A 57,671-nucleotide genomic window follows, 5' to 3' on the forward strand; every position below is an offset into this window, starting at 1 on the left:
AAACAAAATGGATGCCACCTGTACAATACAGGATAGCATCCATGTGTTCAGCCTAGTTCATAAATATGTGTCCAGGATTCTGGGTACATATCAGACAATGACTCCGCCGTTTATTTTGTTTATATTCCGGAGTGCTCCGGCATTTGCAAGAAAATAAAATATGATAAAAATAATAAGCAGCAATACGGAGTTGACTTTTAAGTTTACTTATATACAATAGAAATGTGCCTTTTTATGCTGAAAATTTATATAAAGGGAGATAAAGAAAAACGAGAGACAGGAAAAATTACACATTTGTTACCGGGTTGAAGCGATTGGTTATTGCGGGGGTCGTTGCGGCGATGGTGACAGCATCTATGGGAAGTGTATGGGGAGATGGAGTTGTAACTGCAAGCGCAGCTACAGCCAAGGTCAAGATCGATAAGAAGGCATTCCCGGACAGCAAGTTCAGGCAACAAGATAACCAGACTTGATGTGAGTAAGAACAAAAAGATGAAGAAAGCTTACAGCTCTGTCGACCGGAAACACACCGAAACTCAGAACATTGTATTGTGGTAATAATAGCTTAAAGACCTTGAATGTAAGCAAGAGCAGAAGTCTTCAAAAACTGTTCTGCAAGCCTAACAAACTGACTAAGCTGGATGTCAGAAAGAATAAAAAGCTTACAGCGAAGGGCGGCATTATTGATGCAGATAAGGGCGTAAAAATTATAAAAATGTAAATAATATAGCTCTCATAGACGGATTCAGGATGATTTTATAGATATAAAATACAATTATCCATATCATTTTGTTAAATATAGTTGTAAAATAACAATAATGATGTACATGGTATATGGACGGCGATAATAAAGGGCGATAAGCCCTTTATTTCGTGTTATACGGGATTGTTGTATGGTGGTGGTAATAGCGAAGAGAAAGATCTTTCGCCAAGTCACGTAAGGAGGAAAATGAAATGAAACTGAAAAAGATAAAGAGGATGGTTGCAGTGGGAACAGCCATTCTGATGACACTTTCCCTTGCCGGGTGTGGCATCGGCAGTGATTCCGTGAAGCTGGGAGCCGCGGGAGTTGGCGGCGGATACTATGCGTTCTCCAACGCATTTGCGCAGATAGCATCCTCGGAGGATGAGGATCTTGATTTTGAGGTAAAGGCTACTGCAGGCTCCACGGCGAATATCAGGCTTCTGTCCGACGGATATGTGGACATGGCGATAGCCCAGGCGGATCTGGTGGATGCGGCCTACAACGGAACAGGCGCCACGGACAAGAAGAGGTACAGAGGGTACTCGGCAGTTGCCAGCCTGTACACTGAGGCGTGTCAGATCGTGGTGAGAGCTGACTCGGGAATAGACAGCTTGGATGATCTTCAGGGCAAGAAGATTTCTGTGGGTGAGGAGGAGTCCGGTACCCAGAGAAATGCAGAGCAGATACTTAAGATGACCGGCCTTGTGGAATCCCTTGTGGACACGGTTAATCTCGATTATGTGGATGCGGCAAATGAACTCAAATCAGGACAGATAGATGCATTCTTTTGTACAGCAGGTATACAGACCTCGGTGATCGAGGAGCTGTCTAAGGAATGTGACGTAAAGCTCATCGGAATAGATGACAAATGCAGGGACAGACTAAAATCCGTGTACGGCTTCTATACGGATTACACCATACCAGCGGGAACCTACGAGGGACAGACTCAGGATGTTGTGACACTCGGTGTCAGAGCAGTGCTCCTCGCCAGGGATGATATGGATGAGAAGATAGTGGAGGAGCTCACAGGACTTCTCTTTGAACATGCGCAGGATATCCAGTATTCAATAGCACTCACCTTCCAGATAGATGAGAGTGAGGCTGTGAAGAACGTGACCATTCCATTTCATGATGGTGCGAAAGTTTATTATCAGAAAAAAGGAATAGAGATCCCGGCTGAACAGTAGTTGTCAGTTGCTGATAATAAATATACTGAATGCGGAAAAGAATATATGCAGATGATATTGGATTAAGAAGGTATCTGATCACGGATGTCTGCATGTGTATATAATATAGATAAGAGAGGTCTTACATGGAGATACAGATAGATATGTATCAGACACTGGCGGTGTCAGTTCTGGTACTTATATTGGGACAGTTTTTGAAGAAAAGAATTAATTTCCTGGAGAAATTCTGCATACCGGCGCCGGTCATAGGAGGTCTGCTTTTCGCAGTCCTGACCTGTGTGTGTTACAGTCTTGGCATAGCAGAATTTACATTTGACGATACGCTGAGAGAGGTGTGCATGGTATTCTTCTTCACATCCGTTGGATTCCAGGCGAATCTCAAGGTTTTAAAGAGCGGAGGAAAGTCGTTGTTCATATTCCTTGGACTGGTTGTGGTGCTTATAGTGTCCCAGAATTTTCTGGCGCTCGGGGTGAGTAAGCTGCTGCATCTTGATCCGCTTGTTGGACTCTGCACGGGATCTATACCTATGGTAGGTGGTCATGGAACTGCAGGAGCGTTTGGCCCGGTGCTGGAGGATTTTGATGTCAAGGGGGCAACAACTATATGCACGGCTGCGGCAACATTTGGACTTATCGCAGGAAGTCTTATAGGTGGCCCTATTGGCAAGAGACTCATAGACAGGAAGAAACTTCTGGATACTGCAGTTGCCGAGGACGACAGTATACTGGTTGAGGATGAGAAGAAACATGAGCGTCATACCAATATGTATGCGGCAGCAGTGTTTCAGCTCATCATAGCAGTAGGAATAGGAACCATCATATCGGAACTCCTCACAAAGACAGGACTTACATTTCCTATATATATAGGTGCGATGATCGCGGCTGCGGTCATCAGAAATATCGGAGAGTATTCCGGCAAGTTTGATATATACATGGGTGAGATCAACAACCTTGGTGGTATCTGCCTGTCACTGTTCCTGGGAATGGCGATGATCACACTGAAACTGTGGCAGCTTGCGGAGCTTGCACTTCCACTTATAATATTGCTCTCAGCGCAGCTTATACTCATGATGCTGTTCACATATTTTGTTGTGTTCAACGTGATGGGCAGGGATTACGATGCGGCGGTTCTGGCCGCCGGAACATGCGGATTCGGTATGGGAGCAACGCCAAATGCCATGGCGAACATGCAGGCTATATGCGACCGCTATGTTCCTTCGGTCAAGGCATATCTGATAATACCGCTTATAGGAAGTTTATTTGCTGACTTCCTGAACAGCCTGGTAATTACATTTTTCATAAACATACTTTAGGGGGTATAACCAACTATGAGAGAAAAAAATAAAGAACAGCATAAAAAGCATCACAGATTCAACATGTCATTTGACAATCTGGCTATTCCTGAGGTGAACACAAAGAGCCATGATGACAATGAGGATAATGTGGGTGAGGATGACTCGTCTGTGACATATGACACGGTGGCAATCCCGGAGATCCACATAAGGAAAAAGAAAGACAAATAGTGATTAAAATCGTCCGGTTGTGTTAGAATACAGTCGGGCGATTTTTATATTAAGATTATTTTATTATTGACAGGTTAATCGATATTGCTGCGAAATTGACTTGTTACTGGATATATGGAGGTTGTATATGGGTGACAGCAAGGTGAAAAATGAGAATATGATTTTGGATTTTACTCACGTATATCGTGATGAGGATATAAAGGATATAGATAGATTCAGATACATAGATTGCTCTGATATACAAGAGACAGATATGTATTGTTCAAAAAATGCATATGAAAAAATATGGGGCAGGATAGAGCCGTACGGAATCCAGGGTATACATTATATAGATTCGGGAAATTATCATTATATAACGAAGATTATAACAGATCATATAACCGAACCGTTTGGGCTGGTTATGTATGATCATCATACAGACATGCAGATACCGATGGTTCCAGAAATGATGAGCTGCGGAGACTGGGCGGGACAGACTCTTATACAGAATAAAAATCTAAGACAGCTGGTAGTTGTAGGTCCGCCGGAGTCAGATATAGAGCAGACTTTGGAAAGTTATAAAGGTTCCAAGGGGAGACAAGAAAATGTGGAAAGCTATAAATGTGGGTATAATGTACAAGAAGCTGAGTACGATGATTCGTATGATATTTCCCGGGATATCTCAAGCGGAAGACTGTTGATATTTTCTGCCAAAGACCTGCATGGTGGACTGCCTGAGGATAAGCTGAAACATATCAGAACAGATCTGCCCTTGTACATATCTATAGACAAAGATGTCCTCGGAACAGAATACACGGAGACAAACTGGAGTCAGGGGGATATGTCAATCGATGGACTTGAACGTCTGCTCAGTGTCTTTCTTGGCGGTCAGGGTGAAGAAAAAAATACAGACGCTTGTCGTAATGATGAAAGATATGACGGTGGTATAAGACATTCAAGAATATTGGGCGTTGATGTATGCGGAGAGGTTCAGACAGATATTTCAGTGCCTGAATATCTTGAGGCGGAGGAGAAGAATGAGAAGGTCAATATCGAACTGTTTCGGTTTATATCGGAGCATGTGAAGAAATTCAGATAGTATTAGATATAATAGTTGTATACAATTATGAGTTAGAATAGAAAAATGTAGAAAATGGAAAACTAACAACGAGAAAATTAGAAAGCGTAAGGTGAAAATATGGAGGAGATTCAAAAGCATCTGTTTGAACTACAGGATATGGCATACAGAGATTTTCACAGCAGGCTTATGCCTGACACCGACAAGGAGACTGTCATAGGCATAAGAGTTCCCGTGCTCAGAAAATATGCAAAGAGTATAGCTGGAACAGAACTGTCAGAAAAGTTTATAAAAGAACTTCCACACCATTATTACGAGGAAAACAATCTTCACATGATGCTCATAACCAGGATAAAGGACTATGATAAATGTCTATCAGAGGTAGAGAGATTTCTTTCGTATATAGACAACTGGGCAACCTGTGATTTTCCGGCACCGAAGTGTTTTGAAAAGCACAAGGAAGAACTGCTACCGGTCATCAAGCGCTGGATTGCCTCAAGCGAGACCTATACTATAAGGTACGGAATAGGAATGCTCATGAGACTTTATCTTGACGAGGATTTTGAGCCTGAGTATGTGAAGCTTGTGGCGGGAGTTGAGTCTGATGAGTATTATGTCAACATGATGATAGCGTGGTACATGGCTACAGCTCTGGCAAAGCAGTGGGATGCGGTAATTCCGTACATAGAAGAACACCGCATGTCCGACTGGGTTCACAGAAAGACAATACAGAAGGCTGTGGAGAGTTACCGCATAACTGATGAGCAGAAGAAATACCTCAAGGGATACAGGTAGTTTATCGCTTTTTAGCTGAAAAATGAAAAAAGATAAAAACGGTGCGTTATATAGCTGAGAGGCAAACTGTCAGCTATGACATAATCGCAACACAGGAAAGGAAAAATACAAATGACAACAAGAGAGGAAGCTTTGGCATACGGTCTGTCGTTTCCTGACACGTATCAGGAGGCGCCATTTCACGACCAGAATTGGCAGCTTGTGAGAGTCAAGGGAAGCAAGAAGGCATTCCTTTGGACTTATGAGAGGAATGGATATATCAATCTGAATGTGAAGGCTGATCCGGAAAGCCGGGATTTCTGGAGGCAGGCATTTGAGTCTGTCATACCGGGTTGGCATCAGAACAAAGAACACTGGAACACTATCATACTGGATGGAAGTGTGCCAGAGGATGCTGTGAAGCAGATGATAGCGGATAGCTATGACATAGTAACCTACAGTCCGACAAAGAGGATCTACGATGCGGTGAAGAAGATTCCGAAGGGATGTGTTGCAACATACGGCCAGGTTGCGGAGATGGCAGGTGACAGGAAGATGGCGAGAGCCGTGGGCAATGCACTTCATAAGAATCCTGATCCTGAGAATATACCGTGTTACCGAGTGGTGAATTCCAAGGGTGAGCTTGCGGGAGCATTTGCGTTCGGTGGAGCAAATGTCCAGGCGGACCGCCTGAGGGCAGACGGCATAGAGGTTGAAAATGACCGGGTAGACCTGAAGAAATATGGAATGAAAAACTGAGTCGCAATACAGACAGAAAGGCAATACAGAATCATGACATCTGATAACACAAAGACAAATGAAAATCAGAACAATCCCCTTGGATATGAGAATGAGGCACATCTGCTCACAACCTTTGCCATACCGTGTATCATATCCATGCTGGTGACAGCACTTTATAATATAGTTGACCAGATATTTATAGGACACGGAGTGGGAATGCTTGGAAATGCTGCGACAAATATAGCATTTCCTCTTTCAACGGCATGTACTGCGATATCGCTTCTTCTTGGCATAGGAAGTGCGACCAGCTTTTCTTTGAAGCTTGGTGCCGGAGATGAGAAGAAGTCGGCTGAGGCAGCAGGAAATGGAATCTGTCTCATGGCGATATTTGGCGTGGCACTTTTCCTTGTGACGACAATATTCTTGACACCTATGCTAAAGGCATTCGGCGCAACTGACAAGGTTCTGCCATTTGCACAGGAGTACACAAGGATAACAGCGATAGGTTTCCCATTCCTGATAGCGAATACCGGAATGAGCAAGCTGATCATGGCTGATGGAAGTCCGAGGTATTCAATGATATCCATGCTGACAGGTGCCATCATCAACACTATACTTGATCCGATACTTATATTCGGGCTCGATATGGGTATGCGCGGTGCGGCGCTGGCAACTATCACAGGACAGATCATATCATTTGCCATAAGCCTCAGATATATGTTCCATTTCAAGACAATACATCTTACCAGGGAAAGTTTTGTTATGCGAGGAGAGCCCTGCGGCAATATATTCAGATTCGGTGCGTCGGCGTGTTTCAATCAGATAGCCATGGCGATAGTCCAGGTTGTCATGAACAATACTTTGTCAAGATACGGAGCACAGTCGGTGTATGGAGGCGACATACCACTTGCGTGTTCAGGAATAATAAGCAAGGTAAACATGATATTCATGGCGATCGTTATAGGAATATCACAGGGAACCCAGCCGATCATAGGCTTCAACTATGGCGCAGGAAAGTACAGGAGGGTGAGAAAGACTTATCTTCTGGCGCTGGCAGCAGCATCAGCTCTGTCGGTGGTGGCATTTGCAGCATTCCAGATATTCCCTAGACAGATCATAAGCGCATTTGGAGAGGGAAGCGAGCTGTACTTCCAGTTTTCAGAGAGATACTTCAGGATATATATGTTTCTTACCATCGTAAATGGAATCCAGCCGGTGACATCAAACTTCTTCAACTCTATAGGAAAGGCGAGACTTGGTGTGTTCATGTCACTCACAAGACAGATACTATTTCTGCTTCCTCTCATCATCATATTCCCTATATTCATGGGGATCGATGGTGTCATGTATGCGGGACCGATAGCGGACGGAATAACTGCGATTGTCTGCGGTGTGTTTACGGTGAGGGAACTTAAGGAACTGACTTCTATAGACAGAGATGCACATGAAAAAGCCGTGAAAATATAGACGATAATCAGGATCTATATATTGCGCATACAACGCATCGTGCTATAATTGAGAAAAAATATCAATAAACATAAATAGACGGCATTCGACAGACGATTTTGTGGTACTGAAAGACTGCGTGGATGAATCTGGATGAATGATGAAAGAAGGATAATCAATTATGACACTGAGAGATTTGAAGGTAGGACAGAGTGCCAGAATAAAGGCAGTTGGCGGTGAAGGAGAGCTAAGACAGCATTTCCTTGACATGGGTGTTATACCCGGTGCGGAGCTCACCCTTGTGAAGCTTGCTCCGATGGGCGATCCTATGGAGTTTCAGATCCATGGATATGAACTTACACTCAGACTGGCTGATGCAGAGCAGATAGATGCAGAGCAGATAGAGACAAGATCCAGAGCCCACACCAGAGTTGAGATCATAGAGGAGAAGGAACATCCAGGACTTGGCGAGGAAGGAAAATATCACGTCAAAGGGGACGGTGATCCGCTTCCAGAAGGAACAAGACTTACATTTGCCCTGGTTGGCAACCAGAACTGTGGAAAGACGACTCTGTTCAATCAGCTCACCGGATCAAATCAGCATATAGGCAATTTCCCTGGAGTAACTGTCGACAGAAAAGATGGTCCGATAAGGGGCAGGGAGAATACTTCCGTGACGGATCTGCCTGGAATATATTCGATGTCTCCTTATAGCAGCGAGGAGATCGTGTCCAGAAACTTTGTGATTGATGATCACCCAAAGGCTATCATCAATATAGTAGACGCTACTAATATAGAGCGAAATATGTATCTCACAATGCAGCTTCTTGAGATGGAGATACCGGTTGTCGTCGCACTCAACATGATGGATGAGGTCACAGGCAATTCGGGCTCCATAGATGTAAATGGGATGGAGGCAATGCTTGGAACCCCGGTTGTGCCTATATCTGCGGCAAAAAACGAGGGTGTGGATGAGCTTGTAAGACACGCCATACATATAGCCAAGTATCAGGAAAAGCCTGGAAGACAGGACTTCTGTGATGAGAATGAGTTTGGCGGAGCTGTTCACAGATGTATACATGCGGTGGCGCATCTTATAGAGGATCATGTAAAGGCGGCAGATCTGCCGCTTAGATTCGCTGCTACCAAGATCATAGAGGGAGATCATCTCATACTTGACAGGCTTGGACTTGATGAGAACGAGAAAGAGACGATAGAACATCTGATAATACAGATGGAAAAAGAGAGAGGACTTGACAGGAGTGCAGCCATAGCTGATATGAGATTTAATTTCATAGAAAAGGTATGTGAAAATTGCGTAGTTAAGCCAAAGGAGAGCAAGGAGAGGATCAGAAGCGAGAAGATAGATCGTATCCTCACCGGAAAGTATACAGCAATTCCGTGCTTTATCGGTATCATGCTGGCGGTGTTCTATCTGACATTTAACGTGATCGGAGCTGGACTTCAGAAACTTTTAGAGATGGGGATAGATGCACTTACGGTTCAGGTGGGAAAGCTTCTCACCGCAGCAAATGTAAATGTGGTCGTCAAGAGCCTTGTTATGGATGGAATATTTGCAGGAGTGGGAAGTGTGCTCAGCTTCCTTCCAATAATTGTTACCCTGTTCTTCTTCCTGTCGCTTATGGAAGACAGTGGATACATCGCCAGAGTTGCATTTGTCATGGATAAGCTGCTAAGGAAGATCGGACTTTCTGGCAAGAGCATAGTTCCGATGCTGATTGGATTTGGCTGTACGGTTCCGGCCGTCATGGCAACCAGGACACTCCCGAGTGAGAGAGACCGAAAGATGACTATTCTGCTCACTCCATACATGAGCTGTTCGGCGAAGCTTCCTATATATGCGTTCTTTGTAAGCGCATTCTTTCCTGGAAAGGGTGGCCTTATTATGGCAGGGCTTTATTTCCTTGGAATTGCGATAGGAATAATTGTGGCTATGGTTTATCGGAGCACATTGTTTAAGGGCAATGCGGTTCCTTTTGTCATGGAGCTTCCAAATTACAGACTTCCGGGTGCGAAGAACGTAGGCCAGCTCCTGTGGGAGAAGGCAAAGGACTTTCTTCAGAAGGCGTTCACAGTTATATTTCTTGCAACTATATGTATCTGGTTCCTTCAGAGCTTTGATATGCACCTCAATATGGTGAAAGACTCGCAGGACAGCATACTTGCTGCGATAGCCGGACTTTTGGTGCCGATATTTAAGCCGCTTGGACTTGGCGACTGGAGAATATGTACGTCGCTCATAAGCGGTATCATGGCGAAGGAGAGTGTGGTATCCACACTTGAGATATTGTTTAACGGATCAGTGACCGCAGCTATCACAACCAGGGCTGCAGCATCGCTGCTCGTATTCAGCCTGCTTTACTCGCCTTGTATAGCAGCCATCGCCTCCATCAAGAGAGAGATGGGACATCGCTGGGCTGTCATGGTAGTGATCTGGCAGTGCGTTGTGGCGTGGCTTGCGGCATTTGTGGTGTATATGATAGGGGGAATACTGTGATAAATGCCTGGCGTATGTCTGGTCTGATACATTCTGGAATATGTCTGGTACTAGGGTATTATCACACCAGTTTCTTCTCCGTCCACTTTCCGCTTCGCCAGCGCAGGACCATACCAACTGCGCGTACACATTCGTCACAGGTAAGGCCTATGTAGGCGCCGGTTGCAAGGAGCCCAAGGTGCAGGCCGAACATCCATGTACCGCCGACAGCACACACGTACATAAAGACAGCTGCTATGACGGCCGGGAATACCGCATCTCCGCTGGTCTTTAAGGCCTGGCCGTAGACAAGGTTTGTAACTCTGCCAACCTCGAGGATGATGTCAATAGCAAGGAGCCTTGTGACAATATGTACCATGTCCGGGTTGTCGGTGAACAGTTTCATGGCCCATGGGGCTGTGACTGCAAATAAAGTTTCAAGACAGGTCGCCACGATCACACCGATGATGGCGGCCTTTTTTGTATCTCTTTTACATGCATCTATATCGCCGGAACCGATATGCCATCCTGTCATGATGGCATTTGCCTGGGCGAGCGCTGAGCCGACGCAGTAGGAGAAGTTGCTTATCTGGACTGCGTAGGATCGTGCCGTGACATTTATTCCGTCAGTATCCATCTGGTTCAGGAACTTGACCACCAGCATCATGGCGACATTGTACAGAACGGATTCGAATGCAGATGGCAGTCCGACTCTGATGATCTGTGAAAGGACAGTTCTGTTAGAAAGCCTTTCGGGATTTTTTCCTGCTTTTACAAGGGTGCAGGAGAAAAAGATAACAATTGCAAGGTTGATAACCTTGGATATGACTGTCGCTGTAGCGACACCCTGCACCCCTTTATGCAGCGCAAAGAGAAATACTGCATTTAAGGCGAAGTTTACAAGGTTGCCGATTATGGTAGCGATGAGAGGCTGCTTTGTATGTCCAAATGCCCTGAGGTAGCTTGCAAATATTGGAATCAGCGCGTTCAGGAAGCACCCTCCGCCAACGATTTCAAGATAGCTCATGGCAGGTTCCCTGAGGTTCCCGGCTATTCCAATCAGATCAAGAATATTTCCGGAGAAAATGAACAGGAATATAGACATTCCCATACCTATGACTGAGTTGAATATAAGACCAAGCTGGCGTGCCTGATAAGCAATCCCAGGTCTGCCTGCGCCGATATTCTGAGTCATGACCGTCATCATGCCGGATGATATGATGGAGAACATGATGATGAACATTCCGATATAACTGTTGGCGGTTCCGACAGCACCCACGGCATAGTCGCCCACTGATGAGAGCATAAGTGTGTCAACCATGCCAGACAGCATATAGAATAGTGTTTCAAAACATATAGGTATAAAAAGTGCGGATAATTTCTTCATATAATCAGTACTCCTTTGGTGATGGGTATAAAATCATGAGTTATAACTAAATTGTATAATATCGCATTGATACCGCATGAATCTTGTACTATTTCAATTAAAAGTTGCACATATTCTACATATGAGTTAATATGACGAAGTTGCATGATATAAAAGGCAACACAAGATATAATAAATCAATATCAGGGGATAACAATGTACGCAGAATTAAAGGAAAATCATCCACACGGGACAAGAGAATATCCATTTTGTGAGTATCATATGAGATACTGGCCACATGCATTCCAGATCCCGGTTCATTGGCATGATGAGGTGGAGATAATATATGTAAGGAAAGGTCCACTTATGGTTGAGATTGATGGACAGAAATTTATAGGGGATGACGGAGCTGTATATATAGTAAGTCCGGGAGTGCTGCATATGATGGCCGCCCCGGAAACACCGGTGGATTATTTTACATTTCTGTTTCCGATGGAATTCATATCATTTCAGACCAAGGATGAATTGGAGGATGAGATATTTTTTCCTCTTAGGAATCACACACGGGAATTCAGACCTGAAGTGACGAATCGGAATCTGCTTGAAAAACTTGTACCTATTCTTGATGAGTTGTCAGAGGAAAATGGGAAATTTGGAACACACAGACAGATACAGGTGAGAATCAGACTGTTGCAGGTTGTAGATCTTTTAGTGGAATACGATCAGCTTGAAGCGAAGACAGGGAGAGCGTCAGGTGGACTGGAAAAGGAGATACTTATATATATACAGGATAATTATCATGAGCACATAAGTCTTGCTGAGCTTTCTGAACATTTTCATCTGTCGGAAAAGTACATGTCAAGATTCTTCAGTGAGAGATTTCACATGACGCTCACACAGTATGTGAACTATGTTAGACTTAAGTATGCAAGGCATCTTCTCGAGTCCACAGATCTGTCGGTTACCGAGATTGCCATGAAATCAGGTTACCCAAATGTAAGTTATTTTATCAGGAAATTTTCTGCGGCGGTGGGAGAACCACCGTTAAGATATAGAAATGGTAAAGCTGTGAAAGATCAAAAAAACAGAATATAAAATTCGAAAAACTTGATGGCTGTTGACGGAAATTGGAGATAACAATATAATGGTAATACAGTTTTATGACGTTATATTAAGAGCATCTGAGGAGACCGTGAATGAGAATCAGACAATTTAGAGAAGACCACTGGGATAGGCTTCCCACGATAAGACTGCAGAAAGCGGTGCTTGACAACTTCAAGAGTGTGGAGCATGGAGAGATAGTATTTGCCTGTGGAAAGAAGTTTGTTCCGTATGGAACAGAATCAGATATATTGGGACTTTATGGACAGAATGGCTCGGGTAAGACGAGTTTTATAGAGGCGCTTGCCATACTGAAGCTTCTGATGATTGGAGCTGAAGTTCCGGCGGTGTATGCAGAATGTGTGGCAAAGGGTCAGGAGATGGCCAGACTGGAGTTTACATTTGACCTTCAGTACGAGGACGGACGCATCCGAAAGGTTGTGTACGAATTCCTCATGTCCGCCGTGGAGAATGAGACAAATAACGGATTCAGACAGTACGGAGGAGAGGATCAGAACAGTGGCCAGCCGAGCTACAGAGTCCGCATATCGGGTGAGAAACTGAGTATGTCAGGTGATTTTGAGGGCAGGAAGATGATACTTCAGCCTGTGATTGACACATGCACTGACGACATGCCGTTCGGGCCTGTATCGAAGCAGAAATATTTCATAACAAATGACAGAAAGTTCGTGGATGAGCTGAATGTGGTGAGAAGACTGGCGCAGGAAAAGTCGGCGTCGTTTATCTTCTCGCTCGGAACTGCAAAGGTGTGCGATGAGTGCGGGTTATACTCTGAGTTTTATCAGGTTATACTGGAGCTGGCGTACTACAGTCAGCTCTATCTTCATGTGGTAGACACGAAATCAACAGGATATATAAGACTCAACTACGGACTTCCGCTATACACACAGAGCGGTAAATTCCTTCTGAAGACGGATGTGCCGAACATCATGCCGGAGATAGTCTTCAGCGAGATAAAGAGCCAGTTTGAGAATATAAACATAGTCCTCAGCCAGATAGTTCCGGGACTTAATGTTGATCTTCACGAGCTGTCGCCTGCCCTCATGAAGGATGGCAGTATGGGACATGTGGTGGAGATAGTGTCCAGCAGAAATGAGACGGACATGAGTGTGTTCCACAATCAGGAGGCTGCGCCTGACGGAAGAGTGCACATGCCATTCAGGTACGAGTCCGACGGTATCCGCAAGATCGTGTCGGTGCTCAGTCTGATAATAGATGCGTACAATGAGCAGTCGTGCACGATAGCCATAGACGAGCTGGATGCCGGTGTGTTTGAGTATCTTCTGGGAGAGGTGCTGCAGACGTTCCAGGAGTCTGGCAAGGGGCAGTTTATATTTACATCGCATAACCTCAGACCGCTGGAGGTCATAAGCAAGGATTATATATATTTCACCACGACAAATCCGAGAAATAGGTATATCCGTATGAAGGGAATCGGAAGCAGCAACAATCTCAGAAATACTTATTTCAGGGAGATCGTGGTTGGAGAACAGGACGAGGAGCTGTATAGGAATACGAAGAGGTTCAAGATTGTATCGGCATTCAGAAAGGCAGGTATGGATCATGGGGAAACGACCTAAGAAGAAGATCTTCCTGTTCCTTGTCGAGGGAGTGTCGGACCGGAATGCTCTTGAGGTGCCATTTGGACAGCTTCTGGAGGATATAGATCCTGATATTGTTCTGGAATTTGCCATGCTCATGCAGGATGACGGAAGCTTTGGCGGTGATATAACCTCAAAGAATGGCATACATCCTGACAACATAGAGCGGTTTATAGATGAGATAATGGTCAGTCCTCTGCTAAAGAGGACGGGCCTGTATCCGAAGGACATTGTGGAGATAATTCATTTTGTGGATATGGATGGGGCGTACATAGATGACAATCTGGTCGTGACTGATGGGGGAAATGAAGACAAGCCGGTATACTACCCGGATATCATTGTGACGGCAAATCCGGATCACGTGAAGGAGCGCAATCTCTGCAAGAGTGCGAATCTGGATGTGCTCACTTCGCTGTCATCAATAAAGATAGGAAGTAAAAAGATAAAATACTCCGTATACTATTTTTCGAGCAACCTGGATCATTTCCTGTATCGGGATGCAAATTCAGATGAGCACGGCAAGGTGCGGAGGGCGGCGGAGTTCTCGATGAAGCATGAGACGTCGGGATCGCTGGAGCGTTTTTTTGAGGAGAATGAGACTGTGACTACAGATATGACTTATGGGGAGTCATGGGATTTCATAAAGAGTGGGGAAAATTCTTTGAAGAGGCACACAAATGTGAATCTGCTCATAAAGAGGCTTAAGGCTATTGCGGAAAATCACATATAAAATAAACTCATAACAATAAAACAGGAGACAGAAAAGGCTATGAAGAAGAACAAAGAAGATGACGGAATCTACAGAAAACCCACCAAAGGTTTCAGCAAGAGAACAAATATGATAGTCGGCATAGCATTTGTCATATTTGTGCTGGTGTGTTGCATAATAAGACTGTTCGTGTAAGGTTTCAGTAAAGAAAAGTGGCAGGTGTTGATTTTTATATTTAGCATGCTATACTTGGCTTAGCTAATTGAAGGTAATCAAGGAGGATAAATCCGTGTTTGGTAGCAGATCAGGCAAGAAGACGGGATTGAAGATCATAATAGTGGGCTGTGGAAAGGTTGGCGTGGCCATACTCAAGCAGCTTGCAAATGAGGGGCATGATATAACTATCATAGACAAGGATCCCCAGAAGGTCGCAACATACGCAAATCAGTATGATGTTATGGGAATAGTTGGAAACGGAGCAAATCACAGTGTGCAGCTTGAAGCGGGAATACAGAACGCAGATTTGATAGCTGCAGTCACGTCGTCGGATGAGCTCAACATCCTGTGCTGTACCATAGCCAAGCAGGTCGGAGACTGCGCGACCATAGCGAGACTCAGAGACCCGGATTACAGCAAGGAGGCAAGCTATCTCAGGGAGAAGCTTGGACTTACCATGATCATAAACCCTGAGCTTGAGACTGCAATCGAGGTGTCGAGGGTACTGTATCTGCCAACGGCTCTTGAGATAAATTCATTTGCACACGGACAGGCGGAGATGACCAGGATAAAGATCCCGGAGAAGAACGTGCTGGACAACAAGAGCATAGCTGATCTCGGTAAGGATCTTGCAAATAAACAGAAGCCGATAAATATACTTATAGCGGCAGTTGAGAGAGCCGGGGAGTTCTATATCCCTTCCGGTGATTTTGTCCTCAAGGCCGGTGACATCATGTCATGTGTGGGAACACGGCCTATGTCCAGAAAATTCATGGAGCACATAGGCTTCAAGACTGCGAGAGTCAAAAACACCATGATAATCGGTGGAGGAAATGTCGCATATTATTTGGCTGGACAGCTCGTGAACATGGGAATATCCGTCAAGATCATAGAGGAGAACAAGAAGCGCTGTGAGGAGCTTTCAGTCCTTCTGCCGAGGGCGATAATCATAAATGGTGATGGAACGGATCAGGAGACTTTGAACGAGGAGGGCCTTGCGGAGACTGAATCATTTGTGTCCCTGACAGGAATCGACGAGGAGAATATACTTTTGACTCTCCACGCCCGCAAACATTCAAATGCCAAGACGATAACCAAGATAAACAGGAGCAATTTCAGAGAGGTCATAAACAGCCTCGATCTGGGAAGTGTTGTATATCCATGCAGTATAACTGCGGAGTCCATAGTCGCATATGTCCGTGCGAAGAAGAATTCCAACAGTAACAGCATAGAGACACTCTACCACATGTTTGACTCAAGAGCTGAGGCGATAGAGTTCCGTGTGGATGAGAAGTCGGAGGTGACGGATATACCGCTGAAGGATCTCAATCTCAAGAAGAACCTCCTCATAGCATTTATAAATCGAAACGGTTCGATCCTGCTTCCAACAGGTCAGGATTCTATACAGGTTGGAGATACGGCCATGATAGTCACCACTGAGACAGGATTTACGGATATAAGAGATATACTTGCTTAAGGCAGTTTGATTAGGAGAAGATTATGAATAATTCCATGATAGTATTTATACTTGGCCAGATCATAAGACTTGAGGGTCTGCTCATGATCATTCCATGCCTGACATCTCTCATATATCAGGAACATGAAATATTTGCGTTCCTTATAGTCATAATATCATGTCTTGTGATAGGAACGCTTATGACACTTAGAAAACCGGCAAATCAGACCATATATCTCAAAGAGGGATGTGTAGCCACGGCATTCAGTTGGATACTGCTCAGTATATTTGGCTGCATGCCATTTGTCATTTCAGGGGAGATCCCTTCATTCACAAATGCACTGTTTGAGACCATATCGGGATTCACCACAACGGGAGCCAGCATACTGAGCGATGTGGAGAGTATGTCACATGGCATGATGCTGTGGAGATGCTTTACCCACTGGATAGGCGGTATGGGAGTTCTGGTGTTCCTGCTTGCCATCATTCCGATGAACAGTGCGTCCGGTTCAAATATGAACCTGATGAAGGCGGAGAGCCCGGGGCCATCCGTTGGAAAGCTTGTTCCAAGACTCAAGCACACTGCCAGGATATTGTATGTTATCTACTTCGGAATGACGGTTCTGGAGGTCATTTTCCTTATGTTTGGACATATGTCATTGTTCGATGCTCTGTGTACGGCATTTGGAACAGCCGGAACAGGCGGTTTTGGAATAAAGAACGACAGCTTTGGAAGCTTCTCACCATATATACAGTGGGTTGTAACAGTGTTCATGATATTGTTTGGTGTGAATTTCAACTTTTATTATTTTGTGCTGTTCAGGAACATCCGAAAGGCACTTTCCATGGAGGAGGTCAGGACATATTTCCTCATCATCCTGACATCGGTGGCGATACTGTTTGTAAGTCTGATGAACACCATGTCAAATATGTGGGATGCCCTGCGACATGCGGCCTTCCAGGTGGCATCGATCATCACCACGACGGGTTACGCATCGGCGGATTTTGACCAGTGGTCACAGACCTGTAAGACGGTGCTGGTCATCCTGATGTTTGTCGGAGCTTGTGCGGGAAGCACCGGTGGCGGTATGAAGGTGTCGAGACTCGTGATAATGTTCAAGACCGTTGTCAAGGAGCTGAGTTCGTATTTCCATCCGAAGAATATCAAGAAGATAAACATGGATGGCAAACCGGTGGAGCACGAGGTAGTCAGGGCGGTAAATGTATACTTCATCACGCTGATGGGAATATTTACCCTGTCTGTATTTCTTGTGTCCCTTGAGGGCAGGGATCTGGTGACCAACTTCACTGCGGTGGCATCGTGTCTCAACAATATAGGACCGGGTCTTTCCGAGGTAGGACCTACCAGAAACTTTGGCGGGCTGACGGGATTTACCAAGTATGTTCTGATGTTTGACATGCTTGCGGGACGACTGGAGCTCTTCCCATTGCTGCTCATATTCAATCCTGGCGTGTACAGGGACATGATCATGGGGGCATGGAGAGGCATAAAGCGAAGAAGACAGGAGAGAAGAGCGAACTGATAAATGTTATCATTACAAATGGCGGGCAGGTTATTGACATATGCTGGCAATTTGGATATACTCAGAAACAGTTAGACACACCTAACTATAGCTCTTCCAATCATTTTATAAAGAAAAGGCGGGGACTTCTCACATAGTGAGGGTTCCCGTTTTTTTATGACTTAAATTTCCTTACAAAGAAGTTTAGAATGGAATAAAGATATGAGTATTTGTTATAATGTACATACATTTGGTGTGGATAAGGAGTAATGCGATATGGAGAACGAAAAAGAATCTGTAAAAGTACTTATAGTGGACGACGAGCAGGACATCAGAACGCTGCTCAATATATATCTCAAGAGACTTGGATACGATGTTGTGGAGGCTGCCGATGGAGTTGAGGCCGTCGAGACCGTGCGTGCGGACAAGGACATCGATCTCATAGTTATGGACATAATGATGCCAAAGCTTTCAGGTACTGAGGCATGCCAGCAGATCAGAGAGTTTTCATCTATCCCAGTCCTCTTCTTGACGGCGAAGACGAAGGAGCCGGATCAGAACGAGGCATACGATGTGGGTGGCGATGATTTCCTGGCAAAGCCATTCACCCAGAGCGAGTTTAACCGCAAGGTGAATGCTCTTATCAGAAGATACAAGGTGTACCGCGGAAAATCAGAGACCGATCCAAAGAATATCTCAGTCGGCAATATAAATATTGACTCATTTAAGAGGATTGTGATCAAGAACGGTGAGGTCATCAAGCTCACCGACAAGGAGTATGCACTTCTGTTCTTCCTGGTGGAACACAGAGGAAAGCCATGGTCACTCGAGGCACTCTACGAGAATATATGGCAGGAGAAGTATCTTCCTTCATCTTCCAATACGGTCATGGTACACATACTCAGACTCAGACAGAAGATAGAGGACAACTCAGCGCAGCCTGAGATCATTAGGACCATATATGGAAAGGGATATCAGGTAGACTGATATGAAGATGCCATTTAAGCGGACACTCAGGGTAAAGCTGTTTGTGATCATACTGCTTGGGCTAATATTGTCCATATCGGCTTTTTTTGCAGGAACATTTGCACTGAACAGCTACATGAAAAATGTATACATGAGTGACACGAATACACAGAAGAGATCCGCCAGACAGATCCAGAGCTTTGCTTCATATGTGACCAGCCATTCCATAAAGGCTACGGATACGCAGGCACTCAGGGCATGGCAGGAGCAGCACGACAATGTGTACATACTGATTTATAACAACAATGATATAGTATTCGACTCTGACTGGATGATAGAGAAGAAGGGCGCATACAAATATGTCATAACGAATTCGGAGACTGGTGAGATAATCATTCTGTTACAGGACAACTATGGAAATATCAGAAAGATCAAGAGGAAGGCATCCTCGAGCAGCGAATCCCAGAAGAAATCCGATGCGGTGACCGCGGATGAGGGAGCTTACTACGGCAATTCCAGCATGCTGCGAGGAGACCTCAATGAATTTGACTACGATTTCTATCCTGTGCTATTCAAGGATGGAGTGTTTGATGTCTGCATAGTTGACTATTCGGATGATACGATCAAGGATGTCGGAGAGATAGCGATATTTGTCATATGCTGTATCCTGTTCATCGGTGTGATAATAGTCTATTTCGGAAGAGAGATAGGCAGAATGAGACGCCTCACAAATGAGGTCATGGATATCAAGGATGTGGATATCAATGGGCCGATAACAATACACGGTCAGGATGAGATCTGTATGCTGGCGGAGAATGTAGACACCATGAGGCAGACCATTATTGAGCAGCTCAGCAGGGAGCGTGAGGCATGGCAGGCGAACAGTGATCTGGTCACAGCCATGGCCCATGATATAAGAACTCCGCTCACAGTCATGGCGGGATATCTGGAGCTCATGCAGAACAAGGAGTATTCATCCCAGGAGGAGCTTGACGAATACATAAGGATAAGTGCTGAGAAGGCGGAGCAGCTCAGGACGATGTCGGACAAGATGTTCAGATACTTCTATGTATATTCAAAGGGCGGTGATGATCTCAACATGGAGATGTTCCCGGCGGGGCCGTTCCTTGACCAGATGCTTGGAGAGTATGTTGTGCTCCTGGGCGAGAATGGATATCAGTTCGACATTGATATCTCGGACAAGGAAGCCGAAATTTACGTTGATCTTCAGGGTATGAAGAGGATAACCGACAATGTATTTACCAACATCAGAAAGTATTCGGACAAATCAAAAAGCATAGATATAAGGGTATATATAGATCGGAGAAAGGTAAGAATTTATTTCAGAAATTATATAAATCCGGAAAGCAGCAAGGCTGAGAGCACACATATAGGTACTTTGACATGTCAGAAGATGGCGGAGGAGATGAATGGATCATTTACGACCTGCAGAAAGGGCAAGGTGTATGAGGCGACACTCATACTGCCTAACATGTTGGATAACGATGACTCACATGTTCCGACTCAGGGACTTACAGCTATACTGTCACGCAAATAATAAACGGAGATCCTCTGTACACAGTTCAGAGAATCTCCGTTTTTGTACATAGAAAAAAGCAATGCTACACATTATACCGATAGAGGAAAAAACAGGAGGAACAGATATGAATATATTATTTTATGATACAAAGCGTTATGACATGGAGTCGTTCGATGCGATGAAAGATCAGTACGACAAGCTGACCATAGATTATGTAGACACAGATCTGTCGGTGAAGACCGCAAGACTTGCAAAGGGGTATGACGCCATATGTGCATTTGTCAGCTCGGATGTGAGTGCACCCGTTGTGAATGCGCTGAGTGATGCGGGCGTGAAGCTTATACTGATGAGATGCGCGGGCTTCAACAACGTGGATATGGATGCGGCAAAAAAATGCGGTATAACTGTGATGAGGGTTCCGGGCTATTCGCCTGAGGCTGTGGCGGAGCATGCGATGGCACTTGCCATGGCGGTGAACAGGAGACTGCACAAGAGCTATATAAAGGTGAGGGAGAACAACTTCAGTCTGGTCGGACTTACAGGCATGAACTTCTACGGCAAGACAGCCGGTATCGTCGGAACCGGTAAGATCGGGGCTGCCATGGCGAGGATATGTCATGGATTTGGAATGGATGTGATCGCTTACGATATGTATAAGAATCCGGACCTTGATTTTGTCAGATATGTGGAGCTCCCTGAGCTTCTGGCGGGATCTGATCTTATATCGCTTCACTGTCCGCTGACCGACGAGACCTACCATATGATAAATGAAGAGACCATTGGCATGATGAAGGATCACGTGATCCTGGTGAATACCTCCAGAGGTGCACTCATCAAGACCGACGATCTCATAGCTGGGATCAGAAGCAGAAAATTCTTCGGAATCGGGCTGGATGTATACGAGGAGGAGACTCCAAATGTATTTGAGAACAGGGAGGATGACATACTGGAGTCCTCGATCACTGCGAGACTGTTGTCATTTCCAAATGTGATAGTGACGTCTCATCAGGGATTCCTTACAGAGGAGGCACTGGAGGCGATAAGCAGGACCACTCTGGACAATGCCATGGATTTCCTTAATGGGTCTGTAAATGAATTGAATATTGTGTTATGATGTGATGACAGGATATTGTGAGAGAAATTGAGGTTGACTATATGAATATAAATGAGGTTTTTAGCGGGCTTGATAAGCTGTTCGCAGAGAACAGACTGCCGGAGGTGGAGAGATACCTTACCCAGGCACTCAGCGATGCTGAATATGAAAAGGATACTGATTCCATGCTTGCGATATACAATGAGCTTATCGGTTTTCACCGCACCACGGGAGAACACGACAAGGCACTGTATTTTTGCAGGCAGGTCATGAGGCTCGCTCATAAGATGGGGATTGAAGATACAGTTCCATATGGAACCGCTCTCATGAATATTGCAAATGAGAACAGGGCTGCAGGTAACCTGTTGGAAGCCCTGTCCTATTGCAGGAAGGTGTATGACATATATTCGGAGCAGCTCGGTCCATATGATATATTGCTGGCGGGTTATTATAACAACGTGGCGCTCATTTATCAGGAGCTTGGCGATTACGACAAGGCTGTTGATGCACTGGAGCACGCGCTCAGCATCATAGAAAGACATGAGAATGCCGGTACGGAGATTGTTGCCACATATGCCAATCTTGGCGAGAGCCTTCTCAGGGCAGGTCGGCTCAAGGAAGCTCAGGACAAGCTGACGGAGGCGGTGCGCAGATATCAGCTCAAGGGTGTCAGAGGATATCACTACAGTGCTGCGCTGTCTGCTGTTGCAGAGGTGTGGTACAGACAGGAGGACTACCAGCAGGCACTCAAATTTTATCAGCTTGCGGCAGAAGAACTCTACAGTGTCTATGGGGACAATGATACATACAGAGTTATAATGAATAATATAGAGACGGTAAAGGCGAAGCTTCAGCAGCAATGATAACAGGGAGGAAGTGGAAGAGCTTCCTCCCTGTTGCGTATGTAGACAGATAATCTGAAGGATGGGAGAACGAGATGAATTATAATGACAAGGTAATGGACGTTATAGATGAGGTGAAGAAGGTCGTCATAGGCAAGGACGTGTGTATTGCCAAGATAATGGCGGCGATAATCGCAGGCGGTAACATTCTCATGGACGATGTACCGGGAGTCGGCAAGACGACGATGGCTCTTGCATTTGCAAATGCAATGGGGCTCCAGACCAAGAGAGTCCAGTTTACACCGGATGTCCTTCCGGGAGATATAACGGGATTTACGATGTACGACAAGGCGACAAATCAGTTTGTGTACAGACCGGGTGCTGTTATGTGCAATCTGTTCCTCGCAGATGAGATAAACAGAACATCTCCAAAGACACAGTCGGCACTTCTCGAGGTTATGGAGGAGGAACATGTGACTGTGGATGGAGTGACATATCAGGTTCCGGATCCATTTATAGTAATTGCCACGGAGAACCCTATCGGCAGTGCCGGAACACAGCTTCTTCCTGATTCCCAGCTCGACAGATTTATGGTGTGCCTTAAGCTGGGATATCCATCCATAGAGAGCGAACTGGATATAGTTAAGGGAAGGACCTCCGCTGATGGCTTTCAGGATGTAGAGCCTGTAATAGGTGCATCTGAGCTGCGGCTTATCAGGGAGGAAGTAAAGCATGTCAAGGTCAGTGATGACGTGTATTCTTATATAGGCCAGCTTGTTGTTGGAACCAGAGAGAATCCTAGCCTTGAGCTAGGAGTGAGTCCAAGAGGAACGATAGCCCTCACCAAGATGGCGAAGAGCTGGGCATATATAAGCGGGAGAGATTTTGTCATACCTGAGGATGTGCAGATGGTGTGGACGGACGTCATAAGACACAGGATAGTCTTAAGTGCCAAGGCAAGGGTGAACCACATAACACAGGAGGCTGTGCTCAAGGACATAATGGAGAGGGTGTACAAACCGTCGGTTAGACGAAGAAGTTCGGCGAAAAAGTAGCATGAGATTTGGAAGCGTGTAGTGGTAGGATGTCGTATGAGACGAGGAATATTGTATATTGTCCTGATAGGGGCATGTGTATATATAGGAATAATCAATAAAGAAAAATCATACTTTTTCGCAGCGGTGATCATGACTGCTGTCATGCTGAGTCTTATAGCCGGGCTGATCGTGCGATACATAAGAACCAGTGTTAAGATGCAGATGAATATACCTGTGGTTGAGAAGAACAGTACATTTTGTCCGGAACTTGCGGTATCTGTCACCGGTGGTCAGGTACCCCATGTGGCAGCGGTGTTCAGTGTTCTTGCTCCGGGTATGAAGAAAAAGAAGAAGAGTACATTTGAACAGATAGATGACAGGTATGGAAAGTGCGTGGGAAAGATGAAGCTGGATGTCAGCGGAAGATACGAGATAAAGGCATCGGGCGTCAGGATATATGATGCTTTCCATATTTTCTCAATCAGGAAAAAGGTTGGTGGAACGGCGTACATTTACGTATTGCCTCAGTGCTATCTCGTTCCGGTGGAGGTCACGAAGAACACAAGAGATTTTGTGACGGACAGTGATGTATATTATTCGGATGTGAGAAGCGATGACTCGACCGAGGTGTATCAGGTGAGAGAGTACAGACCTGGAGACAGGATGACCCGTATCCACTGGAAGTTGTCGGCCAGACAGGATGAGATAATGGTCAGGGATACATCAAAGGCATTGTCGTGTCCGGTCATCATCTGTATGGATCTCGATGGAAGAAACTGCCGTCACTATGGACAGGCAATGTCTGTTGCGCTGGAATCCATGGTATCGGTGAGCTTTTCACTGATAGATGTTAAAGTCCCTCACTTTATAGCGTGGTATGATCCGGAGGAGATGTCCATAACGAGATACCGCATAGTCCGTGAGGAGGATGTGTACGATGCCGCTGCAAGGTTGTCGTATGTGGATGCCAGGACAAATGACAGCTACGATGTGATAGGAATGTACAGAGAGAGATACAGAGGTGAGGATTTCACAAGCTTCATCGACATAGACATGAATGGCAATATAGAGTGTGGAGATGAAAGTTTTCAGGTGGGATTTGAAACCATAAAGGAGGATCTTGCAAAATCCTATATCACGGTGTAGATTCTCCAGGCATCATCATAGAATTACAGAGGTGTGGAATTGAGAGTTGTTTTGGGACTGGCTGTATGGGCGTTGTCGCTTGGTATGACATACCTTGTGGGCGATATCGCATACAGCTCGGATATAAATAAATATATGGACTCCACCAATCTTGTGGGTGCGTATATCATAGGAAGTCTGGTGATAGCACTGGTTTATTCTCTGTGGTACATTTTGAGAAAAGAACAGAGGATACTGGATATTGTGGTTCCGGTTACTGTGTTGCTGGGTTGGGGGCTTGCCAGAAGAAAGCTGCTCTATGCCGGAGGAAAGGGCATGGTATACAGCATAGCATATGATCTGAAAAAGGTTTATGGGATAAAGACAGGACTCATAGATCTTGACTATGTCAGCGTGAGTGCTGTGACGGAATTTGTGCTTTTTATAGTGGCGGTGTCAATGTTCTTTGCCACTTATATGATATACAGGTGTAACAGTCTGATGATAGCTATCGGACTTGCATTTTTGTTTATGCTTGCTGGCGCAACACTCAGTGTACCTGTGAGTGCACCCGGAGTAGTGCTTACTGTATTGTCACTTATCGTGGCGAGATATGTTCTCATGAGAATGGGACAGCCGCTGTCGGTGGTGTGGAACATTGCAGTTCCTGTGACGGTATTTGCCGCGTGCCTTGTTGTCACCCTTCTTGTATATGACAGCGTATACGACAGAGGTGTGAAGGAACAAGGGAAACTGCTCGACATGGTGGACAACATGGAATATTTTCTGTCGGGGGAAAGTAACAAAGGATATTCAGGTTACTATAAGGTGGATGATTCTGAGGTCAATCCCGGTGATGAAGTTGTGGATGAGATAATCAGGGAGGATAAGCCTCAGGGAAATCTCTACGTCAAGTCGAGAAGCTATGTTACATATGAGAATGGGTCGTGGCACGGAAGGGCGGATGGACACAGCCCTGATGATGAGGTCATGGTGTATTATGATAAGGATACATTTGCAAGATACGAATCAGAGATACAGGGATATGCGCCAGATAAGAAGTTTTCCAATGAGGTCATGGACAAATTGGTGACATATATAAGACAGCATATGTCATATACCACAGCACCAAAGAAATTTACCGAGGGTGAGGATCCGGTCAACAGTGCGATGTATGACGTTCATGAGGGATATTGTGTTCACTTTGCTTCTGCGGCGGCGGTGGGCTTCAGGATACTGGGAATCTCCACCGTGTATAATACAGGTTATGTGGTGCCGTCGTCTGCGTGGATAAAGCAGTCGGATGGAACATACCGTGCGGTGGTTCTGGATAAATACAGTCATGCGTGGATTGAAGCGTACAGTGAGGATGCCGGTGATTGGGTGATCGTGGATGCCACACCGCTTGGAGACAGGGCGGATACTTTGGGGATACCGAAGGAACCGGATTACAGCGGTGATAATACTGCGGACAATTCATCGGATGATACAGAGGAGCCGGAGACTTCTGAGGAGACTTCAAGTCCGGATGTAACAACGGAGGCGACAACTGATTCGACAACCCAGATGTCAGAGAATACAGAAGTCACTACGGAGACGGATGGTGATTCTTCAAATGGCACAGGAGAAAATGGCAATCAGGTAGATGTCCCGAATGATGGCAGTGGAGATGCGCAGTCGGGATCACCAGGGGATGCCGGGGATGGTCTGTCGGAGCTTGTACAGAACAGAGTGTTCAGAACAGTCGTTGTTGTGCTTGCCGTGATACTGATATTGTGGGGCGCAGTCATCTTCAGAAGAAGGACGATAGTTGCGCGCAGGAGACGCAGGCTTGTGGGAAGAAACAGGATATCAGCTATATACGAGATGTCCACGGCGATGTATGATATGATGGTGTTTTCTGGTGCCATAGAGAACGTCAGTGAGAACGACACGGAGTATGCCGACACTGTCACGGAGTCGTGCAGCTTTATAAAGGGCGATGAGTTCACAGAGTTTATAAAATGGGTTCAGGCTGCTGTATACGGACGCGTTGAGCCGGATGACAGGCAGATCGCGGCTGCCAGAAAGCTGTATACAAAGGTAAGGGCATACACATATCTTGGCCTTGGGTTCAAGGACAGATTTGTGTGGAAGTATGTAAAGTGTTACGACTGCGGAGGACGCAGAAGGAAGAGATAACATAATTTGTCACGAAAGAAGTAGTATTTAAGATGGAATTTAGAAAAGGGTTAAAGGATGGAATACCGATAGCACTGGGGTATTTCGCAGTAAGTTTTAGTTTTGGTCTGCTGGCGGTAAAGGGCGGACTCACAAGTTTTCAGGCGGTCATCATAAGCCTGACAAATGTAACCAGTGCGGGACAGTTTGCAGGACTCAAGATTATCCTTGCAGGGGGAACGCTGGTTGAGATGATACTCACCCAGTTCATAATCAATCTGAGATATTCTCTCATGAGCCTGTCACTTTCACAGAAGCTTGGGGAGGCAGTTGGAATCAAGGAGAGGCTCGTAATCGCATTTGCAAATACTGACGAGATATTTGCGGTGGCGATGGGCCATGTGAAGGAATTGACATTTGGGTATATGATAGGACTTCAGCTCCTTCCGATAGTCGGCTGGACAGGCGGAACCCTGTTCGGTGCGATTGCCTCAGGACTTCTTCCAAAGTCAATCAGCAGCGCACTCAGTCTGGCACTCTACGGAATGTTCGTCGCCATAGTCATGCCGGTTGCCAGGAAGTCCAGACCGGTTGCCGTAGTGGCACTTGTGGCTGCTGCCATATCATGCGTGTTGTATTACGTTCCGATATTCAAGTTTATATCGACTGGAATTGCCATAATAATAAGCACGGTGGCAGCCTCTGTGATAGGGGCTATATTCTTCCCAGTGGGAACTGCTGAGAAAAAGGAGGTGCAGTGATGAATATATACATATATATAATAACCATGGCGGTCGTCACCTACCTCATAAGAATGGTGCCGCTGGTGGCGTTCCGCAAGAAGATAGAGAACAGATTTGTCAATTCATTTCTATATTATGTGCCGTATTCATGTCTCACGGCGCTGACACTTCCGTCCATTTTATACAGTACGGAGAGTATTATAAGCGCTGTGTGTGGATTTGCGGTTGCACTCATACTGGGAATAAAGCAGAAGGGACTTATAGTTGTCGCTGCTGCGGCATGTGTGACCGTGTTCGTGGTGGAGTGGATATTAAAACTGATGTAGAAATCTATGATGTCTGGAGATTTGGACCGGATGGCTGAATATGATAAAACGATAAGAAGGAGGTAAGCAGGAAATACCTGTGTATGATATATGAGATTTCCGAAATTTATAAAAAGGGGCGATGCGATAGGTTTCGTTGCGCCATCATTTGGCTGTGATACAGAGCCGTATAAGACTGCATTTGGCAGAGCGCAGGAGAACTTCAGGAATATGGGTTTTGGTATACAGATCGGGCCAAATTGTTATACCGGTGAGGGCATAGGAATCAGCAACAAGCCGGAGCTGTGCGGTCAGGAGATAAATGACTATTACACATCGGAGAAGAACGATGCACTCATATCCTGCGGCGGCGGTGAGCTCATGTGCGAGATACTTAACTATGTTGATTTTGACAGACTGAGGGCAGCAGATCCGAAGTGGTTTATGGGATATTCGGACAACACAAATCTCACATTCCTGCTCACGACATTGTGCGATACGGCGTCCATATATGGTCCGTGTGCGGCGGCATTTGGACAAGAGCCGTGGCACCGATCAGTTGCGGATGCTATGGCGGTCCTTCAGGGACAGAAACTGTCATTTGCCGGATATGACGGATGGGAGAAGGAATCCCTCAGGGATGAGGAACATCCATTCCTGCCATACAACATCACAGAGCCAAGAGTGATAAAGGGCTATCCTGAGAAGTTCCAGGTGAGCGGGCGAATGATAGGCGGCTGCATGGACTGTCTGGTGAACCTTATAGGAACAAAGTTTGACCATGTTGGCGAATTCCTTGAGAGATATAAGGATGATGGATTTATCTGGTTCCTCGAGTCCTGTGATCTGAACGTCATGTCCATAAGACGAGCCATGTGGCAGATGGACAACGGCGGATGGTTCAGATACTGTAAGGGCTTTATGATCGGCAGACCGCTGCAGTTCGGACAGGAGATGATGGGCCTTGACCAGTATCAGGCTGTGCTGGGGATCATAGGAAAATACAATGTGCCTGTCGTGATGGATGTGGATCTCGGACATCTGTCACCGATGATGCCTGTGGTATGCGGCAGCATGGGAACTCTTATGGTGGACGGCCAGGATATGAGTCTTTCCATGGAGATGAGGTAGAGAGAAGTCTGTTGGCTGTTTGATTGGCTGAAAAAGGCTGAAAATGGTTGAAAAAATAAAGGCAAAAAAATAAAAAATACTATTGTGAAAAAAAATATATCGTGCTACACTAGGTGGCAGATAAGATAAAGGCATAGACGGAAAGAGTAGTGTGGTGGATGCATCCAGAGAGAGCTGCATATGTGAATCGGACTCAGATATGAATCAGACGTGAGCCAGAACATATGGTGGGAGCAGCTTATGATATATCACATGAAGACCACTCCCGAGCCGTGCGCGATATAAGCGTCACCGCGTAGCTGCGTTAAAGGCATAATTGAGTTAAAAGTTAAGGTGGAAACGTGCATACGCACCCTTAGATAGATTATATCTAGGGGTGCTTTTTTGTTGTTACATGCAATTTATTTTCACTTTATAAGAAGTAAGAAGGAGAACTGACATGGTTAATTTCAAAGAAGACGAACAGCTTAAGACACTGAATCATTCCTGTGCACATCTTATGGCACAGGCTATCAAGCATCTGTACCCACAGGCAAAGTTCTGGGTAGGACCGGTAGTTGCAGAAGGATTCTACTACGATGTAGATCTCGGCGATGACGTTATCAGAGGCGAGGAAGATCTCGCAGCCATCGAGAAAGAGATGAAGAAGGTTGCCAAGAGCGGCAAGAAGATCATCCGCAAGGAGATATCCAAGGAAGAAGCTCTTGAGATGTTCAAGGATGACGAGTACAAGCTCGATCTTATAAATGGACTTGAGGATGGAACGATCACATGCTATGAGCAGGGTGATTTCACAGACCTCTGCCGTGGACCTCACGTAGACAATGTAAAGCTTTGCCGTAACTTTAAGCTCATCAGACATTCAGGAGCTTACTGGAAGGGCGACAGCAAGAACAAGGTTCTTCAGAGAATATATGGTGTGTGCTTCCCTACAAAGGAGGAGCTTGAGGAGCATCTTCAGTTACTTGAAGAGGCTAAGGAGAGAGACCACAGAAAGATCGGCAAGGACATGCAGCTCTTCATGGTTGATGACCTCGTAGGACGTGGACTTCCAATGTTCCTTCCAAAGGGATATACAGTATGGCAGGAGCTTGAGAACTACATCAAGCGCAAGGAGAGAAAGCTTGGCTATCTCCACGTTATGACACCTTGTGTAGGTACAGTAAACCTCTACAAGACATCAGGTCACTGGGATCACTACAAGGACAACATGTTCCCGGCAATGGAGATGGAGGGAGAGTCATTTGTACTTCGTCCAATGAACTGCCCACACCACATGATGATATATGCAAACAAGATGCACTCATATAAGGATCTTCCTATCAGGATCGCTGAGATCGCACACGACTTCAGATTTGAGGCAAGTGGTACACTCAAGGGTATTGAGAGAGGAAGACACTTCTGTCAGAACGATTCACATATATTTGTGACACCAGACCAGATCGAGGAAGAGTTTGCAGGAGTTGTTAAGCTCATATTTGACACATACAAGGATTTCGGAATCACAGATTACAGATGCGTACTGTCACTCCGTGACCCAGAGGACAAGGTAAAGTATCACGATGACGATGAGATGTGGAACAAAGCAGAGAATGCACTTAGAAAAGTTCTTGATGATATAGGAATCGATTACACAGAGGAGATCGGTGAGGCTGCATTCTACGGACCAAAGCTTGATGTAAATGTTAAGCCGGCCGTAGGAAATGAGTATACACTCTCGACATGTCAGCTCGACTTCTGTCTGCCAGCTAAGTTCGATCTGAAGTATATCGACAAGGACGGCGAGAAGAAGACACCTGTAGTTCTCCACAGAGCTATCCTTGGATCTCTCGACAGATTCATGGCTTACATCCTTGAGGAGACAAAGGGCAATCTTCCAACATGGCTTGCACCTGTACAGGTAAGAGTTATGCCTGTCAAGACAGACAACGAGGATCTCATGGCTTATGCTCATAAGGTTGTTGATGCCCTTGATGCCATCGACGTTCGTGTAGAGCTCGACGACAGAGCAGAGAAGCTTGGTTATCGTATGCGTGAGGGTCAGGTTCAGAAGGTTCCATACCTTCTCGTAATCGGATTCAATGAGGCTGAGAACGGAACAGTATCATACAGACTTCACGGTGAGGCTGACACAACAGTTCTTCCACTTGACGAGTTCGTACAGAAGATCGACACAGAGATCAAGACAATGGCTCACAAGTAAGAGTGAAAATTTTACACCACAGGTTCACTTACCCTGTCCGAAAGGACAGGGTATTATTTTTTTGTCAATAAATGCTTAATGTGAGGAGGCATAGGATATGAGACAGGGATATAAGTTTATACGTGAGAGTGGCTGCGAGCATGACGATGATTATCTCAGTCATCTTTTTAACGACATTTTCTGCTGGACGAATGGCACATATAAGCTCTGTTATACACGCCCGGATATGGAGGCAGTGAACGGAGATAATATACTCGACATTGAGAATGGTGAGAATAAAATACTGTCATTTGACTATCATATGCAGCTCCTTGTATGCAAGAGAAATGACCGGGAAAATACAGAAAATGATAAGAAGGCAGATAACGAAGAAAGCGATAGAGATGAGTGGGAGACTTTGATAAATGCATCGGCATACGACTTTCCGAATGTCAGGCAGCTTAAGGCGGATATACGGACTATACTTGATTCAGACATGGAAGATGCCCAGATCGTTAGGAATAATAGCGGTGATCCGTATGAAAAAGTGCTGTGTCTTGGGACGGAGGGGACATATGTGGAGGATGGATATGTTCTCAGAAGGATAAAGAGATACCCGGAGTGTGACACGCCGAACCGGTATGAGCTGGAGGTAGGAACAAATTGTGGTGTGGATTCTGGGATTGCTCAATTTTACCGTTTGACCGGCCTGAACAGGGAGGATATCCGCAGTCTGTATACATGCGTTACGAGATTCATAGAAAACGCTGAGGACTTGTATAATCACCGGCTGAAATTTCACCAGGATAGAGAAAAGCATAACAAGAGAATTGATGGCGAAGTTCTGATGTGTATGGAGAACAGCTTTGAGCTTGTCACCGAAGGCGAAGAGCTGGCCAGTATCAAATATTGGAATTTTAGAGGCGAAAAGCTGACAAAGGAATATAATGCGAGGGTCTGGTCTATAGATGGTGATGCTGGCAGTATTGATCTGGGAAGTGGTGAAATGCTGTATATGGATCAGATATATTCCATAGATAAAAAAAGCCCCACCGAGGAAATGTTGTGTATGGGTGTGGAGGAGATAGCCGAGGATTTCTGTGACAGCATACTTGTGAAGACGGTGACGATGCTGGATGATTTCGGAACCATGGAGGTATATGATCTCTGTGAAAAATATGGTGAATACATAGATAACAGGTATTATATGTATCGTGAGGAACACGGATTTGAGATGCCGGAAGATGTGTTCCCTGGGGATGGTGTAAAGCCGTATGTTGAGAAAGTCATACGGCTGTTGAAGTCAAAAGTATAAAAAATATAACAAAAGCATGTATATATGATTTAAATGCAATAGTTATCTGCCGCCTCAGGTCTTTCTGCCACAAGGTCAGCGATGGTGGTGGTGTCTACCACGTCCCGGATCGCTTTGTCCAGTCTGCGCCAGAGACCTATGGTGGAGCATCTTGCCTCGCGTTCGCACTGGAATTCATCTGCATCAAGGCACGCAACAGGAGATATGCCGCCCTCAGTGAGCCTTAAAACCATTCCAACTGTTATGTCTTCAGGGGCTTTTCGGAGAAGATAACCTCCCTGTGGACCTCTGGTGCTCTTCACCAGCCCGCCGGAGTTCAGCACAGAAGTGATCTGCTCAAGGTATTTCTCGGATATTTCCTCCTGTGCGGCAACATCCTTGATGCTCACTGGCTTGCCGTCTGTCCTCGATGCTATATTTATAAGAAAACGCAGAGCGTAACGCCCTTTTGTGGATACTTTCATAATATAAACCTCCCAAATGCCTGTATTTACTGATGATTTCACATCATTTACACGTCTATTATAACATCTGAAAAAAAACAATCAAGATAATTCATAAAAAACCTATTGACAAAGTGGGAATTAGGCTGTAATATACAGCTATGCTTAATTCATAGTTTCCGAGTAGGAATTCTGTGAAAAGTAAAAATAATCACAGAAATGATACGATCAAGTCAAAGTTCAAAGACGAAAATCGAGAAAGAGGTGTTGATATGCTGGGAAGGACATTTAAACCGCAGTACCTTAATGAAGACAGACGAATGTGTTGCATAGAAGTCATGTGTTGCTGCTGTTAAAGCGAACACAGAACAAATAATCATGACACAGATATAAATAACAGATCATACATAATAGACAGAGAATAATAAAGAAGAGTATAATGCCACATGAGCTCATATACATGACAAGATGAATGGGCAGGTGCGCATGACAGATAAAATATTTGAATTTAAGGAGAATAAGATCATGGCAAAGAAGACAAGAGCAGAGAGAAATTTAAAGTTTGAGACATTACAGTTACACGTAGGACAGGAGACAGCAGACCCGGTTACGGATGCAAGAGCGGTACCAATCTACCAGACATCATCATTCGTATTCCACAACTCACAGCATGCAGCTGACAGATTCGCACTCAAGGATGCCGGCAACATCTACGGAAGACTTACAAATCCAACAGAGGATGTATTTGAGAGAAGAATCGCGGCCCTCGAGGGTGGCGTTGCAGCACTGGCAGTTGGCTCAGGCGCAGCAGCAGTTACATATACAATTCAGAACCTTGCACTTGCAGGAGACCACATCGTAGCAGCAAAGAATATCTACGGCGGAACATACAATCTCCTTGCACATACACTCAAGGATTACAATGTAGATACAACATTCGTTGATCCACTTGATCCACAGGCATTTGAGGATGCTATCCAGGAGAACACAAAGGCCCTCTACATTGAGGTCCTTGGAAATCCTAACTCAGAGGTTTCAGATATCGAGACAATAGCAAAGATCGCTCACGCACACAAGATTCCGCTTGTTATCGACAGCACATTTGCAACACCATACCTTGTAAGACCTATCGAGTACGGTGCGGACATCGTAGTTCACTCAGCGACAAAGTTCATTGGTGGACACGGAACAACTATCGGTGGTGTCATCATCGACAGCGGTAACTTCGACTGGAAGGCATCAGGCAAGTTCCCACAGCTCACTGAGCCAAATGAGAGCTACCACGGTGTAAGCTTTGTAGACGCAGCAGGTCCTGCAGCATTTGTCACAAGGATCAGAGCTATTCTCCTCCGTGACACAGGTGCTACGATCTCACCAATACACTCATGGATATTCCTTCAGGGACTTGAGACACTGTCACTCCGTGTTGAGAGACATGTATCAAATGCACTCAAGGTAGTTGAGTACCTGAACAATCATCCACTTGTTGAGAAGGTAAACCATCCTTCAGTTTCAACAGATCCTGAGCAGCAGAGACTGTACAAGAAGTACTTCCCTAACGGTGGTGGTTCAATCTTCACATTTGAGATCAAGGGTGACGCAGAGACAGCCAAGAAGTTCATTGACAATCTGGAGATATTCTCACTTCTTGCAAATGTCGCTGATGTTAAGTCACTGGCTATCCACCCGGCATCAACAACTCACTCAGAGCTGAATGAGGCTGAGCTTATCGATCAGGGAATCAAGCAGAACACGATCAGACTTTCAATCGGTACTGAGAACATAGACGATATCATCGAGGATCTTGACGAGGCATTCAAGGCAATTCAGGAGTAATATATTTGCGGTGCGGCTTGCGACAGATATACTTGGTTTTCGCACCGCAAATCATATATTAAAATTTTGCAGTTAGAAAGAGAGGTTTTATACAATGAGCAATATTTATAAGAGCGCAGCAGAGCTTATAGGTAAGACTCCACTTCTGGAGCTTTCAAACATAGAGAAGAAGAATGATCTCAAGGCAAATATCCTTGCGAAGTTGGAGTACTTTAACCCAGCAGGAAGTGTAAAGGACAGAATCGCATTCCAGATGATCGAGGATGCTGAGAAGGATGGAACACTCAAGCCGGGTGCAACTATCATCGAGCCTACATCAGGTAACACAGGTATCGGTCTTGCATCCATAGCAACAGCCAAGGGTTACAAGGCGATCATCGTTATGCCTGAGACCATGAGCGTTGAGAGACGTAACATCATCAAGGCATACGGTGCTGAGATAGTTCTCACAGACGGAACAAAGGGAATGAAGGGGGCCATCGCAAAGGCTGATGAGCTTTCAAAGGAGATCCCTGGCAGCTTTGTAGCTGGACAGTTCGTAAATCCATCCAATCCAAAGGCACACAGACTCACAACTGGTCCTGAAATCTGGGAGGATACAGACGGCAAGGTAGATGTATTTGTAGCCGGTATCGGAACAGGTGGAACTATCACAGGCGTTGGCGAGTATCTGAAGGAGAAGAATCCAGATGTAAAGGTCATCGCCGTTGAGCCTGCCACATCACCAGTCCTCTCAAAGGGCGTTTCAGGAGCACACAAGATACAGGGAATCGGTGCAGGATTTGTTCCTGACACACTTAACACAAAGGTATATGACGAGATCATCGCCGTTGAGAATGATGACGCATTTGTAGCAGCAAAGGAGATCGCATCAGCAGAGGGAATCCTCGTAGGAATCTCATCAGGTGCAGCTTACTTTGCAGCAAAGCAGATCGCAGAGCGCCCTGAGTATGCAGGCAAGAATATCGTAGTACTTCTTCCAGACAGTGGAGACAGATATTACTCAACTCCGTTATTCGGCTAAATGGATATATAGTAATTGCTGTGATATAGAATTTATATGAAAAAGCCACCACATCGTGTTTTGATGTGGTGGCTTTTTTTGAAAGTACCCTTAATTAGCTGCATAAATAGTATACAATTGGATAACCTTAAAACTGATAGAACTTTGAGGGGAAATGCCCTTAATTGGGTTGACTTTCCCTTAAAATGTGCTAATATTTAAGGGAAAAGGAGCAAATTAAGGGAATGAGAACTTTTAATTACAGTAAAATAAAAGAAGAAAAATGGGATTCTGAAGTGCTTGGACTCATAGCTGCAATATATAGATATGCAGGTAAACAGGAACTGTATTTAAGACAGCGTCCGGATGAACTGGATAAGCTTGTTGAGATAGCAAAGATCCAGAGCACGGAGGCGTCCAATGCCATAGAGGGTATAGTCACAACAAATACAAGAATAAAGCAGTTGGTTGAGGAGAAGACCACACCGAAGAACAGAGCCGAGGAAGAGATAGCAGGTTACAGGGATGTGCTGGGGGTTATACATGAAAGCTTTGATGCAATACCTATAACTCAGAATTATATACTTCAGCTGCATAAGATGTTGTACAGTCATATGAATAACCCATTTGCAGGAAGAACAAAGACGGTGCAGAATTATATCAGCGCAACTTATCCTGATGGGCAAACGGAAGTCCTGTTCACGCCGATGGCTCCATTTGAGACACCGGAAGCGCTGGACAGGATATGTGGGGAATACAACAGGGTGATCGGTAATTTCGAGGTGGAGCCGCTGATCGTCATTCCTGTTTTCATACATGATTTTCTGTGCATACACCCGTTTAATGATGGCAATGGCAGAATGAGCAGACTGCTCACAACGCTTCTGCTATATAGAAGTGGATTCTATGTTGGAAAGTATATTTCTCTTGAGGCAAAGATAGCGGGGAATAAGGAGTTATATTATGAGTCGCTTGGGAAAGCCCAGGCAGGCTGGCACGAGGGCACAGAGGACGTGATCCCGTTTATAAAATATCTCCTTGGGACAATACTGGCTGCTTATAAGGATTTTGAGGAGCGCTTTGAAATCGTAGAGGAAAAGTTGCCGGCGATTGAGATGGTGCGAAAAGCAATACTGCTGAAAATAGGAAAGTTTACAAAGCAGGATATAATGGAACTTTGTCCGTCTCTCAGCATCAGTTCGGTAGAGGGAGCACTCAGAAAACTCGTAAAAGAGGGCGATATAGGCAGAGGCGGTACAGGCAAGTCTACCTATTATGTCAGAATGAAATAACATATGCTTGTATTTTTTCCGTTAGCTTGTTAATCTATTGTACGAAACAGGAGATCAGTATGCATGGCAGAGTCTAATTGCCGGTACATTTGAGATGGTGGGCAGATTGGGATAAGACTGATCTGAATGAATTGATATTAGGGGAAAAGGGATATAAGACTATGAAAAAACTATCAGATAGACAGAAAACACTTATAAAATGGTTGTGCGTTCTGGCACTTGTAGGTCTTATCATTTACGTATTCCGTGACATGGCAGGCCCTATAATGTCGCAGCTTGTAAAGACAAGTCCTGTGGTTGTGGCAGCTATTCTCGGAGCGACGCTTTTATATGGAGTGATAGAGAGCTGCATAACGTTTATCCTCATGCGACAGGTGGAGAACAATATGACATTTTTCGATGCAAATATTATGACGTATTTTGTGTCATTTTACAGGGTGTCAACCCTTGGGAGCGGTACCATAGTGGCATCCACATTGTTCATGAAACACTGCGGAATACAGCCGTCGAAAGCGCTTGGTCTGTACTCTATTGATTATGCGATACACAAGATGACCATATGTGTTATGGCGGTGGCATTGTTTCTTGCGAACAGAGAATATATGCTTGGAGTGTTTGGCAAATACAGTTCATATGTTGTCCTCGGTGTTATAGCGACCATACTCATAACGATGGCGATAGTGCTCTTTGCGTGCTGGCCGCCGTTTCACAGATTCCTCAGATGGCTTCTTGAAAAAGCTGATGCTTTGTTTAAAGGACGATTTGCAAAGCAGATTGACAGTTTAAGTGGGCAGACAGCTATGATGGAGGATGCCACCAGGGTTGTACTTAAGAAACCGTGGCTTATAGTGGTAGTCATGCTGCTTGATATATGCAAGTTCGCGTGCTGGTTTGCCATACCTTATATAGTGTGTCACAACTTGTGTGATATGAATATTGTCACGTCAATAGGTATAACAGCCATGAGTGTCATGCTGGCGGCAGTCATTCCTATGCCGGGAGGAATCGGATCAAGTGAGCTTGTTATGACAGCGATCTATTCGGGACTTGTTGGTTCTGCTGCAGCCGGAGCCATGGCACTTCTCTATAGATTTGCCACATTCATGTTCCCTTTTATCATAGGTGCATTTACAGCCATATTCTTCAAGAGGTTCAAGAGATATAAGGCGGCGCAGAATGAAAAACAGGGAATCCCGGATGGCGATAGCATGGCGGATACAGACTCATAGCTGAACCGATAAATGAGTTTATAAAGAACCGATATATATCAATGGTCAGCAAGATGCATGGCAGGTGATATATATCGGCTGGTGAAGGGAAAAAGATACATATGAAGAACATAGTCGCGGGCATACTGGCCCACGTTGATTCGGGTAAGACCACCCTGTCGGAGGCGATGCTATATCAGGCAGGACAGATAAGAAAGCTTGGGCGGGTGGATCATCAGGATACATATCTAGATACGGACAGTCAGGAAAAGGACAGGGGGATCACGATATTTTCCAAGCAGGCAGAGCTTGCATATGCTGATATGCATATAGCTTTGCTTGACACTCCGGGACATGTGGATTTCGGAACAGAGATGGAAAGAACATTGCAGGTCCTTGATTATGTGGTTCTGGTCATCAATGGCATGGACGGAGTGCAGAGCCACACTGAGACCCTGTGGAAGCTGCTTGAGAGATATGGGATTCCTGTATTTATATTTGTCAATAAGATGGACATGACTGGCTATGACAGAGATTACCTCATGGACAATATCAGACACAGACTGAGTGATGGCTGTGTCGATTTTTTATGTGAAGATTCAGGAGAGCAGATCGCCATGTGCGATGAGGCCATGCTTGAACATTTTCTTGAGACTGGGGCAAATGATGAACAGGACGTGGTAAATGCCATTGCGGGCAGAAAGCTGTTCCCATGTTACTTTGGCTCTGCACTCAAGAATGAGGGCGTGTCAGAGCTTCTTGACGGCATGAACAGATATGTAGTGGAACCTGTGCGCGGGGAAGAATTTGGCGCCAGAGTGTTCAAGATAGGACGTGACGATAAGGACGAGAGACTCACCTACATGAAGGTCACTGGAGGAGTGTTGAAGCTCAAGGATGTGCTGACGCTCAGAAACAGTCAGGGGGAGGAGAGCCATGAGAAGGTCAACCAGATAAGGGTGTACTCCGGTGCAAAGTACGACATGGTAACCCAGGTTCCCGCCGGATGTGTCTGTGCTGTTCCGGGACTGGTGAATACCTACGGCAGACAGGGAATCGGTGCCTGTCCGGATGGAGAGCTCCCAAGTCTGGAGCCGGTTCTCAGCTATAAGGTCATGTACCCGACTGATGTGGATGCGGTCACGATGGTGTCAAAGCTCAGACTGCTTGAGGAAGAGGATCCCCAGCTCCAGGTGCAGTGGAATGAGACCGCAGGAGAGATATACATCAAGGTCATGGGGCAGGTACAGCTTGAGGTAGTGGCTCAGATGGTAAGAGACAGGTTTGGAATTGCCATCACATACGGACAGGGCAGGATATCATACAAGGAGACGATCGCGGCTCCAGTCATGGGTGTAGGACATTTTGAACCGCTCAGGCACTACGCAGAGGTACATTTGTTGCTTGAACCTATGGAAAATGGCAGTGGAATGTGCTTTGACAGCATTTGCAGCGAGGATGTACTGGATAAGAACTGGCAGAGACTGATACTCACCCATCTTCAGGAGCGTGAGTTCAGGGGAGTGCTTATGGGATCGCCAATCACGGATATGAAGATAAGCATCACTGCGGGGCGCGCACATCAGAAGCACACTGAGGGTGGAGATTTCAGACAGGCGACATACAGGGCGGTGAGACAGGGCCTTATGATGGCGGAAAGTGTCTTGCTGGAACCTGTGTATGCATTTAAAATAGAGGTACCACAGGAGTATGCCGGAAGGGTTCTTGCAGACATAGTGAAAATGAGCGGAACTATGGATGGTCAGGAGATATCCGGTGAGACGACAGTCATCACGGGACATGCCCCGGTATATACCATGAGAGAGTATTACAGTGAACTCACAGCATTTTCCAGAGGTACAGGCAGGCTTCAGGTGGATATAGACGGCTATCAGCCGTGCCACAACACCGAAGAGGTTCTGGCTGAGAGACACTATGATCCTGAGCTAGACAGGTTTAATCCATCTTCATCGGTATTCTGTGCCCACGGTGCAGGTTATCTGGTGGACTGGTATGATGTGTATGAGAACATGCATGTGAAGGAGGATCCGGGATTTGAGATCTCGGGCCAGCTTGGCTACACGGAAGATGGCTATGCTATGGATATTCCGGTGAACAGGCCGGGAAAGAGTGTATCGGAGATGTCCATAACAGATGAGGAGCTCAGCGAGATATTTGCAAGGACATTTGGCGGAGATTACAAGGATAAGGATGTGGCACTGAACGGAAGATTCAGGAGAACTACATCTGAGTATAAGGTAAATGGAACAGCAGCCGGTGGTGTGACAGAAGGCACGGCTGGGGGCGGCGCGTCTGCTGGTGCAGCAGACGGTACGGCAGGAGGTTCTCCAAGTTCGGGATATCGTGGAAATGGACAGTATAATAAGAGTCAGTCCAGAGACAGGCAGCCCGGGAATGGGCCTCTTGTGGGCAGCAGGCCAGCCGATAGAGGGATAGCAACACCTGGAGCATTCAAGCGCAGAAAGAGTGGCGAGGACTATGTCATAGTGGATGGCTACAATGTCATATTTGCGTGGGATACACTTCGGGAACTGTCGGAGCACAACATAGACTCCGCCAGAGGAAAACTCATGGATATCCTGTCGAACTATCAGGGATATATGAACTGTCATCTGATAGTGGTATTTGACGGCTACAAGGTGAAGGACAACAAGGGGGAGAGATTTCCTTATGACGATATAGAGGTTGTGTACACAAAAGAGGGCGAGACCGCCGATGCGCACATAGAAAAGCTCACACATGAGATTGCGAGAAAGCACAAGGTCACTGTGGTCACATCGGACGGACTGGAGCAGATAGTCACCATGGGCCAGGGTGCGATCCGCATGTCCTCAAGAGACTTCAAGGCAGAGGTTGAGAGGGTGAACGAACACCTGAGAGAGAATTATTTGAAAAATGACTAGGGCCGAGCGTCCGTAAATCAGAAGGAGGGCAATTTGGCAGATTATATAATGGCGCTGGATCAGGGAACGACCAGCTCAAGGGCGATAATATTTGATAAGGAAGGCAGGATATGCTCAGTGAAACAGAAGGAGTTCACCCAGCATTTCCCGAATAACGGATGGGTGGAGCATGACCCTATGGAGATATGGGCAACCCAGATGTCGGTGATGATGGAGGCGAGGGAGACCATGGGAATCCGCACCGAGGACATAGCCGCCATAGGAATCACCAACCAGAGAGAGACAACCATAGTGTGGGATCGAAAGACCGGCAATCCGGTGTATCATGCCATAGTGTGGCAGTGCAGGAGAACTGCGGACAGGATAGAGCAGCTTAAGGCTGAAGAATATGACAAGGTGATAAGAGAGAAAACGGGACTGATAGTAGATCCGTATTTCTCTGCAACGAAGATAGAGTGGATACTTGATAATGTGCCTGGAGCCAGGGAACGCGCAGAGGCAGGGGAGCTGATGTTCGGAACTGTTGACACATGGCTTATATACAAGCTCACGGGCGGAAGAGTCCATGCAACGGACTACACAAACGCATCGCGTACCATGCTTTTCAACATTCATACACTGGAGTGGGACAAGGAATTGCTTGCAAAGTTCAACATCCCAGAGAGCATGCTTCCGGCAGTGAGAAATTCCAGTGAGATATACGGATACACGGACAGAGAGATATTTGGCGGCGAGGTGCCTATAGCGGGAGTTGCCGGAGATCAGCAGGCTGCGCTGTTCGGACAGTGCTGCTTTGAGGCAGGTGATGTGAAGAACACCTACGGAACAGGTTGTTTCCTCCTCATGAACACGGGGGATAAGGCAGTTGATTCGCAGCAGGGACTTCTCACCACCATAGCCATAGGACTTGACGGAAAAGTCAGCTATGCGCTTGAGGGAAGTGTGTTCGTGGCCGGAGCAGCTATCAAGTGGCTCAGGGATGAGATGAAGCTCATAGACAGTGCGGCGGATACTGAGCGTATTGCTCTGTCGGTGTCGGACAGTAATGGTGTATATGTGGTACCTGCGTTTACTGGCCTTGGCGCTCCTTACTGGGATGCGTACGCCAGAGGGGCAGTGTTCGGCCTTACAAGGGGAACAAATAAGGCGCACTTTGTCAGGGCGACAGTCGAATCGCTGGCATATGAGACATCGGATGTTCTTGCGGCTATGGAGATGGATGCAGGACTTTCAATCACAAGCCTTCGAGTGGACGGCGGTGCAAGTGCCAACAACTTCCTCATGCAGTTCCAGGCAGATATAGAGAATGCCGAGATAGTGCGGCCTGTGATCACGGAGACAACAGCTTTGGGTGCTGCATATCTGGCTGGACTTGCTGTTGGCTACTATGACAGTCTGGATGAGATCAAGGGCTACTGGAAGGCCGACAGAAGATTTGAGCCGGGGATAACCGAGGATAAGAGGGAGACGCTCCTTGCAGGCTGGAAGGACGCAGTGGAGAGAACGAGAGTGACAAGGTGAATATAAAAATATATATAGAAAGAAAAAACAATGGGTAATGAGAAAACAGGAGGGACTTATGTATTTAGTATTTGATGTAGGGGCAACATTTATAAAGTATGCGTTAATGGACGATGAGGGCAATATATCGGGAAAGGGTAAGACTCCAACCGACAGATATGCCGAGGCTGGAACTCCGGCATTTGTGGCGCAGATCAAGAAGGTGTATGACGAGAAGGTACTGGACTGTGACATAACAGGAATTGCCATGGGGCTTCCTGGACAGATAGATGTCGAGCGCGGCATAGTGTACGGCGGTGGCGGGATCAAGTATCTTGATGGTGCACATCTTGGTGATCTCATATCAGAGGCATGCGGCGGTGTGTCTGTAGCCCTTGAGAACGATGGCAAATGTGCGGCTCTCGCAGAGTTGTGGCTGGGCAATGCCAGTACGGCTACAAATGCAGCAGTCGTTGTCGTGGGTACAGGAATCGGCGGTGGAATAATCATTGACAGAAAGATCCACAGAGGCAAGAGACTTCTGGCAGGTGAATTGTCATATGCCCTCATGAACATGACAAGGGAAGAAGCTGATAATGTCAGATGCTGTGAAGAGCTGACTGTTGAGGAGACATTTGAATATAACCCGTTCATGGTAACCTCAACATGTACTGCAAGCTCCATTACATACAAGGCATCCAAGATAATGCATATGAAGCCAGAAGAGGTGACCGGTGAGATGGTATATCAATGGATAGATGAGGGCAATCAGGAGATCATAGATATGGTTGAGGACTCATACTTCTCCATAGCAAAGCTCTGCTGTAACCTGTACATGACGATAGATCCGGATGTCATACTTATCGGAGGTGGAATGAGTGCCAATCCGAACTTTGTTCCGGGGGTTAAGAAGTATGTGGACAAGATAAGAAAGATTACAAAGACCTACGATGGCATGGTTATCGACACATGCAAGTTCCGCAATGATTCGAATCTTCTTGGCGCGTTGTACAACTATAAGCAGAAGTATGAGGGCGTGAAATAAAATCGCAATAAAACAAACGTAAGATGGAGATGAACTGAAACAGATGGTTCATCTCTTTTATAAATACTATTGAAAATGTAAATCCATGGAGGGAAAATTATGATAATCACAAAGAAACATGGACTTCCGGAGAATTTCCTCTGGGGAGCATCGACAAGCGCATATCAGGTTGAGGGCGCCAATCTGTCACACGGCAAGGGCCCAAGTGTGCAGGACATCAAGACAGTTCCAGCGGGAACAAGTGAGCTGGATGTGTGTGCTGATTTTTATCACAGATATGCAGAGGACATAGCCCTCATGGCTGAGATGGGATTCAAGACATTCAGATTCTCCATCGCGTGGAGCAGAGTCCTCCCAGAGGGAACCGGCAGAGTCAACCAGGAGGGAATTGACTTCTACAACAATGTGATAAATGAGTGCCTCAAGTACGGAATCGAGCCGCTTGTCACAATGTTCCATTTTGATCTTCCTGCGGCTCTTGAGAAAAAAGGTGGCTGGTCGAGAAGAGAGAGTGTTGACGAGTTTGTTGAATTTGCAAAGCTTCTCTACACAAATTATGGCGACAGAGTAAAGTACTGGCTGACTATCAATGAGCAGAACATGCTCACACTTGTGGGTGACGTGATCGGAACCTGCAACATGGAGGGCGTGACAAATAAATACAAGAAGCTTTATCAGGAGAATCACCACATGCTCCTTGCTCAGGCAAAGGCCATGAAGCTTCTCCATGAGATGTGTCCTGGTGCAAAGATTGGTCCTGCACCAAATATTTCACTGGTATATCCTGCCACATGTAAGCCGAAGGATGTCCTGGCAGCACAGAACTTCAACGCGATAAGAAACTGGCTTTACCTTGATATGGCAGTGTATGGAAGATACAACGACCTGGTGTGGAAGTTCCTTGAAGAGCATGACGCTATCCCTGTTATTGAGGCTGGAGATATGGATATCATGGCGCAGGCAAAGCCTGATTTTATAGGTTTCAATTATTATAACACTGCAACGGTTGAGTGGGATGACAGCCCGGTTGCTGTGACGGACTCAGAAAAAAAGGATCAGCAATCAGCCGGTATTGAGCCGGGGGTATACAAGGCGTATCCAAATCCAAATCTTCTTCGCACAGAGTTTGGCTGGGAGATAGACCCTGACGGCTTCAGGGCAACTATAAGAGAGATGTACAGCAGATATCACCTTCCTATGATCGTGACAGAGAATGGTCTTGGCGCATATGACAAGCTCACAGAGGACGGCAAGGTACACGACGACTATCGTATAGAGTACTTAAGAAAGCATATAGAGCAGATCAAGCTGGCAGCAGACGAGGGCGCAGAGATGATGGGTTACTGTCCTTGGTCAGCAATTGATCTCGTGTCCACCCACGAGGGAATCACCAAGAGATACGGCTTTATATATGTCAACAGAGATGAGTTTGACATGAAGGATCTTGCGAGATACAGAAAGGATTCCTTCTACTGGTACAAGAAGGTCATCGAGACTAACGGCGAGGATCTGAGCTAAAAATTATCCAGAAATCAACAATTTAGGCCTAAAAGATACAAAGTTCCAGAAAGTTGTATCTTTTGGGCTATATTTCGCTTGTTTAGGATAAAATTATCCTAAGACTTTGCTTTCCCTGCGAAAAAGGATAAAAACAGAATCACCAAAGATTGCATTTTTGAATAAAGTCCTTGCATTAATTTATTTGTGTGCTATACTAAATAAAGTTACTAACATACACCAACGCGTTAAAGTGACGTAAGTTTAAACCGAGAAAACTGAGGAGAAAATCAAAACAAAAAACAAGAAGGAGGACACTATTATGATAGGCGGAGATCTGATCACCTACAGACCTGACATTCAGGTACTTGACGCAACAATAAGAGATGGAGGACTTGTCAACGATTTCTATTTTACTGACGAGTTTATAAGAGCCCTCTATGAAGCGAACATCAAGGCGGGGGTTGATTATATGGAATTCGGCTATAAGGCCTCCAAGGAAATGTTTGATGTGAACAAATTCGGCAAATGGAAGTTCTGCAACGAGGAGGATATAAGAGCCATCGTTGGAGAGAACAATACAGATCTGAAAATTTCAGTTATGGCTGATGTCGGAAGATGCGACTACAAGAAGGATATCATCGACAGAGCCGACAGTGTTATCGATCTGGTGAGGGTGGCGACATACATCAACACCATGCCTGCAGCCATCGAGATGATTGAGGATGCACATGCAAAGGGATACGAGACTACATGCAATATCATGGCAGTTTCAAAGGATCAGGAGTCGGATATCGATCTTGCCCTTGAGCTGCTTGGTAAGAGCAATGTAGATGGAATATACATTGTTGACAGCTACGGCTCACTGTACCCTGAGCAGATCAAGAAACTCGCGGAGAAATATGTCGCAGTTGGAGAGAAGTATGGCAAGAAGATAGGAATACATGCACACGACAACTTAAAGCTTGCCTATGCCAACACTGTTGAGGCAATGAGGAGTGGTGCGAGCATGCTCGATGGAACTGTAAGCTGTATGGGCAGGGGCGCAGGAAATTGTGCGCTTGAGCTTCTTCTTGGATTCCTCAGAAATCCAAAGTACAACCTGTACCACATCTTGAAGTTCATAGAGCAGTACATGGTTCCGCTCAAGGCAAAGGGAGATGCAGTATGGGGCTATGATGTGCCATACATGCTGACCGGAATGCTGAATCAGCATCCAAGGGAAGCCATCGATTTCATCAAGAATGAGAGACATGATTATGCAGATATGTACAGCTACCTTATGTACAGAGAGTAACATGCGGATTGTGGAACAACATATTTTACACTGTAGAATATGTGTAGCCGATAGAGATGCATAGTACAACATATATAGTGGGTTGGGTGCTTATTATGGTGCTCAAGATAAAGGGGAGGACTCCTGGTGTCAGTTATCGCTGGCATCAGGAGTTTTTCTTCTATTTTCCCGTCTGTGTGTTATAATCTGATATGTAGTGTCAAAATATGTCGAAAACAAAAAGAGATGTACTTTTGAAGATATATATGCAGTGTCAGCGCTGGAAAACAGATAGAAAAAACGGGAGGATGACAGCATATGAACATAGGAATATTAGGCGCAGGCAAGATTGCCGGCGTTATGGCGGACACGATAAACAGGATGACTGATGTGAAACTGTATGCTGTAGGTTCGAGAAGCTGGGAAAAGGCAAATGCATTTGCCAACGAGTTTGCAATAGATAAAGCTTACGGAAGTTATGAGGAACTGGTCAGTGACGATGCGATAGATCTGGTATACATTGCAACGCCGCATTCGCATCACTATGAGCAAATGAAGCTCTGCATAGAACATGGAAGAAATGTGCTATGCGAGAAGGCATTTACCTACAATGCTGCACAGGCTGAGGAGATCGCAGATCTGGCAGCGGATAAGAAGGTGTATGTGGCTGAGGCAATATGGACGAGATATATGCCGTCCAGACAGATGATAAATGAAATTCTTGAATCAGGTGTGATAGGGGAGATCAAGACAATGACCTGCAACCTGTCCTATCCGATATCAAAGATAGAGCGTCTGATCAGACCTGAGCTGGCAGGAGGTGCCCTTTTAGACGTGGGAGTTTATGGGCTGAACTTCATTGTCATGCATATGGGTAAGGAGATCTCAGCTATCGAATCGTCTGTCATGATGCATGAGACCGGGGTAGACGGACAGGAGAGCATAACAGTCAAATACGAAGACGGAAGGATGGCAGTGACGACCCACAGCATATATGGCAGATCGGACAGAAAAGGAATCTTCTATGGTGAGAAAGGATATATGATAGTCGATAATATAAATAATCCGCAGGGGATAGATGTGTTCGACTGTGAGGACAGGCTTATCAGACACGTGGATGTGCCGGAACAGATAAGCGGTTATGAGTATGAGATCATGGAGAGTCTGGATATGATCAGACAGGGACAGTTCCAGAGTAAATCGATGCCTTTGTCAGAGTCTATATATATGATGAAGCTTATGGATGACATTAGAAAAGGGTGGAATAAAAAGTGATAATTATATATATACTTGGCGGAATCATAGCCATATTTCTGATGTACATACTTTTTCTCTTCGTGTGCAGTCTGTTCGTGAGAACTGACAGGCAGTATACGGAGGACAGCAGGTTCTACAGGCATCTGCTGTATGGTGCCACCGGATTTGCCATGTGGTTTCTAAGAGTGAAAATGCATGTGACTGGCATGGAGAAGATTCCAGTGGATGTCAAACCACTCTTTGTGGGAAATCATCTGTCAAATTATGATCCGCTGATAGAATGGCATGTATTTAAGAAGTGGGATGTGGCATTTGTATCCAAGCCGGAGAATTTTAAGATACCGATATTCGGCAGGATCATCAGAAGATGCTGCTTTATGCCGATAGACAGATCAGATCCGGGTAAGGCATTGTCTACGATCAAGACGGCTACCGAGATTCTCCAGAAGGGAGATATGGCAGTTGGAGTATACCCGGAGGGAACGAGAAACAGACAGGGCGGACTTCTGCCATTTCACACGGGTGTTTTCAGGATAGCCCAGAAAGCGCATGCGCCGATAGTCGTCATGGCGATACACGGAACGGAGAATATCTACAGGAATGTGCTGAGGCGCAGATCTGACGTCTATATAGATGTGGTGGATGTGATACCTGCCGATGAGGTAAAAGCAATGAAGAAGAATGAGATCAGCGACAGGGTGAGACTTGTCCTTGAGAAAGATGAAAAGGGTAAAAACTATGGGAAAGAAGTACATTTTATATAATTCACTGGCGGGCAACGGCAAATGTATGTATGACGTGCAGGCACTTGCAGATACATATCCTGATGCGATACTCAAGAAGATGACAGAGATCGCTTCATATGCGGAGTTCATGGGATCGCTTGCAGAGGATGACGAGGTTATCCTGTGCGGCGGTGACGGAACGCTGAACATATTTGTGAATGACATAAAGGACATGGATGTGAAGAATACCATCTACTATTATGCCTCCGGAAGCGGCAATGACTTTGCAAAGGACATAGGACATAACAGTCATGACACTCCGGATTACCAGATAAATCAGTACATACAGCATCTCCCGGAGGTGACGATCAACGGCAAAAAGTGGCTGTTCATGAACAATGTTGGATTCGGAATAGACGGTTACTGCTGTGAGGAGGGCGACCGCCAGAGGACAAAGAATGAGAAAACTCATAAGAACAAGCCTGTGAACTACACGGCTATAGCTATCAAAGGCCTGCTCTACGCATTCAAACCGAGAAATGCTGTGGTGAAAGTGGATGGAGTCCGTCATGAATATAAAAATGCCTGGCTCGTGCCAACCATGAATGGCAGATATTATGGCGGCGGAATGATGGCTACCCCTGGGCAGGACAGACTGAATCCGGAGCATACAGTTTCGGTTATGGTGTTCCGCGGCAAGGGCAAGCTTGGAACCCTTATGATCTTTCCTTCTATATTCAAGGGAGAGCATGTCAAGTACGAAAAGCATGTTGATATATTCAACGCAAAAGAGGTTGAGGTTGAATTTGATCGTCCGACACCACTTCAGATAGACGGCGAGACGATACTTGGAGTTACATCATACAAAGTTAAAGCGTGGAGCCTGGATCAGAAATAAAAAAGTTTTGAAAATACGAATAATATAAAGTTCAAAAAACTTGCAAATATGCTGACGTCATTTATACTATTTTAATAGATTGTACGCTGAAAAAGGAGGTATTGTATGCGGGAGATGCGGAGAAGTGACAGGATGATAACAGATCGTGAAGAGATAGTGGATGTACTTGATTCGTGTAAGGTGTTCCGGATGGCGGTTCACGATGAAGAGGGAATGTACATAGTTCCGCTGAATTTCGGTTATACCTACGAGGAGGGTGTTCTGAAGCTTTATTTCCACTCTGCCGGTGAGGGCAGGAAGGTGGATGCTCTGGCAGCGGATCCGAAGGTGGCCATAGAGATGGACACAGATCACTATCTGGTTGAGGGACCAAATGCCTGCAGCTTTGGTTATCTCTACAGCAGTATCATGGGAAATGGCACAGCCAGAAAGCTGACAGATCCTGAGGAAAAGTGCGAGGCACTCAACTGCCTTATGAATCATCAGCTTGCGAGAAATACCGAGAATATGAGATCGTTTGACAAGGTAGAAAAGAAGAAGTATAACTACTCAGACCAGATGCTGGTAGCGGTAAATGTGTATGAGATAGTTGTGGAAAATTTTACGTGTAAGTCAAGGCGATAAGTATATGGAATCTATGCAATTGCCATTGTGGTTTAAGGAATTGACGTAAAACATAATACAAATTATAATCAGACAGGATATAATGAAGCGATCATCAAGCAGACTCTTGATGATAAGTGATATAGCAGAAAGGTGAAAACAGAAGATGGATTACAACAAATTAGCGGATTTGATATTTGCAGATATAACAGATACAGTGGATGACCTTGAGAAGAGATTTCCGGAGAGAGATCTTCCAGAGGGAGCAAGGGTAACAAGATTTGCGCCAAGCCCTACAGGATACATGCACATCGGTGGACTGTATGCAGCCATGATCTCAAGAAAGCTTGCAAAGCAGAGTGGCGGCGTGTTCTACCTCAGAATAGAGGACACTGACAGAAAGAGAGAGCTTGAGGACGGTGTAAATGAGATCATCAATTCGCTGAAGAAGTTTGACCTTGGATTTGACGAGGGACCATTTGAGGGCGGTGAGACTATATATGGTCCATATAAGCAGAGTGAGAGAAAAGAGATATATCAGACATGTGTCAAGAAGCTTATGCAGGAGGGATATGCATATCCTGACTTCACAACAGCCGAGGAACTTGACGAGATCAGGGCAAAGCAGGAGGCTGCAAAGGTTGACATAGGATATTACGGCGAGTATGCAGTAGGAAGAAATCTGACATACGAGCAGATAGAGGAGAAGCTTGCAGCGGGCGAGCCATATGTTGTGAGACTCAAGAGTCCGGGCGAGGCAGGAAAGACTGTTATCTACAGCGATCCTATCAGGGGCAAGATTGAGATGCCTGAGAATATCATGGATGTGGTACTTCTGAAGTCAGACGGAATACCTACATACCATTTTGCACATGCAGTTGACGATCATTTCATGAGGACAAATCTTGTCATCAGAGGTGACGAGTGGCTTGCATCATATCCACTTCACAAGCAGCTCTTTGATCTGTGTGGATTTGCGCTTCCAAAGTATGCGCACATCGCACCTATCATGAAGCTTGAGGTTACAGTGGACGAGGAGGGCGAGCACCAGAGAAAGAGAAAGCTCAGCAAGAGAAAGGACCCGGAGGCTGCGGTTGGCTTCTATGCAGAGCAGGGATTCCCATCAGTCAGCGTGCTTGAGTACCTTATGACAATAGCAAACTCCAACTACGAAGAGTGGCATGCAGCACATGCAGACAAGACAATAGACGACTTTACATTATCACTCAAGAAGATGCCTGTCAGCGGCGCACTTTTTGACATGGTGAAGCTTAATGATGTCAGCAAGGAGATGATCTCAAAGCTCACAGCCGAGGAGTGTTACGACCTCATCATGGAGTGGGCAAAGGAGCATGACGAGAACATATACACATTTGGCACACAGGATAAGGACGGCTTCATGAAGACCATCAATCTGTGGAAGATGTCAGGCAAGAAGGTCCGCAAGGATGTCGGCAAATGGTCAGATCTGCGCGCTATGTTTGGTTATCTGTACACTCCCGAGGACGAGTTGGATCTCCAGTATGAGATAGACGAGAAGTACACACCGGAGATGATCACAGAGGTTATCGAGGAGTACAAGAAGGATCTCTTCCTTGACTCAGAAGACTGGTTCTCAAGCATGAAGGTCATGGGCGAGAAGATCGGCTACTGTCCAAATGTCAAGGAGTACAAGCAGAATCCTGACGGATACAAGGGTAGCATCACAGATGTATGTACTATAGTCAGAGTTGCCATCACAGGCAAGCAGAACTCACCTGACCTGTTCACGATCATGAACGTGATCGGAAAAGACAAGACCATGGGCAGACTGGACAAGTTCCTTGCGTGGGTGAATAGATAGGATGTATCAATTGGATGTGCACATTAAGTTGACATAGTCTGTATCGTGTTTGACATAACCATGCAGGAGCGCTCCCGCTCAACTCAGGCTGCAGCGGCACTAGCGCTCGCAGGCTCACTGAGAGCCGGCGCCTTCGTATGTCCTGCATCAGTTAATGTCAAAACGATTACAGATTGTACTATATACTTGTGCACATCCAATTGATGAAGATTGGTTAAAATATATTTAGAAGGGATTGGATTACTATGAACAAGAAGATATATGACGGTTATACATATGTAGACGGTGGCGTGTGTGCGGCCAAGGGTTTCACGGCAAATGGACTTAACTGTGGACTGAACCCTGATAAGAACAAGAATGATCTCGGAATGGTATTTTCAGAGGTGCCATGTGTGGCAGCAGGCGTGTATACACAGAACAAGGTGAAGGGCGCGCCGGTTACAGTTACCAAGGAACACCTGAAGAAATCTGGCAACAAGGCACAGGCAGTCATTGTAAACTCCAAGAATGCCAACACATGCAACGCGGATGGAATAGAGAAGGCTGAGAAGATATCCCAGCTTGCAGCGGATGCCCTGGGTATAGATGTGAACCTTGTCATCAATGCTTCAACAGGCGTCATCGGACAGATCATCCCTATCGAGCCATTTGAGGAGCATATGAAAGAACTTGCAGACGGTCTCACAGCAGACGGCAACGACAAGGCGGCAAATGCTATCATGACCACAGACACAGTTGATAAGCAGGTTGCTGTCCAGTTTGATATAGACGGTGTGACATGTACTTTAGGCGGTATGGCAAAGGGAAGCGGAATGATCCATCCAAATATGGCTACAACGCTTAACTTCATCACATCAGACATAGCCATCACATCAGAGCTGATCCAGAAGGCGCTCTCAGAGATCGTAAAGGTTACATACAACTGCCTCTCCGTAGACGGAGATCAGTCCACAAATGATACCCTGACAGTCATGGCAAATGGCCTTGCTGGCAACAAGCTCATCGACACGGAGAACGAAGCTTATGAGAAGTTCAAGAAGGCCCTCTATATAGTTATGGAGTGCATGACCATGATGCTTGCATCAGACGGTGAGGGAGCAACCAAGATGATCGAGTGTACAGTTGCAGGGGCACCTGACCTTGACACAGCCATTATCGTGGCAAAGAGCGTTATCCGTTCCCCACTTACAAAGTGTGCTATGTTCGGCGAGGATGCCAACTGGGGACGTATCCTCTGTGCCATCGGATATGCGGAGGCAGACTTTGATATAGATAAGGTTGCAGTTGACCTTGAGTCAGAATTTGGCGTAGTTCCTGTATGCCGCAACGGCGCAGGCGTACCATTCTCAGAGGAGAAGGCAGCCAAGGTATTGAGCTCAGATGAAATCCACATCAACATAGATCTCGGAATCGGCGATGTTACAGCCAAGGCATGGGGCTGTGATCTGACATATGATTACGTGAAGATCAATGGGGATTATCGTTCGTAGGTTTTACTCGTAAATAAAAATAAGACACTGATCAAAATGATGTTGGTCAGTGTCTTATTTTTTTATGGGAAATGGCTGTTTGCAGCTAGAAACACCAGTTATGTAATTCATATCAACGTTGTAATACCTGGCAAGTTCGATAAGACATTCAATCGGCATGCGAACTTTGCCTTTTTCGTAGTCAGAATATGTTGTCTGCGCAACATGTATTATATTTGCAACCTGAGTCTGGTTAAGGTCATTATCTTCACGAAGTGATTTAATTATTTCATAATAATGCATTAGGTACTCCTGAGTCACTGAAAAAATATACTTTTATAAAATATATTACAAATGTTCATTGAAATTGACTTTTAACGGGCATTCCGTTAAAATGAAAAGCAATAGGATATTAGCAAAAGAAAAATGGGGGGATGCACTTGGCAAATAATGAAGATTGTGTTTTTCTTGAGTAGTTTGTAGGAAGAGGAGGAAAATTTATGAGTATGAATGAAAAGTGGAATAAAGGTATTTCGCTACGGAAAAAAAGATGGATTAGCATGATAATGGCAGCCGTGATGATTGTTACGTTAGTACCATTTATGCCAGGAAAGAAAGCTGGCAAGGTAGAGGCTGCTGGATATAATATAGCTGCAGCGGTTGCTTATGCAAAAGAGTGGGGCGGATCAAAAAGAAATCCTGCATACAAAGAGTATGATGGTGATTGCGCAAACTTTGTTTCGCAATGTTTAAAAGCTGGTGGTTTGAATGTATATGATACATGGGTTCCTACTTTAAAAGATAAACTGCAAGCAATGGGCTATACGATTATAATGAATCCTACTGCCGATCAGGTAGATGTAGGAGATGTTATGTTTTATGATTCTACATACACTGGAGAAATAAATCATACAACGATAATAACAAGTAAAGTGAATGGTGTTCCCAAAATAACAGGCCATACATCAGATGTGATTGATGGATACTATACAAATGGATCTGCATGTCCGTGGCGATATGGAAATTATACTTGTGCTGCAATATTGCATACAAGTGGGATTTCAGGTGAAATGACAACTCCAACGATTACAACAAACAGAGAGTGTTACATAGTTGGAGATAAAATAAATATTACGTGGAATAAAACGAGCAGTCAGAGTGATTTCTTACATTATTGGTTAATCATCACCAATACTGATACTGGGGAAGAGTGCTTCGGTGGAGCAACAGGTTCAAACGGAGATGTAAATGCAAATAGTTATCAATTTACAATTCCGGAAGAAGGACATTATAGAATTGATATATATGCAATACCTTATAATGATAAAGAGCATCGTCAGAAGAAAGCAGTGAAGACAGTAAGTACATATGGATATGATAGTTCGATAGTTAACTTAGGAGATGACTTTTACGCAAATATAATCAATACAGGAAATGGTAAGTGTTTGACCGCTGATAGTGATGACAATGTGACAATAAGAACCGCCTCGGGACAGAAAAATCAGCTTTGGCATTTTAGAAAGAGAGAAAGCGGATCATATGAAATAATAAACAATGCTTCTGATAAAGCTCTTGATGATACTAATTGGGGACAGGAAAATGAAACGAATGTAGGAGTATATACAAGAAATAATACGACTGCGCAAAAGTGGTTTGTGAGAGGAGCAGAAGGTGCTTATTTTATAAACGCATCATGTGGAGATGCGGTACTTGATATAGATAGCAATGGCTCGGCAGATGGTACAAATGTGTGGTTGTATGAAAAAAATGAGAGTTCAGCTCAGAAATTCACAATAAAGAAAGTGGCAACAAGCCTTGATACTTGTAATGCTCTCGGTCTGACAACAATACAGGGCGGTTTCCGGTTATCATGGGATACCGTGTCAGGTGCAACAAAATACGAAGTGTATCGTAAGAAGGCAACGGACAGTGACTATTCTAGAATAGCAGTTGTTTCAGGAGAAGACATAGATACATACGAAGATAAAAATTGTATATCAGGAATAACATATGAGTACAGGGTTAATGCAGCAAATGATTATTGTTTAGGTGCATCAGGTGCCGAATGTCATGGCTTGTATCTTGATTCTACAAATGCATCACTTGTAAAGTATTCTGCTGATAGTGTAAACATATCATGGGATTCAGTAAGAGGAGCAGATGGATATAATATTTATTTGTATAATCAGAATGATGATACATATTCAAAGGTGAAGGATATAGCAAATGGTTCAACAACCTCTTGTGTTATATCTGGTTTAAAACAGAATACTACATATACTTATTTGGTAGAAGCATATGGTATATGTACATATGAAAATAAGAACGAAATTTATACTGGATGTAGAAGTAATATCTTGACCATTGCGACAAAAAGAATATTAAGTAATCTTGCAGTTAAAATGTCTGATTGGGATTTGAGCGGAACGGCATCACAGCCAGTATTACTTGGAAATGATGGTAATGGTGCGGTAACATATACATATGCACCAGAGGGAAGCGATGTTTTCACAGCAGAATTTCCGACAAAAGCAGGAACATATACTGTAAAGGCAGAGGTAGCAGAGACTGATAGATATTGCGCTGGAGTGGCAACATGTACGTTCACAATAACGGATAACAATAGTAAGCCAGCTCCGGTAGTCAAAAAATCATTGGATAACTTAGTATTAATACTTGACGATTGGGATATAAGCGAAAATGCATCAACACCAATTTTGACAGGCAATTTGGGCAATGGCGCAGTAACATATAGCTATGCATCAGTTGGAAGTACAGAGTACACAAGTGCTATACCAACAAAGGCGGGAACATATATAATAAAAGCTGTTGTTGCAGAGACTAATGAATATTATGGTGGAGTTGCAACCTGTAAGTTTACAATTACAGATAAATATAGTAGTTCACAGCCTGTAACGAAAAAGTCACTCAATAATCTTGTTTTGATGATGGAGGGCTGGCATGTTGGTGATCGCCCATCTTCTCCAGTTCTTACAGGAAATGATGGAAAGGGTAAAGTTACATATACATATTCTAAAGTAGGAAGTAACAAGTATTCAAATACTGTACCATCTAATGAAGGAAAGTATATAATTAAGGCATATGTTGCAGAGACAGAGGATTATTATGCAGGTACAGCAACATGTGTTTTTGAGATAACCAAAAAGCCTGTAGTTAAAAAGACACAGACAATAACAACGAATGCTGCAAATTATACTTTGGTATATGGCGGAAAGTCTGTTACCATAAAGGCAAAGACAAATGGAAATGGAAAAATATCATACAAGTCTTCTAATAACAATGTAGTTTCGATTGATAAGACTGGAAAAATGATTGTTAAAAATACAGGTAAGGTGACTGTTTCCATTTATGTAGCAGCGACGTCCGCATATAAGGCCGCAACAAAGAAGGTAACAGTGGTTGTAAAGCCTAAGATACAGGCAATAAAGGGAATCAAATCACAGAAAAAGTCAAGCATATATGTTAAGTATGTTAAAGATACAAAGGTAAGTGGCTATGAGATTCAAACAGCTCTTGATAGCAAATTTAAAAAGTCTGTAAATACATATACAATAAAGCCGTACTCGAAGTATAGAGTGACATTAACTAAGAAGCGGACTGGTAAAATCTATTATGTAAGGGTGAGAAGTTATAAGATCGTAGGATCACAGAAAATATATGGAAGTTATAGTGGTATAAAGAAGATAAAAGTTAAATAATTTTTATGCCATATAAAAAAACTACTCTGCAAAGCAATGCTTTGTGGAGTAGTTTTTTATTTATTAGTTCGTGTCGTTGCATGTGTTGAATCTGAAAATGTCTGAGAAGAAATCTGGCTGTATTGTATATAAACCTCATTGAAAAACACATAATAAATTGGTAAGATATTAAGCAAGATAATAAGCAAGATGGAGATGAACTGATGAGCGGGTATATACCACCATATACGATCTCGAATAAAATGTTTGAACTTGTTTCAGAGATATCTGAAAAGGTTGGAAGGATTACCAGTCATAAAGAGCTGGAGTCAAAGCCACATTTGCGCAGAAACAACAGAATAAGATCGATTAATTCTTCGTTAAAGATAGAGGCAAATTCACTGTCATTAAGTGATGTCAGAGATGTAATAAACGGCCATCTTGTTCTTGGAGATCAAAAGGAAATACAGGAAGTGAAAAATGCATACGTAGCCTATGAGAAGATCCCCGAAATAGATCCGACAAGTATATCAGACCTGAAAAGGATTCATGGAATATTGACATACAGGACCGCCCGCGAGTCTGGTGTATTCCGAAAAGGCGATGAGGGAGTGCTTTCAGGCAGTGAGTGCATATTTGTAGCTCCTCCACCACATATGGTAAATGAGCTTATGAGAGATTTGATGCAGTGGGTTAAAGAAAATGAGGGAGTTATTCACCCACTTATTTTATCTGCAATATTTCATTATGAA

48 protein-coding genes (1 of these 48 running past the window's edge) are annotated in these 57,671 nt (G+C 44.9%); 45 read left to right on the forward strand and 3 right to left on the reverse strand.

Annotated features, from left to right (window positions below):
* Positions 1 to 305: 305 nt before the first annotated feature.
* From OCV54_RS13425 to feoB, 10 genes are all read left to right on the forward strand, one after another.
* Positions 306 to 473 carry a hypothetical protein gene (locus tag OCV54_RS13425; protein WP_173796015.1) on the forward strand — a complete coding sequence of 56 codons (168 nt, stop codon included), beginning with the start codon at positions 306 to 308 and terminating at the stop codon, positions 471 to 473.
* Between the two features lie 101 nt (positions 474 to 574).
* Positions 575 to 721 (forward strand): hypothetical protein, encoded by a 147-nt coding sequence (locus OCV54_RS13430; protein ID WP_262563521.1) that lies wholly within the window; start codon positions 575 to 577, stop codon positions 719 to 721.
* A 233-nt stretch (positions 722 to 954) separates the two neighbouring features.
* The gene (locus OCV54_RS13435) at positions 955 to 1,932 is read left to right on the forward strand and encodes a TAXI family TRAP transporter solute-binding subunit (RefSeq protein ID WP_015534045.1); all 978 of its coding nucleotides are present in this window, start codon (positions 955 to 957) and stop codon (positions 1,930 to 1,932) included.
* Between the two features lie 125 nt (positions 1,933 to 2,057).
* Complete coding sequence (gene gltS / locus OCV54_RS13440) at positions 2,058 to 3,245, forward strand: sodium/glutamate symporter (protein WP_055147079.1); 1,188 nt, start codon at positions 2,058 to 2,060, stop codon at positions 3,243 to 3,245.
* 15 nt (positions 3,246 to 3,260) lie between these two features.
* Positions 3,261 to 3,455 (forward strand): hypothetical protein, encoded by a 195-nt coding sequence (locus OCV54_RS13445; RefSeq protein WP_004851427.1) that lies wholly within the window; start codon positions 3,261 to 3,263, stop codon positions 3,453 to 3,455.
* A gap of 127 nt (positions 3,456 to 3,582) precedes the next feature.
* The gene (locus tag OCV54_RS13450) at positions 3,583 to 4,533 is read left to right on the forward strand and encodes a hypothetical protein (protein ID WP_055224541.1); all 951 of its coding nucleotides are present in this window, start codon (positions 3,583 to 3,585) and stop codon (positions 4,531 to 4,533) included.
* A gap of 99 nt (positions 4,534 to 4,632) precedes the next feature.
* Positions 4,633 to 5,307 (forward strand): DNA alkylation repair protein, encoded by a 675-nt coding sequence (locus OCV54_RS13455; protein WP_015534044.1) that lies wholly within the window; start codon positions 4,633 to 4,635, stop codon positions 5,305 to 5,307.
* Positions 5,308 to 5,418: 111 nt separating this feature from the next.
* Positions 5,419 to 6,045: a methylated-DNA--[protein]-cysteine S-methyltransferase gene (locus tag OCV54_RS13460; protein ID WP_015534043.1), complete on the forward strand. Its 627-nt coding sequence runs from the start codon at positions 5,419 to 5,421 to the stop codon at positions 6,043 to 6,045.
* A 33-nt stretch (positions 6,046 to 6,078) separates the two neighbouring features.
* The gene (locus tag OCV54_RS13465; protein ID WP_015534042.1) at positions 6,079 to 7,494 is read left to right on the forward strand and encodes an MATE family efflux transporter; all 1,416 of its coding nucleotides are present in this window, start codon (positions 6,079 to 6,081) and stop codon (positions 7,492 to 7,494) included.
* Between the two features lie 160 nt (positions 7,495 to 7,654).
* Positions 7,655 to 9,991: a ferrous iron transport protein B gene (feoB, locus tag OCV54_RS13470; protein ID WP_055224543.1), complete on the forward strand. Its 2,337-nt coding sequence runs from the start codon at positions 7,655 to 7,657 to the stop codon at positions 9,989 to 9,991.
* A gap of 61 nt (positions 9,992 to 10,052) precedes the next feature.
* On the opposite strand, the gene OCV54_RS13475 is transcribed toward feoB, so the two are convergent.
* Positions 10,053 to 11,357, reverse strand: coding sequence for an MATE family efflux transporter (locus OCV54_RS13475; protein ID WP_055224544.1), 1,305 nt, complete (start codon positions 11,355 to 11,357; stop codon positions 10,053 to 10,055).
* Between the two features lie 195 nt (positions 11,358 to 11,552).
* Between OCV54_RS13475 and OCV54_RS13480 the strand changes: the two genes are divergently transcribed.
* From OCV54_RS13480 to OCV54_RS13565, 18 genes are all read left to right on the forward strand, one after another.
* Entirely contained in the window at positions 11,553 to 12,431 is an 879-nt protein-coding gene (locus OCV54_RS13480; protein WP_055224547.1) for an AraC family transcriptional regulator, read from the forward strand.
* Positions 12,432 to 12,532: 101 nt separating this feature from the next.
* Positions 12,533 to 14,038, forward strand: a complete 1,506-nt coding sequence (locus tag OCV54_RS13485) for an AAA family ATPase (RefSeq protein WP_015534039.1) — start codon at positions 12,533 to 12,535, stop codon at positions 14,036 to 14,038.
* A complete protein-coding gene (locus OCV54_RS13490) occupies positions 14,022 to 14,789 on the forward strand; it encodes a hypothetical protein (RefSeq protein WP_015534038.1) in 768 nt (255 codons plus the stop codon). Before OCV54_RS13485 ends, OCV54_RS13490 begins: the two co-directional genes overlap by 17 nt.
* A 39-nt stretch (positions 14,790 to 14,828) precedes the next feature.
* On the forward strand, positions 14,829 to 14,963 hold the full coding sequence (locus tag OCV54_RS13495) for a hypothetical protein (protein ID WP_015534037.1): 135 nt from the start codon (positions 14,829 to 14,831) through the stop codon (positions 14,961 to 14,963).
* A gap of 94 nt (positions 14,964 to 15,057) precedes the next feature.
* Complete coding sequence (gene trkA, locus OCV54_RS13500) at positions 15,058 to 16,461, forward strand: Trk system potassium transporter TrkA (protein WP_055224550.1); 1,404 nt, start codon at positions 15,058 to 15,060, stop codon at positions 16,459 to 16,461.
* A gap of 23 nt (positions 16,462 to 16,484) precedes the next feature.
* Entirely contained in the window at positions 16,485 to 17,984 is a 1,500-nt protein-coding gene (locus OCV54_RS13505; RefSeq protein ID WP_015534036.1) for a TrkH family potassium uptake protein, read from the forward strand.
* Between the two features lie 255 nt (positions 17,985 to 18,239).
* Complete coding sequence (locus OCV54_RS13510; RefSeq protein ID WP_015534035.1) at positions 18,240 to 18,950, forward strand: response regulator transcription factor; 711 nt, start codon at positions 18,240 to 18,242, stop codon at positions 18,948 to 18,950.
* A 1-nt stretch (position 18,951) separates the two neighbouring features.
* On the forward strand, positions 18,952 to 20,487 hold the full coding sequence (locus tag OCV54_RS13515; RefSeq protein WP_022216934.1) for a HAMP domain-containing sensor histidine kinase: 1,536 nt from the start codon (positions 18,952 to 18,954) through the stop codon (positions 20,485 to 20,487).
* A 106-nt stretch (positions 20,488 to 20,593) separates the two neighbouring features.
* On the forward strand, positions 20,594 to 21,583 hold the full coding sequence (locus tag OCV54_RS13520) for a 2-hydroxyacid dehydrogenase (RefSeq protein ID WP_055224551.1): 990 nt from the start codon (positions 20,594 to 20,596) through the stop codon (positions 21,581 to 21,583).
* Between the two features lie 17 nt (positions 21,584 to 21,600).
* Positions 21,601 to 22,425 (forward strand): tetratricopeptide repeat protein, encoded by an 825-nt coding sequence (locus OCV54_RS13525; protein ID WP_238050776.1) that lies wholly within the window; start codon positions 21,601 to 21,603, stop codon positions 22,423 to 22,425.
* Between the two features lie 74 nt (positions 22,426 to 22,499).
* Positions 22,500 to 23,459, forward strand: a complete 960-nt coding sequence (locus OCV54_RS13530; RefSeq protein WP_055224553.1) for an AAA family ATPase — start codon at positions 22,500 to 22,502, stop codon at positions 23,457 to 23,459.
* A gap of 36 nt (positions 23,460 to 23,495) precedes the next feature.
* Positions 23,496 to 24,587 carry a DUF58 domain-containing protein gene (locus tag OCV54_RS13535; protein ID WP_055224555.1) on the forward strand — a complete coding sequence of 364 codons (1,092 nt, stop codon included), beginning with the start codon at positions 23,496 to 23,498 and terminating at the stop codon, positions 24,585 to 24,587.
* 39 nt (positions 24,588 to 24,626) lie between these two features.
* Positions 24,627 to 26,747, forward strand: coding sequence for a transglutaminase-like domain-containing protein (locus tag OCV54_RS13540; RefSeq protein ID WP_055224557.1), 2,121 nt, complete (start codon positions 24,627 to 24,629; stop codon positions 26,745 to 26,747).
* Positions 26,748 to 26,779: 32 nt separating this feature from the next.
* Positions 26,780 to 27,487, forward strand: coding sequence for an AzlC family ABC transporter permease (locus OCV54_RS13545; protein WP_055224559.1), 708 nt, complete (start codon positions 26,780 to 26,782; stop codon positions 27,485 to 27,487).
* On the forward strand, positions 27,487 to 27,795 hold the full coding sequence (locus OCV54_RS13550) for an AzlD domain-containing protein (RefSeq protein WP_004851383.1): 309 nt from the start codon (positions 27,487 to 27,489) through the stop codon (positions 27,793 to 27,795). Before OCV54_RS13545 ends, OCV54_RS13550 begins: the two co-directional genes overlap by 1 nt.
* 90 nt (positions 27,796 to 27,885) lie before the next feature.
* A complete protein-coding gene (locus tag OCV54_RS13555; protein ID WP_055224561.1) occupies positions 27,886 to 28,905 on the forward strand; it encodes a S66 family peptidase in 1,020 nt (339 codons plus the stop codon).
* A 439-nt stretch (positions 28,906 to 29,344) separates the two neighbouring features.
* A complete protein-coding gene (gene thrS / locus OCV54_RS13560; protein ID WP_022216928.1) occupies positions 29,345 to 31,108 on the forward strand; it encodes a threonine--tRNA ligase in 1,764 nt (587 codons plus the stop codon).
* A 97-nt stretch (positions 31,109 to 31,205) separates the two neighbouring features.
* Positions 31,206 to 32,402, forward strand: a complete 1,197-nt coding sequence (locus tag OCV54_RS13565) for a hypothetical protein (protein ID WP_055224563.1) — start codon at positions 31,206 to 31,208, stop codon at positions 32,400 to 32,402.
* A 29-nt stretch (positions 32,403 to 32,431) separates the two neighbouring features.
* Here OCV54_RS13565 and OCV54_RS13570 read toward each other — a convergent pair whose 3' ends face one another.
* The gene (locus OCV54_RS13570; RefSeq protein ID WP_015534027.1) at positions 32,432 to 32,866 is read right to left on the reverse strand and encodes an RrF2 family transcriptional regulator; all 435 of its coding nucleotides are present in this window, start codon (positions 32,864 to 32,866) and stop codon (positions 32,432 to 32,434) included.
* 504 nt (positions 32,867 to 33,370) lie between these two features.
* Here OCV54_RS13570 and OCV54_RS13575 point away from each other — a divergent pair.
* From OCV54_RS13575 to argJ, 15 genes are all read left to right on the forward strand, one after another.
* Entirely contained in the window at positions 33,371 to 34,681 is a 1,311-nt protein-coding gene (locus OCV54_RS13575) for an O-acetylhomoserine aminocarboxypropyltransferase/cysteine synthase family protein (RefSeq protein ID WP_022058096.1), read from the forward strand.
* A gap of 94 nt (positions 34,682 to 34,775) precedes the next feature.
* Positions 34,776 to 35,705 carry a cysteine synthase A gene (gene cysK / locus OCV54_RS13580; protein ID WP_015534025.1) on the forward strand — a complete coding sequence of 310 codons (930 nt, stop codon included), beginning with the start codon at positions 34,776 to 34,778 and terminating at the stop codon, positions 35,703 to 35,705.
* A 224-nt stretch (positions 35,706 to 35,929) separates the two neighbouring features.
* On the forward strand, positions 35,930 to 36,976 hold the full coding sequence (locus OCV54_RS13585; RefSeq protein ID WP_015534024.1) for a Fic family protein: 1,047 nt from the start codon (positions 35,930 to 35,932) through the stop codon (positions 36,974 to 36,976).
* A 161-nt stretch (positions 36,977 to 37,137) separates the two neighbouring features.
* The gene (locus tag OCV54_RS13590; protein ID WP_156327938.1) at positions 37,138 to 38,205 is read left to right on the forward strand and encodes a lysylphosphatidylglycerol synthase transmembrane domain-containing protein; all 1,068 of its coding nucleotides are present in this window, start codon (positions 37,138 to 37,140) and stop codon (positions 38,203 to 38,205) included.
* Between the two features lie 101 nt (positions 38,206 to 38,306).
* Positions 38,307 to 41,108 carry a translation factor GTPase family protein gene (locus OCV54_RS13595; RefSeq protein ID WP_055224565.1) on the forward strand — a complete coding sequence of 934 codons (2,802 nt, stop codon included), beginning with the start codon at positions 38,307 to 38,309 and terminating at the stop codon, positions 41,106 to 41,108.
* 33 nt (positions 41,109 to 41,141) lie between these two features.
* Entirely contained in the window at positions 41,142 to 42,629 is a 1,488-nt protein-coding gene (gene glpK / locus OCV54_RS13600; protein WP_055224567.1) for a glycerol kinase GlpK, read from the forward strand.
* Positions 42,630 to 42,687: 58 nt separating this feature from the next.
* Positions 42,688 to 43,653, forward strand: coding sequence for an ROK family protein (locus OCV54_RS13605; RefSeq protein ID WP_015534022.1), 966 nt, complete (start codon positions 42,688 to 42,690; stop codon positions 43,651 to 43,653).
* A 99-nt stretch (positions 43,654 to 43,752) separates the two neighbouring features.
* A complete protein-coding gene (locus tag OCV54_RS13610; RefSeq protein WP_055224569.1) occupies positions 43,753 to 45,171 on the forward strand; it encodes a glycoside hydrolase family 1 protein in 1,419 nt (472 codons plus the stop codon).
* Between the two features lie 301 nt (positions 45,172 to 45,472).
* Positions 45,473 to 46,447: an aldolase catalytic domain-containing protein gene (locus tag OCV54_RS13615; protein ID WP_015534020.1), complete on the forward strand. Its 975-nt coding sequence runs from the start codon at positions 45,473 to 45,475 to the stop codon at positions 46,445 to 46,447.
* A gap of 297 nt (positions 46,448 to 46,744) precedes the next feature.
* Positions 46,745 to 47,701, forward strand: a complete 957-nt coding sequence (locus tag OCV54_RS13620) for a Gfo/Idh/MocA family protein (protein ID WP_055224572.1) — start codon at positions 46,745 to 46,747, stop codon at positions 47,699 to 47,701.
* Positions 47,698 to 48,447, forward strand: a complete 750-nt coding sequence (locus OCV54_RS13625) for a lysophospholipid acyltransferase family protein (RefSeq protein ID WP_055147142.1) — start codon at positions 47,698 to 47,700, stop codon at positions 48,445 to 48,447. The genes OCV54_RS13620 and OCV54_RS13625 overlap by 4 nt, the downstream gene beginning before the upstream one ends.
* Positions 48,422 to 49,306, forward strand: coding sequence for a diacylglycerol/lipid kinase family protein (locus tag OCV54_RS13630; protein WP_015534018.1), 885 nt, complete (start codon positions 48,422 to 48,424; stop codon positions 49,304 to 49,306). Before OCV54_RS13625 ends, OCV54_RS13630 begins: the two co-directional genes overlap by 26 nt.
* A 105-nt stretch (positions 49,307 to 49,411) precedes the next feature.
* Positions 49,412 to 49,930, forward strand: coding sequence for a pyridoxamine 5'-phosphate oxidase family protein (locus OCV54_RS13635; RefSeq protein ID WP_055224573.1), 519 nt, complete (start codon positions 49,412 to 49,414; stop codon positions 49,928 to 49,930).
* Between the two features lie 145 nt (positions 49,931 to 50,075).
* Complete coding sequence (gene gltX / locus OCV54_RS13640) at positions 50,076 to 51,752, forward strand: glutamate--tRNA ligase (protein WP_055224575.1); 1,677 nt, start codon at positions 50,076 to 50,078, stop codon at positions 51,750 to 51,752.
* A 245-nt stretch (positions 51,753 to 51,997) separates the two neighbouring features.
* On the forward strand, positions 51,998 to 53,242 hold the full coding sequence (gene argJ / locus OCV54_RS13645; protein WP_022216915.1) for a bifunctional glutamate N-acetyltransferase/amino-acid acetyltransferase ArgJ: 1,245 nt from the start codon (positions 51,998 to 52,000) through the stop codon (positions 53,240 to 53,242).
* A 54-nt stretch (positions 53,243 to 53,296) separates the two neighbouring features.
* Here the strand turns inward: argJ and OCV54_RS13650 are convergent, their stop codons facing one another.
* Positions 53,297 to 53,524: a helix-turn-helix domain-containing protein gene (locus tag OCV54_RS13650; RefSeq protein WP_055224577.1), complete on the reverse strand. Its 228-nt coding sequence runs from the start codon at positions 53,522 to 53,524 to the stop codon at positions 53,297 to 53,299.
* Positions 53,525 to 53,721: 197 nt separating this feature from the next.
* Between OCV54_RS13650 and OCV54_RS13655 the strand changes: the two genes are divergently transcribed.
* Both OCV54_RS13655 and OCV54_RS13660 read left to right on the forward strand, forming a co-directional pair.
* Positions 53,722 to 56,940 (forward strand): RICIN domain-containing protein, encoded by a 3,219-nt coding sequence (locus OCV54_RS13655; protein ID WP_082431345.1) that lies wholly within the window; start codon positions 53,722 to 53,724, stop codon positions 56,938 to 56,940.
* A gap of 242 nt (positions 56,941 to 57,182) precedes the next feature.
* On the forward strand, positions 57,183 to 57,671 hold the 5' portion of the coding sequence (locus tag OCV54_RS13660) for a Fic family protein (RefSeq protein ID WP_317233063.1). Its footprint extends 465 nt past the window's final position; only the first 489 of its 954 coding nucleotides appear in the window; the start codon lies at positions 57,183 to 57,185; the stop codon falls past the right edge of the window.

This window comes from Coprococcus aceti, from assembly GCF_025567285.1.
Taxonomy (GTDB): domain Bacteria; phylum Bacillota; class Clostridia; order Lachnospirales; family Lachnospiraceae; genus Coprococcus; species Coprococcus aceti.

What these genes read in the sequence shown, in the direction of transcription:
- OCV54_RS13555 (WP_055224561.1), top strand. Translation starts at nt 27,886, where the DNA reads ATGAGATTTCCGAAATTTATAAAAAGGGGCGATGCGATAGGTTTCGTT.
- OCV54_RS13435 (WP_015534045.1), top strand. Translation starts at nt 955, where the DNA reads ATGAAACTGAAAAAGATAAAGAGGATGGTTGCAGTGGGAACAGCCATT.
- thrS (WP_022216928.1), top strand. Translation starts at nt 29,345, where the DNA reads ATGGTTAATTTCAAAGAAGACGAACAGCTTAAGACACTGAATCATTCC.
- OCV54_RS13455 (WP_015534044.1), top strand. Translation starts at nt 4,633, where the DNA reads ATGGAGGAGATTCAAAAGCATCTGTTTGAACTACAGGATATGGCATAC.
- OCV54_RS13495 (WP_015534037.1), top strand. Translation starts at nt 14,829, where the DNA reads ATGAAGAAGAACAAAGAAGATGACGGAATCTACAGAAAACCCACCAAA.
- OCV54_RS13485 (WP_015534039.1), top strand. Translation starts at nt 12,533, where the DNA reads ATGAGAATCAGACAATTTAGAGAAGACCACTGGGATAGGCTTCCCACG.
- cysK (WP_015534025.1), top strand. Translation starts at nt 34,776, where the DNA reads ATGAGCAATATTTATAAGAGCGCAGCAGAGCTTATAGGTAAGACTCCA.
- OCV54_RS13475 (WP_055224544.1), bottom strand. Translation starts at nt 11,357, where the DNA reads ATGAAGAAATTATCCGCACTTTTTATACCTATATGTTTTGAAACACTA.
- OCV54_RS13530 (WP_055224553.1), top strand. Translation starts at nt 22,500, where the DNA reads ATGAATTATAATGACAAGGTAATGGACGTTATAGATGAGGTGAAGAAG.
- OCV54_RS13480 (WP_055224547.1), top strand. Translation starts at nt 11,553, where the DNA reads ATGTACGCAGAATTAAAGGAAAATCATCCACACGGGACAAGAGAATAT.
- OCV54_RS13445 (WP_004851427.1), top strand. Translation starts at nt 3,261, where the DNA reads ATGAGAGAAAAAAATAAAGAACAGCATAAAAAGCATCACAGATTCAAC.
- OCV54_RS13465 (WP_015534042.1), top strand. Translation starts at nt 6,079, where the DNA reads ATGACATCTGATAACACAAAGACAAATGAAAATCAGAACAATCCCCTT.
- OCV54_RS13570 (WP_015534027.1), bottom strand. Translation starts at nt 32,866, where the DNA reads ATGAAAGTATCCACAAAAGGGCGTTACGCTCTGCGTTTTCTTATAAAT.
- OCV54_RS13545 (WP_055224559.1), top strand. Translation starts at nt 26,780, where the DNA reads ATGGAATTTAGAAAAGGGTTAAAGGATGGAATACCGATAGCACTGGGG.
- OCV54_RS13630 (WP_015534018.1), top strand. Translation starts at nt 48,422, where the DNA reads ATGGGAAAGAAGTACATTTTATATAATTCACTGGCGGGCAACGGCAAA.
- OCV54_RS13510 (WP_015534035.1), top strand. Translation starts at nt 18,240, where the DNA reads ATGGAGAACGAAAAAGAATCTGTAAAAGTACTTATAGTGGACGACGAG.
- OCV54_RS13615 (WP_015534020.1), top strand. Translation starts at nt 45,473, where the DNA reads ATGATAGGCGGAGATCTGATCACCTACAGACCTGACATTCAGGTACTT.
- OCV54_RS13575 (WP_022058096.1), top strand. Translation starts at nt 33,371, where the DNA reads ATGGCAAAGAAGACAAGAGCAGAGAGAAATTTAAAGTTTGAGACATTA.
- OCV54_RS13515 (WP_022216934.1), top strand. Translation starts at nt 18,952, where the DNA reads ATGAAGATGCCATTTAAGCGGACACTCAGGGTAAAGCTGTTTGTGATC.
- gltS (WP_055147079.1), top strand. Translation starts at nt 2,058, where the DNA reads ATGGAGATACAGATAGATATGTATCAGACACTGGCGGTGTCAGTTCTG.
- OCV54_RS13650 (WP_055224577.1), bottom strand. Translation starts at nt 53,524, where the DNA reads ATGCATTATTATGAAATAATTAAATCACTTCGTGAAGATAATGACCTT.
- OCV54_RS13585 (WP_015534024.1), top strand. Translation starts at nt 35,930, where the DNA reads ATGAGAACTTTTAATTACAGTAAAATAAAAGAAGAAAAATGGGATTCT.
- OCV54_RS13610 (WP_055224569.1), top strand. Translation starts at nt 43,753, where the DNA reads ATGATAATCACAAAGAAACATGGACTTCCGGAGAATTTCCTCTGGGGA.
- gltX (WP_055224575.1), top strand. Translation starts at nt 50,076, where the DNA reads ATGGATTACAACAAATTAGCGGATTTGATATTTGCAGATATAACAGAT.
- OCV54_RS13655 (WP_082431345.1), top strand. Translation starts at nt 53,722, where the DNA reads ATGAGTATGAATGAAAAGTGGAATAAAGGTATTTCGCTACGGAAAAAA.
- OCV54_RS13595 (WP_055224565.1), top strand. Translation starts at nt 38,307, where the DNA reads ATGAAGAACATAGTCGCGGGCATACTGGCCCACGTTGATTCGGGTAAG.
- feoB (WP_055224543.1), top strand. Translation starts at nt 7,655, where the DNA reads ATGACACTGAGAGATTTGAAGGTAGGACAGAGTGCCAGAATAAAGGCA.
- OCV54_RS13590 (WP_156327938.1), top strand. Translation starts at nt 37,138, where the DNA reads ATGAAAAAACTATCAGATAGACAGAAAACACTTATAAAATGGTTGTGC.
- OCV54_RS13520 (WP_055224551.1), top strand. Translation starts at nt 20,594, where the DNA reads ATGAATATATTATTTTATGATACAAAGCGTTATGACATGGAGTCGTTC.
- OCV54_RS13635 (WP_055224573.1), top strand. Translation starts at nt 49,412, where the DNA reads ATGCGGGAGATGCGGAGAAGTGACAGGATGATAACAGATCGTGAAGAG.
- OCV54_RS13460 (WP_015534043.1), top strand. Translation starts at nt 5,419, where the DNA reads ATGACAACAAGAGAGGAAGCTTTGGCATACGGTCTGTCGTTTCCTGAC.
- OCV54_RS13505 (WP_015534036.1), top strand. Translation starts at nt 16,485, where the DNA reads ATGAATAATTCCATGATAGTATTTATACTTGGCCAGATCATAAGACTT.
- OCV54_RS13605 (WP_015534022.1), top strand. Translation starts at nt 42,688, where the DNA reads ATGTATTTAGTATTTGATGTAGGGGCAACATTTATAAAGTATGCGTTA.
- OCV54_RS13450 (WP_055224541.1), top strand. Translation starts at nt 3,583, where the DNA reads ATGGGTGACAGCAAGGTGAAAAATGAGAATATGATTTTGGATTTTACT.
- OCV54_RS13535 (WP_055224555.1), top strand. Translation starts at nt 23,496, where the DNA reads ATGAGACGAGGAATATTGTATATTGTCCTGATAGGGGCATGTGTATAT.
- OCV54_RS13565 (WP_055224563.1), top strand. Translation starts at nt 31,206, where the DNA reads ATGAGACAGGGATATAAGTTTATACGTGAGAGTGGCTGCGAGCATGAC.
- OCV54_RS13620 (WP_055224572.1), top strand. Translation starts at nt 46,745, where the DNA reads ATGAACATAGGAATATTAGGCGCAGGCAAGATTGCCGGCGTTATGGCG.
- OCV54_RS13550 (WP_004851383.1), top strand. Translation starts at nt 27,487, where the DNA reads ATGAATATATACATATATATAATAACCATGGCGGTCGTCACCTACCTC.
- OCV54_RS13490 (WP_015534038.1), top strand. Translation starts at nt 14,022, where the DNA reads ATGGGGAAACGACCTAAGAAGAAGATCTTCCTGTTCCTTGTCGAGGGA.
- argJ (WP_022216915.1), top strand. Translation starts at nt 51,998, where the DNA reads ATGAACAAGAAGATATATGACGGTTATACATATGTAGACGGTGGCGTG.